This is a genomic window from Streptomyces sp. NPDC000880 (genome assembly GCF_053599675.1).
In genome coordinates this window covers 1-55,851 of record NZ_JBSFMS010000034.1, presented here as the reverse complement: position 1 = coordinate 55,851, position 55,851 = coordinate 1, and the positions used below count along the sequence as shown (strand labels likewise).

General features: G+C 68.1%; 49 protein-coding genes, 1 tRNA gene and 4 pseudogenes (1 of these 54 only partly in view). 24 read left to right on the top strand and 30 right to left on the bottom strand.

Annotated features, from left to right (window positions below; translation table 11 throughout):
* The 8 genes from ACWDO5_RS14445 to ACWDO5_RS14410 form a co-directional block, all read right to left on the bottom strand.
* Nucleotides 1-706 carry the 5' portion of a hypothetical protein gene (locus ACWDO5_RS14445; protein WP_450530598.1) on the bottom strand. Its footprint begins 152 nt before the window's first position, so the window shows 706 of its 858 coding nt (coding positions 1-706); the start codon lies at nucleotides 704-706; its stop codon lies off the left edge, out of view.
* Between the two features lie 259 nt (nucleotides 707-965).
* Nucleotides 966-2,402, bottom strand: coding sequence for a purine-cytosine permease family protein (locus ACWDO5_RS14440; protein WP_450530597.1), 1,437 nt, complete (start codon nucleotides 2,400-2,402; stop codon nucleotides 966-968).
* Nucleotides 2,403-2,418: 16 nt separating this feature from the next.
* Nucleotides 2,419-2,559, bottom strand: a complete 141-nt coding sequence (locus ACWDO5_RS14435; RefSeq protein ID WP_450530596.1) for a hypothetical protein — start codon at nucleotides 2,557-2,559, stop codon at nucleotides 2,419-2,421.
* Between the two features lie 15 nt (nucleotides 2,560-2,574).
* Complete coding sequence (locus tag ACWDO5_RS14430) at nucleotides 2,575-3,207, bottom strand: cysteine hydrolase family protein (RefSeq protein ID WP_450530595.1); 633 nt, start codon at nucleotides 3,205-3,207, stop codon at nucleotides 2,575-2,577.
* 668 nt (nucleotides 3,208-3,875) lie between these two features.
* Nucleotides 3,876-4,853: an acetamidase/formamidase family protein gene (locus ACWDO5_RS14425; protein WP_450530594.1), complete on the bottom strand. Its 978-nt coding sequence runs from the start codon at nucleotides 4,851-4,853 to the stop codon at nucleotides 3,876-3,878.
* A 380-nt stretch (nucleotides 4,854-5,233) separates the two neighbouring features.
* The gene (locus tag ACWDO5_RS14420) at nucleotides 5,234-6,670 is read right to left on the bottom strand and encodes a purine-cytosine permease family protein (RefSeq protein WP_450530593.1); all 1,437 of its coding nucleotides are present in this window, start codon (nucleotides 6,668-6,670) and stop codon (nucleotides 5,234-5,236) included.
* Nucleotides 6,671-6,746: 76 nt separating this feature from the next.
* Entirely contained in the window at nucleotides 6,747-8,195 is a 1,449-nt protein-coding gene (locus tag ACWDO5_RS14415; RefSeq protein ID WP_450530592.1) for an ABC transporter substrate-binding protein, read from the bottom strand.
* 110 nt (nucleotides 8,196-8,305) lie between these two features.
* Nucleotides 8,306-9,697 (bottom strand): C69 family dipeptidase, encoded by a 1,392-nt coding sequence (locus tag ACWDO5_RS14410; RefSeq protein WP_450530591.1) that lies wholly within the window; start codon nucleotides 9,695-9,697, stop codon nucleotides 8,306-8,308.
* Between the two features lie 536 nt (nucleotides 9,698-10,233).
* Here ACWDO5_RS14410 and ACWDO5_RS14405 point away from each other — a divergent pair.
* Nucleotides 10,234-11,013: an HAD-IIA family hydrolase gene (locus ACWDO5_RS14405; RefSeq protein ID WP_450530590.1), complete on the top strand. Its 780-nt coding sequence runs from the start codon at nucleotides 10,234-10,236 to the stop codon at nucleotides 11,011-11,013.
* A 49-nt stretch (nucleotides 11,014-11,062) separates the two neighbouring features.
* On the opposite strand, the pseudogene ACWDO5_RS14400 reads toward ACWDO5_RS14405, so the two are convergent.
* The 3 genes and pseudogenes from ACWDO5_RS14400 to ACWDO5_RS14390 form a co-directional block, all read right to left on the bottom strand.
* Nucleotides 11,063-11,257: pseudogene (locus tag ACWDO5_RS14400) on the bottom strand (GntR family transcriptional regulator); the annotation flags it as partial.
* Between the two features lie 30 nt (nucleotides 11,258-11,287).
* Entirely contained in the window at nucleotides 11,288-12,406 is a 1,119-nt protein-coding gene (locus ACWDO5_RS14395) for a hypothetical protein (RefSeq protein ID WP_450530589.1), read from the bottom strand.
* A gap of 144 nt (nucleotides 12,407-12,550) precedes the next feature.
* Entirely contained in the window at nucleotides 12,551-13,618 is a 1,068-nt protein-coding gene (locus ACWDO5_RS14390; protein WP_450530605.1) for an ROK family transcriptional regulator, read from the bottom strand.
* Between the two features lie 47 nt (nucleotides 13,619-13,665).
* Here ACWDO5_RS14390 and ACWDO5_RS14385 point away from each other — a divergent pair, with 47 nt between their 5' ends.
* Together ACWDO5_RS14385 and ACWDO5_RS14380 are read left to right on the top strand one after the other, a co-directional pair.
* Nucleotides 13,666-14,760, top strand: a complete 1,095-nt coding sequence (locus ACWDO5_RS14385) for a Gfo/Idh/MocA family protein (protein ID WP_450530588.1) — start codon at nucleotides 13,666-13,668, stop codon at nucleotides 14,758-14,760.
* Nucleotides 14,757-15,236, top strand: coding sequence for a heme-degrading domain-containing protein (locus tag ACWDO5_RS14380; RefSeq protein WP_450530587.1), 480 nt, complete (start codon nucleotides 14,757-14,759; stop codon nucleotides 15,234-15,236). The genes ACWDO5_RS14385 and ACWDO5_RS14380 overlap by 4 nt, the downstream gene beginning before the upstream one ends.
* 157 nt (nucleotides 15,237-15,393) lie before the next feature.
* On the opposite strand, the gene ACWDO5_RS14375 is transcribed toward ACWDO5_RS14380, so the two are convergent.
* Nucleotides 15,394-16,254, bottom strand: coding sequence for a fumarylacetoacetate hydrolase family protein (locus ACWDO5_RS14375; protein ID WP_450530586.1), 861 nt, complete (start codon nucleotides 16,252-16,254; stop codon nucleotides 15,394-15,396).
* Between the two features lie 844 nt (nucleotides 16,255-17,098).
* Here ACWDO5_RS14375 and ACWDO5_RS14370 point away from each other — a divergent pair.
* Together ACWDO5_RS14370 and ACWDO5_RS14365 are read left to right on the top strand one after the other, a co-directional pair.
* On the top strand, nucleotides 17,099-18,112 hold the full coding sequence (locus ACWDO5_RS14370) for an SEC-C metal-binding domain-containing protein (RefSeq protein WP_450530585.1): 1,014 nt from the start codon (nucleotides 17,099-17,101) through the stop codon (nucleotides 18,110-18,112).
* A gap of 309 nt (nucleotides 18,113-18,421) precedes the next feature.
* Entirely contained in the window at nucleotides 18,422-21,370 is a 2,949-nt protein-coding gene (locus tag ACWDO5_RS14365) for a DUF3427 domain-containing protein (RefSeq protein WP_450530604.1), read from the top strand.
* On the opposite strand, the gene ACWDO5_RS14360 is transcribed toward ACWDO5_RS14365, so the two are convergent.
* Nucleotides 21,367-22,299: a YDG/SRA domain-containing protein gene (locus tag ACWDO5_RS14360; protein ID WP_450530584.1), complete on the bottom strand. Its 933-nt coding sequence runs from the start codon at nucleotides 22,297-22,299 to the stop codon at nucleotides 21,367-21,369. The two genes, ACWDO5_RS14365 and ACWDO5_RS14360, sit on opposite strands and share 4 nt — an antisense overlap.
* Nucleotides 22,300-22,503: 204 nt before the next feature.
* Nucleotides 22,504-23,160 (bottom strand): ATP-binding protein, encoded by a 657-nt coding sequence (locus ACWDO5_RS14355; RefSeq protein WP_450530603.1) that lies wholly within the window; start codon nucleotides 23,158-23,160, stop codon nucleotides 22,504-22,506.
* Nucleotides 23,161-23,345: 185 nt separating this feature from the next.
* On the opposite strand from ACWDO5_RS14355, the gene ACWDO5_RS14350 reads away from it, so the two are divergent.
* From ACWDO5_RS14350 to ACWDO5_RS14330, 5 genes and pseudogenes are all read left to right on the top strand, one after another.
* Nucleotides 23,346-24,227 carry a helix-turn-helix domain-containing protein gene (locus ACWDO5_RS14350; RefSeq protein ID WP_450530583.1) on the top strand — a complete coding sequence of 294 codons (882 nt, stop codon included), beginning with the start codon at nucleotides 23,346-23,348 and terminating at the stop codon, nucleotides 24,225-24,227.
* A gap of 2 nt (nucleotides 24,228-24,229) precedes the next feature.
* The gene (locus ACWDO5_RS14345) at nucleotides 24,230-24,409 is read left to right on the top strand and encodes a DUF397 domain-containing protein (protein WP_450530582.1); all 180 of its coding nucleotides are present in this window, start codon (nucleotides 24,230-24,232) and stop codon (nucleotides 24,407-24,409) included.
* 335 nt (nucleotides 24,410-24,744) lie between these two features.
* Nucleotides 24,745-24,846: pseudogene (locus ACWDO5_RS14340) on the top strand (IS5 family transposase); the annotation flags it as partial.
* 857 nt (nucleotides 24,847-25,703) lie between these two features.
* Nucleotides 25,704-25,871 carry a hypothetical protein gene (locus ACWDO5_RS14335; RefSeq protein ID WP_450530581.1) on the top strand — a complete coding sequence of 56 codons (168 nt, stop codon included), beginning with the start codon at nucleotides 25,704-25,706 and terminating at the stop codon, nucleotides 25,869-25,871.
* A gap of 304 nt (nucleotides 25,872-26,175) precedes the next feature.
* Nucleotides 26,176-26,379: an excalibur calcium-binding domain-containing protein gene (locus tag ACWDO5_RS14330; protein ID WP_450530580.1), complete on the top strand. Its 204-nt coding sequence runs from the start codon at nucleotides 26,176-26,178 to the stop codon at nucleotides 26,377-26,379.
* Nucleotides 26,380-26,400: 21 nt separating this feature from the next.
* On the opposite strand, the gene ACWDO5_RS14325 is transcribed toward ACWDO5_RS14330, so the two are convergent.
* On the bottom strand, nucleotides 26,401-26,904 hold the full coding sequence (locus ACWDO5_RS14325; protein ID WP_450530579.1) for a hypothetical protein: 504 nt from the start codon (nucleotides 26,902-26,904) through the stop codon (nucleotides 26,401-26,403).
* Between the two features lie 370 nt (nucleotides 26,905-27,274).
* Between ACWDO5_RS14325 and ACWDO5_RS14320 the strand changes: the two genes are divergently transcribed.
* Nucleotides 27,275-28,279 (top strand): CHRD domain-containing protein, encoded by a 1,005-nt coding sequence (locus ACWDO5_RS14320; protein ID WP_450530578.1) that lies wholly within the window; start codon nucleotides 27,275-27,277, stop codon nucleotides 28,277-28,279.
* Between the two features lie 37 nt (nucleotides 28,280-28,316).
* On the opposite strand, the gene ACWDO5_RS14315 is transcribed toward ACWDO5_RS14320, so the two are convergent.
* The 3 genes from ACWDO5_RS14315 to ACWDO5_RS14305 form a co-directional block, all read right to left on the bottom strand.
* On the bottom strand, nucleotides 28,317-29,378 hold the full coding sequence (locus ACWDO5_RS14315; protein WP_450530577.1) for a WxL protein peptidoglycan domain-containing protein: 1,062 nt from the start codon (nucleotides 29,376-29,378) through the stop codon (nucleotides 28,317-28,319).
* A gap of 148 nt (nucleotides 29,379-29,526) precedes the next feature.
* Nucleotides 29,527-30,990: a fibronectin type III domain-containing protein gene (locus ACWDO5_RS14310; protein ID WP_450530576.1), complete on the bottom strand. Its 1,464-nt coding sequence runs from the start codon at nucleotides 30,988-30,990 to the stop codon at nucleotides 29,527-29,529.
* A gap of 194 nt (nucleotides 30,991-31,184) precedes the next feature.
* Nucleotides 31,185-32,405 carry a HupE/UreJ family protein gene (locus tag ACWDO5_RS14305; RefSeq protein WP_450530575.1) on the bottom strand — a complete coding sequence of 407 codons (1,221 nt, stop codon included), beginning with the start codon at nucleotides 32,403-32,405 and terminating at the stop codon, nucleotides 31,185-31,187.
* Nucleotides 32,406-32,980: 575 nt separating this feature from the next.
* Here ACWDO5_RS14305 and ACWDO5_RS14300 point away from each other — a divergent pair.
* Entirely contained in the window at nucleotides 32,981-33,655 is a 675-nt protein-coding gene (locus ACWDO5_RS14300; RefSeq protein ID WP_450530574.1) for a hypothetical protein, read from the top strand.
* Between the two features lie 199 nt (nucleotides 33,656-33,854).
* Here the strand turns inward: ACWDO5_RS14300 and ACWDO5_RS14295 are convergent.
* Nucleotides 33,855-33,986, bottom strand: a pseudogene (locus ACWDO5_RS14295) (transcriptional regulator); the annotation flags it as partial.
* A gap of 91 nt (nucleotides 33,987-34,077) precedes the next feature.
* Here ACWDO5_RS14295 and ACWDO5_RS14290 point away from each other — a divergent pair.
* From ACWDO5_RS14290 to ACWDO5_RS14275, 4 genes are read left to right on the top strand one after another with little or no spacing between them, the layout of a single operon-like run.
* Entirely contained in the window at nucleotides 34,078-34,734 is a 657-nt protein-coding gene (locus tag ACWDO5_RS14290) for a DUF998 domain-containing protein (protein WP_450530573.1), read from the top strand.
* Complete coding sequence (locus ACWDO5_RS14285) at nucleotides 34,731-36,830, top strand: glycosyltransferase (protein ID WP_450530572.1); 2,100 nt, start codon at nucleotides 34,731-34,733, stop codon at nucleotides 36,828-36,830. Before ACWDO5_RS14290 ends, ACWDO5_RS14285 begins: the two co-directional genes overlap by 4 nt.
* Nucleotides 36,802-37,509 carry a response regulator transcription factor gene (locus ACWDO5_RS14280; RefSeq protein ID WP_450530571.1) on the top strand — a complete coding sequence of 236 codons (708 nt, stop codon included), beginning with the start codon at nucleotides 36,802-36,804 and terminating at the stop codon, nucleotides 37,507-37,509. The genes ACWDO5_RS14285 and ACWDO5_RS14280 overlap by 29 nt, the downstream gene beginning before the upstream one ends.
* A 23-nt stretch (nucleotides 37,510-37,532) precedes the next feature.
* A complete protein-coding gene (locus ACWDO5_RS14275; RefSeq protein ID WP_450530570.1) occupies nucleotides 37,533-38,630 on the top strand; it encodes a sensor histidine kinase in 1,098 nt (365 codons plus the stop codon).
* Nucleotides 38,631-38,848: 218 nt separating this feature from the next.
* Here the strand turns inward: ACWDO5_RS14275 and ACWDO5_RS14270 are convergent, their stop codons facing one another.
* Nucleotides 38,849-40,288: a DUF445 domain-containing protein gene (locus tag ACWDO5_RS14270; RefSeq protein WP_450530569.1), complete on the bottom strand. Its 1,440-nt coding sequence runs from the start codon at nucleotides 40,286-40,288 to the stop codon at nucleotides 38,849-38,851.
* A 101-nt stretch (nucleotides 40,289-40,389) separates the two neighbouring features.
* Here ACWDO5_RS14270 and ACWDO5_RS14265 point away from each other — a divergent pair, with 101 nt between their 5' ends.
* A complete protein-coding gene (locus ACWDO5_RS14265) occupies nucleotides 40,390-41,634 on the top strand; it encodes an SGNH/GDSL hydrolase family protein (RefSeq protein ID WP_450530568.1) in 1,245 nt (414 codons plus the stop codon).
* Nucleotides 41,635-41,671: 37 nt separating this feature from the next.
* Here ACWDO5_RS14265 and ACWDO5_RS14260 read toward each other — a convergent pair whose 3' ends face one another.
* Genes ACWDO5_RS14260 through ACWDO5_RS14245 form a run of 4 tightly spaced genes read right to left on the bottom strand, consistent with a single transcriptional unit; the run spans nucleotide 41,672 to nucleotide 45,029 of the window.
* Nucleotides 41,672-42,352 carry a DUF1707 SHOCT-like domain-containing protein gene (locus ACWDO5_RS14260; RefSeq protein WP_450530567.1) on the bottom strand — a complete coding sequence of 227 codons (681 nt, stop codon included), beginning with the start codon at nucleotides 42,350-42,352 and terminating at the stop codon, nucleotides 41,672-41,674.
* 52 nt (nucleotides 42,353-42,404) lie between these two features.
* Nucleotides 42,405-43,394, bottom strand: a complete 990-nt coding sequence (locus tag ACWDO5_RS14255) for an ABC transporter ATP-binding protein (RefSeq protein ID WP_450530602.1) — start codon at nucleotides 43,392-43,394, stop codon at nucleotides 42,405-42,407.
* A 26-nt stretch (nucleotides 43,395-43,420) separates the two neighbouring features.
* Nucleotides 43,421-44,185, bottom strand: a complete 765-nt coding sequence (locus ACWDO5_RS14250; protein ID WP_450530601.1) for an ABC transporter permease — start codon at nucleotides 44,183-44,185, stop codon at nucleotides 43,421-43,423.
* A 43-nt stretch (nucleotides 44,186-44,228) separates the two neighbouring features.
* Nucleotides 44,229-45,029 carry an ABC transporter permease gene (locus tag ACWDO5_RS14245; RefSeq protein ID WP_450530566.1) on the bottom strand — a complete coding sequence of 267 codons (801 nt, stop codon included), beginning with the start codon at nucleotides 45,027-45,029 and terminating at the stop codon, nucleotides 44,229-44,231.
* 126 nt (nucleotides 45,030-45,155) lie between these two features.
* On the opposite strand from ACWDO5_RS14245, the pseudogene ACWDO5_RS14240 reads away from it, so the two are divergent.
* Nucleotides 45,156-47,512, top strand: a pseudogene (locus ACWDO5_RS14240) (transglycosylase domain-containing protein).
* 77 nt (nucleotides 47,513-47,589) lie between these two features.
* Here the strand turns inward: ACWDO5_RS14240 and ACWDO5_RS14235 are convergent.
* On the bottom strand, nucleotides 47,590-47,892 hold the full coding sequence (locus ACWDO5_RS14235) for a GroES family chaperonin (RefSeq protein WP_450530600.1): 303 nt from the start codon (nucleotides 47,890-47,892) through the stop codon (nucleotides 47,590-47,592).
* Nucleotides 47,893-47,974: 82 nt separating this feature from the next.
* Nucleotides 47,975-48,295, bottom strand: a complete 321-nt coding sequence (locus ACWDO5_RS14230; protein WP_450530565.1) for a DUF3618 domain-containing protein — start codon at nucleotides 48,293-48,295, stop codon at nucleotides 47,975-47,977.
* A gap of 138 nt (nucleotides 48,296-48,433) precedes the next feature.
* Between ACWDO5_RS14230 and bcp the strand changes: the two genes are divergently transcribed.
* The 4 genes from bcp (at nucleotide 48,434) to ACWDO5_RS14210 (ending at nucleotide 50,518) form a co-directional block, all read left to right on the top strand.
* A complete protein-coding gene (gene bcp / locus ACWDO5_RS14225) occupies nucleotides 48,434-48,901 on the top strand; it encodes a thioredoxin-dependent thiol peroxidase (RefSeq protein WP_450530564.1) in 468 nt (155 codons plus the stop codon).
* A 140-nt stretch (nucleotides 48,902-49,041) separates the two neighbouring features.
* Entirely contained in the window at nucleotides 49,042-49,731 is a 690-nt protein-coding gene (locus tag ACWDO5_RS14220) for an HNH endonuclease (protein ID WP_450530563.1), read from the top strand.
* On the top strand, nucleotides 49,728-50,384 hold the full coding sequence (locus ACWDO5_RS14215; RefSeq protein ID WP_450530562.1) for an HNH endonuclease: 657 nt from the start codon (nucleotides 49,728-49,730) through the stop codon (nucleotides 50,382-50,384). Before ACWDO5_RS14220 ends, ACWDO5_RS14215 begins: the two co-directional genes overlap by 4 nt.
* 50 nt (nucleotides 50,385-50,434) lie before the next feature.
* Nucleotides 50,435-50,518 (top strand) — tRNA-Leu (locus ACWDO5_RS14210).
* A gap of 59 nt (nucleotides 50,519-50,577) precedes the next feature.
* Here the strand turns inward: ACWDO5_RS14210 and rdgB are convergent.
* The 4 genes from rdgB to ACWDO5_RS14190 form a co-directional block, all read right to left on the bottom strand.
* The gene (gene rdgB / locus ACWDO5_RS14205) at nucleotides 50,578-51,189 is read right to left on the bottom strand and encodes an RdgB/HAM1 family non-canonical purine NTP pyrophosphatase (protein ID WP_450530561.1); all 612 of its coding nucleotides are present in this window, start codon (nucleotides 51,187-51,189) and stop codon (nucleotides 50,578-50,580) included.
* A gap of 8 nt (nucleotides 51,190-51,197) precedes the next feature.
* On the bottom strand, nucleotides 51,198-51,584 hold the full coding sequence (locus tag ACWDO5_RS14200) for a hypothetical protein (protein ID WP_450530560.1): 387 nt from the start codon (nucleotides 51,582-51,584) through the stop codon (nucleotides 51,198-51,200).
* 92 nt (nucleotides 51,585-51,676) lie between these two features.
* On the bottom strand, nucleotides 51,677-52,417 hold the full coding sequence (gene rph / locus ACWDO5_RS14195; protein ID WP_450530559.1) for a ribonuclease PH: 741 nt from the start codon (nucleotides 52,415-52,417) through the stop codon (nucleotides 51,677-51,679).
* Between the two features lie 136 nt (nucleotides 52,418-52,553).
* A complete protein-coding gene (locus ACWDO5_RS14190) occupies nucleotides 52,554-52,787 on the bottom strand; it encodes a glucose PTS transporter subunit EIIB (RefSeq protein WP_450530558.1) in 234 nt (77 codons plus the stop codon).
* 241 nt (nucleotides 52,788-53,028) lie between these two features.
* Here ACWDO5_RS14190 and ACWDO5_RS14185 point away from each other — a divergent pair, with 241 nt between their 5' ends.
* Complete coding sequence (locus ACWDO5_RS14185; protein ID WP_450530557.1) at nucleotides 53,029-54,324, top strand: PTS transporter subunit EIIC; 1,296 nt, start codon at nucleotides 53,029-53,031, stop codon at nucleotides 54,322-54,324.
* A gap of 237 nt (nucleotides 54,325-54,561) precedes the next feature.
* Nucleotides 54,562-55,812, top strand: a complete 1,251-nt coding sequence (locus ACWDO5_RS14180) for a PTS transporter subunit EIIC (RefSeq protein WP_450530556.1) — start codon at nucleotides 54,562-54,564, stop codon at nucleotides 55,810-55,812.
* The last annotated feature ends 39 nt before the right edge of the window (nucleotides 55,813-55,851 follow it).

Sequence of the window (55,851 nt, the reverse complement as noted above, 5' to 3'; positions counted from 1 at the left end):
CGCCGCCGCCCGCGCGAACCGGGGCGTAGGGCGTCGAGTGGTCGGCCGGCTCGTCCGGCCGATCCGTGGACTCGTACGGCTGCTCCGCCGGATGGGCCGCCCGCTTCGTCGGCTCGTCGGGCCGCTTGGTGGACTCGTCCGCCCGCTTCGTCGGCTCGTCCCGCCGCTCAGCCGGACGGTCCGCCCGCTTCGTCGGCTCGTCGCGCCGCTCCGCCGGACGGTCCGCCCGCTTCGTCGGCTCGTCGGGCCGCTTACTGGACTCGTCCGGCCGATCCGCCGGACGGTCCGCCCGCTTGGTCGGCTCGTCGGGCCGCTTACTGGACTCGTCCGGACGCTCCGTCGGCTCGTTGTCGACGACCACCTGGAAGCGGGCCGATCCCGGGTGCTCACGGCCGTCGCAGGTGATGCCGATGTCGTACGTGCCGGGCTTCACGGAGGCTTTCACGGTCGTCCCGCCGGACAGCTGGGTGCCCGCACCACTGCGGCTCGCGAGCGCGGCGTGCACGACGAACCCCTGTGACCTGGCGGCTCCGGTCATGCCCTGACAACCGGAGACGCGGACCTCCACGCCGCCGCCGGGGGCGACCTTGGACGGGACGACCGTGACCTTCACCGAGTCGGCGGCGTACGCGGCCGTGGCAGCGGGCGCCAGGACGAGTACGGCAGCCACTCCTGCGGCACGGAGAGTGATCCAACCTGAACGCATCGTGAACCTCCTGATACCGAAAGATTCACGCGTCCGGGCCGTTTTCGCATCCGCAGGAGCGGCGCAGTAGTCCGACTGGGCCCTCTGACGTGCTCAGATGCGGTCGACGAGATCCGCGATCGAGTCGACGACGGTAGAGGGCGGGAAGGGGTCAACGGCCCCGGGCCCGCCAGAAAGAGGACGTGCACGATCTCGTCCGGAGTCGCGAGCTGACTCCGTTGCAGCAGCCCGACCACGTCATCGCCGCCTGCACGCCCCCTCAGGACAGCGGTGGTTCGGCTGAGGGGGTAGCCGATGGCTTGAGTCGGCTCGCCCGGTCCGGGACCGTTGCCGTTCGGCTGAACGGATAGTCGCCCATTACGCGGTTGGCGAAGAAGATTCTTGCCGCGGCGGCGTAGAGCGCGCCTGAGACAACCATTGACGGCAGGGTCGCCGAGATGTAACGGAAGAGTTCCTTTCCGGCCGTGAAGGTTAGGGCGCTGGATCCGCTGAGCCACCCACCGAGGAACATCCAGACGACCATGCCGACGACCATGCAGCCCAATGCGACGAGGTTGAACCCACCGTTGAACCGGTATACGCCGCGCAGGTCGTAGCAGGCGTGCACATTGATCTTCTGTTTACGCAGGAAGAAATAGTCGGTGATCGCGATCGCCCAGTAGGGGCCGACCAGCAGGCCGACGAAAATGAGGAGCAGGTTGAAGATCTGCTGGAGCGAGCTGGCGTAGACAAAGATCACGGAGGGGATCGTCACGGCCAGGCAGATCCAGCGGTAGTTCAGTCGGGGGAAAGCGCTGAGGATGCCCATGGAGCCAGAGCCGAGCAAGTGCGTGACGGAGGTGACGGTACCCAGAACGATGATGCCGAGGGCGATCGGACCGAGATCGAGTTGGGTGGACCACTGGGCGGGATCGAGTTGGCCTGTTGCGAGGGTGGCCATCCCGCCGACGGCGGCAAATAGGATGCCGGTGGACGCGAGGCCGGAATACGTGCCCCAGAAGCCGGTACGTTCCCTGTCAGCGAACCGGTTCCAGGATCCGAGATAGGGGAACCAGGAGATGGAGAACGCAAAGATGATCTCGAAGGCTCCGGTCCAGTTGGTCGATCCGTCCCCGGGTTTGGCCACGAGCTTGCTGAAATTTCCACTGACGGCGAGACGGATCAGGATATAGGCGACGAAGGCCAGCAGGATCGGTACGGTGATCTTCGAAAGCCGGAAGGCGGCTTTCTGGCTGAACATGACGATGATGAGCGGGAGCACTATACCCACACTCAGCGCGTAGAGGCTGTAATCGTTAGGGAAGGTGACGCCACCTTGGAAGTTCCCGACCACGAGTTTCATGGCGGAGCCAGCCATAGAGGCGAGGATTCCGACCCACCCAAAGTTCACGCCGACGAGAACGATCACGCCGTAGAGGGAGCCACGGACTCCGAAAGCAGGACGAACTGAAACCATCTCGTCGATACCGTACCGAGCACTGCGCTGCGAGTCCCAGGAGCAGAACGCAAGCCCGAACATGTTCCCGGTGACCGTAACGACCAGCATCGGCCAGAATCCGAGGCCCAGCGCATAGGAGGACCCGGAGACGAAGTTGGTCAGGAGGACATTGCCGCCCGCCCAGAGCCAGAAGATGGAAGAGAATCCTGCGTACCGGTCCTTACGGGCTATTGGAGCGATGGTTTCACTGGCTGTCATGGATATCTCCGCGGTGCTATCGGGACAGCAGGTACCACAGTGTGGCCGCTGCGAAAGGAATGACGGCGGCAAGAATGAGCCACAGTTGGTCCCGCACGGTGACATCGTGCGGGTCTTCGCTCACGGTCGACGCCTGGTCGCGTTCAGCGGAATTCATGCACCTTCCCTCATTTCAGCCAAGCGAGGCGAATACTTCATTGAGTGTCTCGGGCGTGAATTGCACCTGATCGGGACCGGTCGAACACCACGACCGGTATTTCTGTCCGTGGAGCTTCTTGACGATCTCCGCGGCGCCGAAGATCTCAATGTCGTACACCCAGTTCGCCATCATAAGGATTGCCGCTTTGTGTGAGCCGCTGTTGGTGGCCGCGCAGATGTCCGTGACGAGATTGACCTGGTAGTCGCGTGCGAAGGCGTCGAAGACGGTCGTCATCAGGCAGCCGTCCGTGACGAAACCGCCGATAATGAGATGTTTGATCCCCAGGCTGCGCAGAATCAGGTCGAGCGATGTCTCATGGAATCCGCTCCACCGGTGCTTGTCAATGACGATATCCTCGGGTCGGGACGCGATTTCGTCTATGATTTCCATGGAGTCGGAGTCGGACCGGTAGTAAACGGGTTTGCCGTCCTCATCCAGCACCTCCCTGTTCGGCAACCCGATCGCATCCGCCCGGCTGACATGCCGGGTGTACAGAATTCGGACGCCAAGTTCGCGGCAGGCCGCAATCAGTGGAACCGCTACGGAAATCGCCGGATCAACGTTCTCGATGCCATACTTGCTCTCCTTCTGCATATCGATGAGCACGAGGGCGGTCCTCGAGAGATCCATGGTTCTCCATATCTGACTCGGAAAGTATCGTGAGCTAGCGGAAACGACGTTAGATGCTCACTGCACCGAACTTATTAATATCATGTTTCAGGGCAGTAAAGGGCCCCTCCTTCGTGAAGCTTGTGAGCTTCCGGGGAACCGGATTCACGCACCTTTCTTGCGGCCCGAGTCAACCTCGATTCGGCAGCGGTGATCGTTGCTGTGCGAGGTGATCGGTTCGCCCTTTTCCCTTCGGGTGTGGGGTGGGGCCTTCGCGTGTCGCTGCGGCTGCGTCCGGGTTCCACGGCTCCGGAGTGTGGTGCGGTTTACGGGGCCGAAGTGCGGGCCGCGTACGGCGCGGATGGTACGGGCTACCTCGCCGAGTTGCCGGAAGAACACCGCCAGGTGGAGCGCGGGTACTTGCCGAGGCGCTGGGGGGCCGGGACGCCATCCAGGGCAAGGACGTGGCGTCACCACTCAGTGCAGGCCGCGCCGTGCGGGTGGCCGGTTTGGCTGGGCGGGCAGGCGGTTGGTGTGGCGCAGCGCACTGTACGGCCGTGCGGGTGCGGTACGTGCGCGGCGGGCTGGTCGGCGTGGGTGCCGGGACGGCGGGGATCCGGCCACGAGTTGCCACTCGCGGACCGGGCCCGGTGGTCCCGGGTGGGTCAGCTCAGCGGGGGAAGGCCGAGGACCTCCTGGGCGGAGTTCGGGCCGGGCTTGCGGACGCCGCCCACGACGGAGTAATACGTGTCGACCATGTTGCCGACGTACATCTTTCCGCACTGGCTGATGTACTGGTAGGCGTCCCACTTGTCGAAGCCGTAGTCCTCGACGAGCCAGCCGACCAGTTCCGCGTAGGCGATGCGGGCGGCGTCCTCCATCGGACGGGCGCTGCCGACGACCATGATGTCCTCGGCGGATTCGATTCGCGGCCAGGTGACCGTCTTGCCCTTGATCAGGCCGAATGTCACCGTCACCTTTCCGGTGATCTCCAGCGCGACACCGCAGGCCTCGCCGTCTCCCTGGGCGGCGTGGCAGTCGCCGGTGTAGAAGTAGGCGCCGGGCACGTAGACGGGGAAGTACGCCCGCCGGCCCGCGCAGATGTCACGGACGTCCATGTTGCCGCCGTGCATGGACGGGGTCAGCGCCGAGAGCACCTCGAGGTCGGGGGCGGTGCCCATGGTGCCCATGAAGGGGTGCGGTTCCACCGAGAACTTGTCGGTGTAGGCGAACCTGCCGTCCTCCTGGCGGCGGTAGATCCACACCTTCTCCGGCAGCGGATCCTGCAGGGTCCGGGTGAACGTCGTGGACGTCAGACCGCCGAAGTCCGGGATGTGCGAGCTGACCGCCCAGTCACGGGTGAGTTCGACATCGGCGATGTCGACGACCAGGGTGTCGCCGGGCTCGGCGCCCTCGATGAAGATCGGGCCCGACTGCGGGTTGAGGTACTTGCCGAGCACCTCGCTGGGGCGCTGCTCGGAGCTGTGCAGGTGGCTCTCGAAGGCGTCCTCGGTGTAGATCTCGACGGGCACGCCGAGCGGAACCGTGGCGATGGGTTCGAGGTAGCGCGAGTAGACGTACGGGTAGTCCGGTCCGGGCTTCACCACGATGGGGGCGGGGGAGTCCTGGGAGTCCACAGACATGTCTCCGGTCCTTCCAAATGACGGATATATGCGTGGTCCGGCGTGTGCTGGGCATGCGCCGGACGTCTTCTGGCGCGGCGACGGGCGGTGTGCCCGGCCGGTTCTGGCGCGCGACGGGCAGGTGTGCCCGGGCGGCGCGGACGAGGGGGAAGGGGTCACGTGAAGTGCCGTGATCCCGCCTGCCGTTCACGGCGGCGGGATCACGGCCTGCGAACCGTGCGGGTACGTGATGCCCGACTCCTCAATCGTCAGGCCCTGATGTCAGGGAAGCTGCCTGGTCCGGGTGCGACGCCGCGTGGGGCGTCCCGACTCCGGCGGCACAGGTGGTCACGTGTGGGCCGGTGTCTGCGGGAATCGCCGTGGACCGGGTATTCCAGCACCTACGACAGGGCGCTCTGCGGCTGTGCCGAGGCGTCGTCCGCCTGGACGGGCGTGTAGTAGCGGCCCTTGGTCGCCGCGGTGAACGCGATGTGCAGGATGGGGCCGAGCAGCATCGAGATGAACGACGCGTAGTACACCGGGTACACGCCGACGATGCCCAGCGCGCCGACCAGCACGGCCAGTCCGAGCGAGGCCAGACCGCAGGGGTTCCAGGACCGCACCTCGTGCGGCTCGAACTCGATGTTCTCCGACCGGCCGAGCTTCATCCAGCGGCGGCAGACGAAGTAGTCGGCGAGGATGATCAGCACCCAGGTGTTGGTGAGGACACCCGTGACCGCCAGGAACGTGCCCAGGTGGTTGATGACGTTGAACGCGTAGAAGACCACGCCCAGGATCCACACGAGGTACATCCAGTACGTGCGGCCGGGGCGGAAGTTGGCGGCGACGTCGAAACCGGACGAGAGCGCGATGGAACCGCCGTACAGGTTCATGACGTTGATGCGGATCTGGGTGATGACGGCGAAGACGACACCCGCACCGCCCATGAGGTACACGAACACGAAGCCCGGGTCCTGGGCGTTGGACTGCGCGTTCGGTCCGTGCAGTTCGGTCAGCAGCGTGAAGCCGATGAAGGCGCCCAGGAAGATCACGGCGAACATCGGGATGAGCTCACCGAGCATGATGGCGGCGGTGCCGCGATAGCGGACGTCACGGGAGGCGAAACGCCCGTAGTCGGTCGCCATCAGGCCCTGGAAGATCATCTGGCCGTTGGCGAAGCTGAACGCGGTCCACATCGCCACGCTGCCCGTGGCGCCGGTGGCGTGCCAGCCGTCCGCGCCGACCGGGGTGTGCTCCGTGAACATCTTGTACAGGCCCCAGGCGAGCAGGATCACGAACACCGGGAAGCCCCAGGACTGGAGGAACGACATGGCGTGCATGCCGCGCCGGACCAGCAGCAGGGTGACCAGGCCCACCAGGGCGAAGATGCCGATGCCGGCGATGGAGTTGATGCCGACCTTGAAGTACTCCGCGATCGCGTGCGAGACGATCGTTCCCTCGAAGAGGAAGTAGAAGACGTAATTGAAGGCGTAGATGAACGAGGTGACCGCCGCGCCCCGGCTGCCGAAGCCGAGACCCCGGCTGAGCAGGTTCTGCGACAGGCCTTCCCGGCTCGCCATGCGCATGGTGAGCATGCCGATCACCACGGAGCCGATGAAGAAGTACGCGATCGGGCCGAGCATTCCGGGCCATCCCACGAGGAACGCCTGCTGGGCACCGAAAGAGAAGAAGAACATCGCGGTGGCGTTGCCGAGAAGCACGAGGCTGATGGCGGGTATGGGCCACCGCAGCTTCGCGGGGACGCGGTTGATCGCGAAGCTCTCGATCTGGTCGTCGATCGATGTCGTCGGTCCTCTGAATTTTTCCAGCACGCTCATGCTGCTCCTTTCCTGGGCATGGGTGACTGCGGGGAAAACCGGCGTGACGTGCCGGTCCCCCCTCACGTCCGTCTGGTCACGCTCCGGCTGTGGCGACCGCTTTCCCGATGGGACGGGGGCCGTCCCACACGAGGCGGAGATTGCCGAGCGTGCGATAGACGTGAAGACTTATCTCGTTGTCGACCAGTTCGGCCGACGAGTGATACTGCTGAATGGTGCCGACGAACCTGTTGAGAACGCCGGTCTCCTGCCAGGCCTCGCGGTCCACCGCGATGTGGGGCGGCAGGAAGTTGCGCCGCAGACAGCGCCGTGTGGCGCTCTCGATCACCTTCGGGTCGACACCGGGGAATTCCAGCTGAGCCACCCGGACCGCTTCGTCCGGGAAGGCATGGGCGTACTGGCAGGCCTTTTCCAGCGCGGTGATCACCGCTTTGTGCTGTGCGGGCTTGTCCTGCACGGTGCCACGCCGGGTGGCAAGCGCCGACAGCAGATACGGGCCTAAAAAGCTGGAGAAGTCGAAGACCTCGTGCAGGCCCTGCGACATGGCCACGTCCGCCTGTGGCGGAAAGGCGAGGCAGATGTCGGCCTGCCCGGCCAGGACGGGAGCCGGTTCTGTGCCGATCGGCACCTGGAGGCCGCGGTAGGACGACTCGGGGCCCGCCTGGTAAAGGAACTGAAGGTAGCGCAGCAAGGCCCACTGCGAGTCGGGCTGGGGCTGGGTGGCGACGGTGCGCCCGGCGACGGTGCGCGTGCTGAAAACACGCGGGTCGTCGGTGGCCTCCACGGCCGGATCCGCGGCCAGCGCCAGGATGGCCTGCCCGTTGCAGATGCTGCCGACCACGACCGCGTCCTCGATCCCCTGCTCGAAGGCGCGGACGGTGAACACCGGATCGTGGACGGAATAGTCGGCGATGCCCGCCTCCACCGCGGACCAGGCCTCGGTACCGCCGCCAGCGGTGGTGATCTCGACCCGCACTCCTTCGTCCGCGAAGAAACCGACGTCATGGGCGATATACAGCGGCAAATACAGCAGCGAGTGGTACGCCTGGGCGATCCGTACGGCCGCCTGCGGCGCCTCCTCGGCCACGGGGGGCGCGGGAGGCGCCTCGGCGGGGGCGGGCTCGGTGCCGGCCAGCAGCGCCGTGATCGACGCCGAGGGCAGGCCCAGCATCAGTGCCTCGCTGATGAACGCCCGCTGGGTCAGGTCACCGCGCTGGTAGCGCTCCACCAGTGCGTCGAGCGTGCGCCCGGTGGTGACCGGAAGCCGGCGGCGTCGGACCAGCCCGCGGGCCCGTTCCCTTATGTCGTCCTCGGTGAGCTCCGGCTCGGACCGGTCCCCGACCCGGTAGACCAGGTCTGCCTGCAAGCGGTCGAGGACCGCGACCGGACGCAGCAGAATCGTTCCGTCGTCCTGGAGGACGACCTCGACCACGTCACCCTCCTGCAACTCGGCCGCACGGCGGACCGGCATGGGCAGGGTGACCTGGCCATTGCTGCGGATGTGAACGGTTTCCGGACGGTCCATGGCCCCTCGAAACGAACTGCTTGAGATCTCAGATCTGATGCCTTTAAGCCGAGAGCTTGCGGACTTGACTTTGCCTTGTCAAGGCTTGTCCGGTTTTGACAGGACGTCACTCAGCCGGACAGCTGCGCGACGAGGTGGTCGAGGACCTCCAGCGCCTGCTGCGCGCAGGACTCGGTGTAGCCGGCCAGGAAGTCCGCCATCGCCGTGTGCTCGCCCCGCTCGCGCAGCGCGAGCGCGTCCTTCTCCACCTGCGGGAGTTCGGCCGCCCACTGCCGTTCCAGGGCGTCGAACGCCCGCCGCACCACGGGCTGGTTCTCGTTGAAGGTCCACGCCGACTCGCCGCCCTTGACCATGTCGAGCAGTCGGCGGAACCGCCACCAGTAGGACCCTTCGTCATACGTGTCCACCGGCGCGTGCTCGGGAGGGCACTCCCGGACGCCGGCCGTCCCCGCCGCGGCGAAGATCCCGGGTACCCTCCCGGCGTCCACGAACACCGGCACGTACACACCGGTGCACGGCGTCACCGGCGTCCACCACAGGTGGGCCAGCCCCTCCCCGCTCTTCGGCAGCACGAACACCGCCGAGCCGGCGGTGTTGCCCCAGGTGAAGTCCGACGGGTGGGAGTGCATGCACAGGCTCAGGAAGTCGGGCAGCGCCGCGTTGAAGTACGGGCCGCCGAGGAAGGTGTCCTCGTAGTGGTCGCGCAGCACTCGCTGGGCCTGGCCGAGCCCCACCCCGCCGGCCCCCACCGCCTCGCCGAGCAGTTGGCGTGAGCGCTGGAGCCGGATGTGCGACAGCTGGAGCGGCGTACCGGGGTCGACGTAGGCGCGCGCGAAGTCGAACGGCCGCCCCGGCGCGGACTCCCACCAGCCGGAGTCCACCGCGTGCTCCACCAGGTCGCCGCTGGCGCGGTCCCACTCGGTGCGGATGGTCGGCTGGTTGGAGATGGCGTACGTCCCCGTGGTGACCTGCTTGGCGGCCCAGCGGTGACCGCTGGTCTCCAGCACCCACGCTTCCTGGGCGTCGGCGATGAGGAACGAGTTGTCGTACCCGCCCGTGACCGGCGGCTGCCCCACGACACCGGAGCCCCACTGCCCGTACCGCTCCACCAGCGAGCAGATGACGTCGAGCGCCTCCCGGGCCGTGCGGCCCCGCTCCAGACCCAGGCGCAGCAGCTCCATGCCGAGGATGCCGCCGTCCCGGTCGGCGCCGCCCTTGACCGCGGACACCGTGGCCGCCCAGTCCCTGGTGAACATGGCCTCGTTGCCGATGGCCACACCCCATTCGTTCAGGCCCTCTTCGTGTCCCCAGCACCAGTAGGGCGAGCCGCCCAGGTGCGCGTAGGACTCCTCGACCTCGTCGATCTCGACATGGGCCAGCCGCAGGGTGGCACCCGCCTGCGCGGTGCGCCGCGGCAGGAAGCGCAGTGGCTGTGTGTCGGACACGGGACGGTCGCTGTTCTTGGCCAGCAGGACGTGCCCCCCGGGCACGCTGTCGGCCATGGCCACGAACGTGTCGCAGCTCCATGGATGCACAGTGGTTTCTCCCACTTCGGCGAGAGCCGGCTGGGCGCAGCCGGCTCTCTGATGAGCGAACTTGAGATCTCAGGATCAGGGACAAGCGGCTCTTTTGTCGACAACGTGCTTCCACGGCCTCCCTGCACACGCCCGCCCACCGCGGGAAATCCCCAGGTCATGGACTTGATCGAGAGTCGCCGGGGGGAGCTGGGCGCGTCCCGTCGACCCGCCCTGGTCGACCTCTGCATCCAGATGGCATCGGCCATCCTCCAACGTCTGCTCGGCATCAGCCCGGCAGCTGGCGAGCGATGGGCGGTCGGGGCCGTCAGAACCCAGCCGAGCCGGCTCGGCGAAGCGACCTCGCGCCGACGGCGACGTGGATGTGCGGGAGAACTCTGTCGGTGGCCGGGCAATCCGGACCAGCCGCTATGGGCTCAAGGCAGGACTCGACACCGATTGCTCCTTGAGGTGATCGCTATCCTTAAGCGAAGCCTCCCCCCGTCCGGCAGGAGTATCGCCACATGACCGAGCGCAAGCCCATCGAATCGTGGCTCACCGACATGGACGGGGTGCTGATCCACGAGGGCACCCCGATTCCCGGCGCGGATGCCTTCTTGAAGCGGCTGAAGGAGTCCGGGAAGCCCTTCCTCGTCCTGACGAACAACTCCATCTACACCCCGCGTGACCTGCAGGCCCGGCTGGCGCGGATGGGTCTGGTGGTGCCGATGGAGAACATCTGGACGTCGGCGCTGGCCACAGCGAAGTTCCTCGACGACCAGCGGCCCGCCGGCACCGCCTACGTCATCGGCGAGGCGGGCCTGACGACGGCCCTGCACGACATCGGGTACGTCCTGACTGATACAGACCCAGACTTCGTGATACTCGGCGAAACTCGGACGTACTCCTTCGAGGCTATGACGAAGGCAGTGCGGCTCATCAATGCGGGTGCCCGCTTCATCGCCACCAACCCGGACGAGACCGGGCCGTCGGCCGAGGGCGCACTGCCCGCCACCGGGGCGGTCGCAGCGCTGATCACCAAGGCGACGGGCGTGGACCCCTACTTCGTGGGCAAGCCGAACCCACTGATGATGCGCGCCGGGCTGAACGCGATCGGGGCCCACTCCGAGACCAGCGCGATGATCGGCGACCGGATGGACACCGACATCGTGTCGGGCATGGAGGCCGGCATGGAGACGGTGCTGGTGCTCACCGGTCTGACCAGGCCGAGCGACGTGGAGCGCTTCCCCTACCGGCCGACCCGGGTCGTGAAGTCCATCGCGGACCTCGTCGACGAGATCTGACTCCGCGCCCTGCGCGCCCCGATACGATCTGGCCTCAAGATCTCGGAGTGGCCTGACGCACCGTCTCACGGGAGCCCTCGTACCGCACAGCGAGATCTCGCTCGGCGGGCAGCAGTCCCCCCTCGCCCAACTCCTCTATCAGGAGCGAGATATGGGCCTTGACGACGTAGTACTTGGGGATGCGACCGTCCGGAATTCCGGAGCGGACAGGGGCGCCGGGTGCCTGGTCGTTCAGGTAGTCCACCAGGCGATGCTTGCAGATGTACGTGAACGATCAGCGTCGGCGCGTACGCCGCCACCGGGACGCGAGCATCAGGGCCCCGCTGCCCAGCAGGACCGCGCCGAAGGCGGCGCCGAGGAGGAGCAGGGAGCCGGTGCCGGTGCCGGTGGTGGCGAGCTCGTCGGGGGCGGTGGCGAGCTCGTCGGGGGCGGTGGCGAGCTCGTCGGGGGCGGTGGCGAGTTCGTCGGGGGTGACGCCGGCGTCGATGCCGGCGTCGATGCCGGCGTCGATGCCGGCGTCGATGCCGGAGCCGTCGTCGCCGAGGACGGCGAAGGGGTAGTCGCCGGACTCCCCGACCCACTCGCCGTCGTCGCCCTGCCGCTGGACGATCGCGGCGAAGACCGTGACCTGGTTGGGCGGGGCGTCGGCGGCGAGCCTGAGCCGGACCTTGGCGGTGACGGACTTCTGGGCCGGGACGGCGAAGCCCGGGAAACGGCCGTCGCCGTCGAGTACGCCGACGACCTCGCCCTCGGCGGTGGTCTCCAGCGCGACGGGGCGCCAGAGCGCGGCCTCGTCGTCGTAGAACTCCAGCCTGATCCGGGCCGGGGTGAGACCGGGGTCGCGGCCGGTGAAGATGATCACGGGGTGGATGTTGCGGCAGGCCTCACCAGTGGTGTTGGCGAGGTCGACGGACCACGGCTCGAAGCCACCGCCGGCGTGGTGGACGGGCGGGCCGCCATGGACGCGGGTTTCGATGGGGAAGTCGGGGTCGGCTGCCTTGCCGCAGGTGGGCTGCCTGCCGGCGGGACGGTTCTCCGGCTTGGCGGGGAGGGCGGTGGCGGCGGGCGACCCGCCGGGCTTGTCCGTGGGCGGGGCTGAGGGTGCGGCCGCGGGTGCGGCGATGGCGGCGGGGTGCGCGGCGAGGCGCGCGGTCATGGGGGCCGCCGTCCGAGTGATCGCGGCTATCGCCCTCGAGCCGGTGAGCGCCGTGTCGGCCGCGGAGCGCGCGGCCGTGGGAGCGGCGATGGCGTCGGCCCCGGGGCGCGCGGCCATGGGAGCGGCCGCCGTCACTGTCGTCGCCGACGTCACTGCTGTCGCGGTCGAGGCCGTGAGCGCCGCGGGCGCGATGGTGGCTGCGGTGACGCCGGCGGTGAGGGCATTGCGCAGTCGCATGAGGGGCCTTTGCTGATCGCCTACGGCCGGGGGATGACCCAGCCGTGCCCCAAAGCCTTCCCCCGCACGCGCGTGGGGGCACCCGCTCCAGGTCTCCTTTGGGCCGAACAGCCGCACAACGCCGCTCTATCAGCGTATTTTCCCTCAAGCAGGTGACGCCTCAGCGCGGCCGAACAAGGGCGCGAGCACCAGCTGCGCGGCGCCCTCCGCGACGACGTGCGCGCCGCCTTCGGCGAGCGTCACGGGGACGCGGACGCGCTCGCCGACTCCCCGTACGAACGACTCGGCCGCCGCGCTCACGACCCGGCCGCCGAGCAGCACCCGGTCGATGTCGAGCAGCTCGACGAGGTTCGCGGCGCCGGTCCCGAGAACACCCGCGGCCCTGTCGAGGTCGCCGCGCCCGACCGCGGCGAGGCAGAGCGCCTCGATACAGCCGCGCCTGCCGCAGCCGCACTCGGGCCCGTCGAGCTGGATGACCTGATGCCCGAACTCCCCCGCCCCCGTGCGCGCGCCCCGGTAGAGCGCCCCGCCGAGTACGAGGCCCGCGCCCAGCCCCGTACCGAGATGGAGATACGCGAACGAGTCCCCGGGCCCACGCAGGCCGAGCCCGAGGGCGGCGGCGTTGGTGTCCTTGTCGAGCACGACGGGCAACCCGAGCCGCGAACCGAGAGCGTCCCGGAGCGGAAAGCCGTCCCACTCGGGAAACCCGGTGACGCGACGGGGCACGCCGGTGGAGTGGTCGAGCGGCCCGGGCATGGCAACCCCGACGCCGAGCAGGCGCCCGGCCGACGGAACCGCCTCGACCTCCGCCGCTGCCGTCTGAAGGACCGCCTCCGCTCCCGCCCCCAGGTCCAGCGGCACCGTACGCGCCGCGACCAGCGTGCCCGCCAGGTCCAGCAGGACCGTCGTCAGCTCGTCGCGGTCCAGGTGCAGGCCCATCGCGTGGCCCGCCGACGGGACCAGGCGCAGCAGCGTGCGCGGCTTGCCCCCGGTCGACGCCCGGCGGCCCGCCTCCGCCACCAGGCCCCCCTCGCGCAGGCGCGCGGTGATCTTGCTGACCGCCTGCGGAGTGAGCCCGGTGCGCTCGGCCAGTTCGAGCCGGCTGATGCCGCCCTCCCCGGCCGTACGCAGCAGATCGAGCACCCGTGCCGCGTTGCGGCTGCGCAGCACAGGCAGATTCGCTCCACTGATGGTTCTGTTCACGGACCCCATTGTCACCTGCGCTTGCACTTTGGCAACACCGTTGCTTAAGTGGATCCATGACTGGTACCGACACCCGCACCCCTCTCCGCGTCGGACTCGTCGGCTACGGCCTGGCGGGCTCCGTCTTCCACGCCCCGCTGATCGCCGCCACCGAGGGCCTCGCCCTCGACACGATCGTCACTTCGGACCCGGAGCGGCGGAAGCAGGCCCGCGCCGAGTTCGGCGACGACATGCGCTTCGCGGCCTCGCCCGACGAGCTGTGGGAGCGCGCGGGCGAGCTCGACCTCATCGTCATCGCCTCCCCCAACAAGACGCACGTCCCGCTCGCCACCGCCGCGCTCAAGGCCGGCCTCCCGGTCGTCGTGGACAAGCCGATCGCCGGCACCGCCGCCGAGGCGCGCGCGCTCGCCGCCCTCGCCGAGGAGCGCGGTCTGCTGCTCTCGGTCTTCCAGAACCGCCGCTGGGACAACGACTTCCTCACTCTCCAGCAGCTGATCGCGGACGGCGAGCTCGGCGACGTACAGCGCTTCGAGTCCCGCTTCGAGCGGTGGCGTCCGCAGCTCAAGGGCGGCTGGCGCGAGTCCGGCGACCCGCAGGAGATCGGCGGTCTGCTGTACGACCTGGGCAGCCATGTCGTCGACCAGGCGCTGACTCTGTTCGGCCCGGTCGTGCGGGTCTACGCCGAGGCCGACGTACGCCGCCCGGGCGCCGAGACCGACGACGACGACTTCATCGCGCTCACGCACGCGAACGGAGTGCGCTCGCACCTGTGGGTGAGTGCCATGACCGCGCAGCTCGGCCCGCGCTTCCGGGTGCTGGGCTCGACGGCCGGATATGTGAAGTACGGCCTGGACCCGCAGGAGGCCGACCTGCGCGACGGCAAGCGCCCGGTGCCGGGCAGGAGCTGGGGCGTCGAGCCCAAGGCGCTGTGGGGCCGGATCGGCGCGGGCGAGTCCCCGCTGACCGGCGGGGGCACCCCGGTCGAGACGGTGCCGGGCGACTACCCGGCGTACTACGAGGGCATCGCCACGGCTCTGCGCGACGGTACGCCCCCGCCGGTCACAGCCCACGAAGCGGCGGCCGCGCTGGACGTCCTGGAGGCCGCGCGCCGCTCCGCCCGCGAGGGCATCACGGTGGATGTCTCCGCATGACCGCGTCCACACCGGCGCCGCTCACCGTCGACGAGTTGGTCGCCCAGGAACGCAGGCTGACCGTACGGCGGTTCACGCACGACGACGCGTGGGCGCTCGGCAGCATGCTGGTCGAGATGGCCTATTTGCGGCAGGCGCCGGTCGCCATCGACATCCACCGCGGGACGCAGCAGCTCTTCCACTGCGCGCTGCCGGGGTCGAGCGCGGACAACGACGCGTGGATCGACCGCAAGCGCCGGGTCGTCGAGCGGTACGGCGAGAGCTCTTTCCTGGTCGGCGCCCGCCACCGCGCGAAGGGCACGACGTTCGAGGACTCATCGCGCCTGGACCCCAACCTGTACGCGGCCCACGGCGGATCGTTCCCGATCACGATCGCCGACGTCGGCGTCGTCGGCACGGTCACGGTCTCGGGCCTGCCCCAGGCGGAGGACCACGCGATGGTGGTCGAGGCGTTGGAGCGGTTCATCGCGACGTGACGGCGGAGGGCGAACGGCGGCTCGCGATGTCAGGCGGGCGAACCGCGGCTCGTTCAGCGGCCCACAGACCAGGGCCGCGGGGGTCATCCCCCGTACCTCCGCGGCCCTTCCCCGACCGGCGGCTGCGGGCTCCCCCTCCCGCAGCCGCGGGCGACGCCTACGCGTCCTTGAACTCCTGGCGCTGGCGGCCCAGACCCTCGATCTCCAGCTCCACCACATCGCCGGCCCGCAGGTACGGCTTCGGCTCCGGCGCCCCCAGCGCCACCCCCGCCGGCGTCCCGGTGTTGATGACGTCCCCGGGGTACAGCGTCATGAACTGGCTGACGTACCGCACGACTTCCGCCACCGAGAAGATCTGGTCGGCGGTCGTACCGTTCTGCTTCAGCTCGCCGTTGACCCACAGCTTCAGACCCAGCGCCTGCGGGTCCGGGACCTCGTCCGCCGTCACCAGCCACGGGCCGAGCGGGTTGAACGTCTCGCAGTTCTTGCCCTTGTCCCAGGTGCCGCCGCGCTCGAGCTGGAACTCACGCTCCGAGACGTCGTGCGCAACCGCGTACCCGGCGACGTACGACAGCGGGTCCTCGTCGTCCTCCACATAGCGGGCCGTACGCCCGATCACCACCGCGAGCTCGACCTCCCAGTCGGTCTTGCGGCTGCGGCGCGGCACCAGCACGGTGTCGTTCGGCCCGACGACCGTGTCGGCGGCCTTGAAGAAGACGACCGGCTCGGTCGGAACCTCGGCGCCCGTCTCGGTCGCGTGATCGTGGTAGTTCAGCCCGATGCACACGACCTTGCCGATCCGGGCGAGCGGCGCTCCCGTACGGACACCATCGGCGTCCAGCACGGGCAGCTCGCCCGCATCCGCCGCGGCCCGTATCCGGGCGAGGGCGGACGCATCGGCGAGCAGCTCGCCGTCGATGTCCGTGACAAGGCCCGACAGGTCGCGCAGGGTCGTCCCGTCCTGGTCGAGCAGGGCCGGTCGCTCGGAGCCCGGTGTGCCGACACGTAGCAGCTTCATGGTCTGTCTTCCCTGATCGAGAGTGTGAGCCCGGGCGATGGGTAGCGGCCATCGAGGGTCCGGAGGCTTGGCTGATCGTCCAAGACATCCGACCTCTCTGCAAGACCCCGTTCACAACCTGGACCTTTACGTGGCAGTAGCAAGCGCGCCCGCGGCCGGCTTTACGTGGCAGTAGCAAAGGCGCCCGCGGCCGGCATGTCCCGGTAGAGGAACGCCCGCTCGACCCCCCGGCAACGGCGAAGTTCCCGGCCTCGCCGGGCTGGGTGGTCTGCGGAAAGTACCCGATGTGCCCCTTGTCCAGAACACCCGTTTTGCCGATGCCCTGCGCGACGGGGGCGACGACGCCGAGCCGGGGGATGCGGAGGACGGCGTAGGCCTGGTCCCAGCGGGGTGCGGTTCTCCGCGCGGCGGTTTGATCACGGACAGGGGGCGCGGCGGCTTCGCCCGGCGCGGTCTCATCGACAACGTCCCCCGTGTCCTGGGGAACGAACACCCTCCCCCGCATCGCCGGCAGGGTCCTCCCACCCCCGCACCAGAGCCTGGACTTTGTGCTCGGCGCCCTGCCGGGCCTGCCGGTTGGTCCACCACAGCTGATGCACGACGAAGGAGGAGTACGACGACCCCGAGGGTGACGGTGACCTCGGCCCCGGCCCACAGCCCACAGCCCACAGCCCACAGCCCACAGCCCACGGGCGAGCGTGGCCCACCGCCGCGAGCTGCACCCTTGCACCACGACCGGTATCCGCTCCCGCACGGCGGCACGATAGGTGCCGATCCCTCAAGTCACCAGACCCGTGAATCGGCTCATCCCGCCGAACCCCCGTACAGCAGTACGGTGTCCACCATGCGCCCCGACACGCCTGCCGATCACATCACCGAAGCCGAGCGCCTGCTGCGTACCGCGGCGCAGTACCCCGAGGACCATGAGCCACTGCTCCTCCAAGCCGTGGCCCATCTGGAACTGGCGGGCGAGCGCGAACGCGCCTCCACCCTCTACGACCGCATGCTCGCGGCCGACCCCGAGCACCCCCTGCTGATCAAGGCCCTCCAGGCGGCGAACCTCTGGGAGTACGGCCACGAGGCGGAGGCCCGCGCCCTGATCAACGGCATCCGCACGGCGGCCCCGGCGGACGCCGCGCCCTGGGAGATCATCGCCGAGACGCTGGAGTCCCACGATGAGCTCGAGGCGTCCCACGACTGCTTCACGACAGCGATCACCCTGCTCCTCCCCGCAGGCGACGACGAGGCCGTCCCGTACACCATCCAGTCCCTGCTCACGGGCCGCCACCGCGTCCGCCGCCTGCTGGGCCTGCCCCACGACGAGCGGGACGCCCTGGCCGACCGTGGCCACGCGTCGGACATCTCCCTGGACGAACTCCACGACCCGAAACGCCTGTGGGCCCTGGGCTCCGAAAACCCGGCCGAGCTGCAGGCGGAAATCGCCCGCCTGCGATCCGAACTGGGCTCGTACCGCTCGGCCCTGTCCCGCCCGTTCCCGGTGGCGGTTCTCCACTGGCCGGAGAACGAGCTGACGGAACTGCTCGCGGCCTACCCGGAGTTGGAGAACGAATACCCGACGCACCGTGCCCACCTGACGGACATCGAGGCCTCGCTGCGGGACCTGTCGTCCACGGGCACGGAGAACTTGGGCATCGTGACGGCGACGATCCCGTCGTACGAGGCGTTCGCGGCCTCGGAACAGTCGTCCCCGGCGAACGCGGACCTGCTGCCGCAGTACGCGACGACGCTGGCGGCAAGGGGCCGGGCGGTGGCGTGGCCGCCGGCGAAGGGGGCGGCTTGCTGGTGCGGGACGGGGAGGGTGTACCGCGACTGCCATGGGAGCCCCTACCAGCGATGAGCCTCCGCCTTCACGTCGTACGCGAAGCTCGGTAGACGAGCAGGACCCGCATGGCGAGCACGTCTGTCAGTGGGTCCTGTTACAACGGGGGTCAGGGAAAAAGCGATGCAGGGGGGGACACCAGTGACCGAGTCGGCGAACCACCTTGCGCCCGTGGCGGGTGTTTACGAAAAGCTCATCACCGACCGGTTGCAGGAGCAGATCGATCTACTCGATCAAGCAGGGTGGAAGGCCATCGACGCCCCCGTCGGCAATGAGTCCTCTCCGCATGTGATCGCACGGCATGTAGGCGAAGTTGTTCATCGTGCGATGCGCGGGTTGAAGCAGGACGAGCAGGTGGCCCTCGCTAACCAGATCATGCAATCACTCGCTTCGGTCGATGCGGTCAAGGACGCCGTCGAGCAAATCGCTGATGGCCCTCGACAGCTCCTTGCTCTGGCCGAGCAGGAGGCTCCTGGCGTATACGCGCTACGTCCTCTGACACCACTCTCCGAGACCGCTCTGGTCACCAACTCGCCTGAAGACCCCAACCTGGGGAGCGAGCTGCGCGCCGAACTCGCCACCGCAGACCGCATCGACCTGCTTTGCGCCTTCGTGAAATGGCATGGGCTACGCGTGATGGAAGACGCGCTCAAGGACGCCCATAAGCGCGGAGCTCCCATCCGCGTCATTACCACCACCTACATCGGGGCGACCGAGCGCCGTGCTCTCGATCGCCTAGTGCGCGAGTTCGGCGCCGAGGTCAAGGTCAACTACGAGACCCGCTCGACCCGCCTTCACGCGAAGGCCTGGCTTTTCCGGCGGAACAGCGGATACGACACGGCGTACGTCGGCAGTTCCAACCTCTCCAAGACCGCTCTGCTTGACGGCTTGGAGTGGAACGTCCGGCTCTCTTCCATCGCAACGCCCACAGTCCTCAAGAAGTTCGAGGCCACGTTCGACGCGTACTGGAGTGACCGGGCATTCGAGTCATACGACCCTGACTCCCACTCCAAGCGCCTGGATGAGGCCCTCTCCCAAGCCGGCAGCCCCAGCAATCAGAGACAGCGCACCCTGAGTCTCTCTGGCCTCGAAGTCTGGCCGTACCCGCACCAGCGAGACATGCTGGAGCGCCTGGAAGTTGAGCGCACGGTCCACGAGCGCCACCGCAACCTTCTGGTCGCTGCCACTGGCACAGGCAAGACCGTGATGGCAGCTCTGGATTACAAGCACCTGCGCCAGAAGTTCGGGCGCGATCTGCGGCTGCTCTTCGTTGCTCACCGCAAGGAGATCCTGGAGCAGTCGCTTCGCACATACCAGGACGTACTGGTCGACGCGAACTTCGGCGAGCCCTATCACTCCGGAGAGATTCCTGAGAACTGGACTCATGTCTTCGCGAGCGTCCAGTCGCTGAACAGCCGCACACTGGAGCGCTTCAGCCCCGACCACTTCGATGTCATCGTGATCGATGAGTTCCACCACGGGACCTCGCCCACGTACCGCAAGATCCTGGACCACTTCGCACCCAAGGAGCTTCTCGGCCTCACCGCCACCCCCGAGCGGATGGACGGCCTCAATATCCAGGACGAATTCTTCGATGGCCGCATCGCCGCAGAGATGCGCCTATGGGAGGCGCTGGAGAACGATCTCCTCAGTCCATTCCACTACTTCGGCATCACCGACAACACCGACATGAGCGCCGTCACGTGGAAGAAGGGTGCCTACGACAACTCCGCGCTCAGCGGCCTCTTCACTGGGAACGACACCCGCGCACGCCTCGTCGTACAGGCCGTGCGGGAGAAGGTCGCTGATCCCGGCTCCATACGGGCACTTGGCTTCTGCGTCTCTGTGGCCCACGCGCAGTTCATGGCCGATTTCTTCCGCAAGGCTGGCCTCAACGCTGTTGCACTCTCTGGCGAAACCCGCAGGGCCGAGCGCAAGGCCGCACTCGATGCACTGAAAGCCGGAGATCTTCAAGCCATCTTCTCTGTCGACCTGTTCAATGAAGGACTCGACGTCCCCGACGTCGATACGTTGCTCCTCCTCCGCCCGACGTCGAGCGCCACGGTCTTCCTCCAGCAGCTCGGGCGCGGCCTACGCCGCAGCGAGAACAAATCGGTACTCACTGTTCTCGACTTCATCGGCCAGCACCGCAAGGAGTTTCGCTTCGAGGAGCAGTTTCGGGCGCTGACCAACCTGACCCGGAACCGGCTGCTCGACAACATCGAGCGTGACTTCCCTCAGCTGCCGTCCGGCTGCCAGATCATCCTTGAGTCGAAGGCCAAGGATCTGATCATCGAGAACATCCGCAGCCAGCTCAGCGTCAACGTCACCCAGCTCGCCCGCGAGGTCGCCGCATACGCCGAACCGCGCCTAGCCGAGTATCTGACCGAGAGCGGTCGCGAGATCAAGGAGCTCTGCCGAGGCAACGGCAACTCCTGGACTGGTCTCCTCCGGCGCGCCAAGCTCCTCAACTCCCCTGTCCCGGAAGGCGAGGACGCCCACCTCAAGCGCGTCTCCGCATTTCTCCACGTCGACGACCCGCTCCGCTCAGCCACGTACATGCGCCTGCTCGAGGATGACGTTCCGGAATACGACGAACTGGACGAGCAGGGCAAGGCATACGCCCGCATGCTCTACTTCTCCCTCTGGCCGCTCGGCGGCTTCGCCAGGTATCAGGATGGCTTCGCGGCCTTGCGTCCGCAGCACGCCTTCCGAAGCGAAGTCCGCCAGGTTCTCGCCCACGTCCTCAAACAGGCAGACCACGTTCCCGTCCCCCTGATCGGCGACCACGCCGGCTTGCCCCTAACGGTGCACGCCTCATACAGCCGCGAGGAGATCCTCCCCGCCCTCGGCCAGTCCTACATCGGCGGCTTCATGCCTGGCCACTTCCGCGAGGGCGTGAAGTGGTGCGAGAACATCCAGACCGACGCACTGCTGATCACGCTTGAGAAGGACGAGAAGGACTTCTCCCCGCAGACTCGGTACAAGGACTACGCAATGAACGAGGTCCTCTTCCACTGGGAGTCCCAGAACCAGACCTCCGAGACCTCTCCCACCGGCGTCCGCTACCAGACCCACAAGGAGAACGGCTCCCACGTCCTCCTCTTCGTCCGCCGCTACAAGAAGACGGACATCGGCGGCCCCCAGCCCTGGATGCTGCTCGGCCCCGCCGAGTACGTTGAACACAGGGGCAGCAAGCCCATGGGCATCGTCTGGAAGCTCCGCCACGAGATCCCGGCCGACGTGTGGACTTACTCAGCCATCGCTACGGGTTAATACTCCGAGTCCGAGATCTTCCAGAACCGTCGATGTGCCCGTATGAACCGTTCCTGTATCCGGTGCCGGTCATCGATGTTGAGGCGCACCCGTGAGCGTGTTCCGTGCGCATACCGGTCTATGACCCACAGGTCATCAGTCAGGAACACTGCCCCACGGTCCAGCTTCACATGGCAGTTGGGACAAAGGCACAGTACGTTGCCGTCAACATCAGGGCCACAGTTCGGCTTGCCGAGCGCCTGGATGTGAGCACCCTCCGCATAACTCGCACCATCAACGCCGACCGTCAAAGCTAGCTGACACATCTGACAGGTGTGCCTGTACCAGCTCTTGACTCGACGGGCTACCGCGGTATCCCGGACAATGCGCTCAACAGTTGTGGTCTTCCGAGGCGGGGCCCCATCGAGCATGTCCTGAACCTGCTGTTCGATGGGAGTTAGTTCCTGTCGATCATCCGCAAGCCGATCCAGCTTGAACCTGCAGATTCGGAAACCGGACGTACCTGCTTCGTCCCAGTCGCCGACCACCTCGTACAGCCCGTCGTAGCGATACCCCTTGGCAGGCGAGTAGTCCGGGTCGCCCTTATACCCTCGAATCACGCGGACCGGATAGCCCATGATTCGACTTCGCCGGAGTCCGGCATTCCCCCGATCCCCCCAGTTCTGGTCCTTCACCTGCCGCTTCGTTGACCGGTCTTGCCCACCATGACCTGTATAGAGGATGTGATCCCAGTCATCACGATCATCCTCGTACCCGTCGTTCAGCACGATCGCATCGGCAGCTACCTCGCCATCGCCATCACGACCCCAAGAGATCCCAGCTTCAGCCTCCTTGGTGAGCTTTGCCTCTTTCGCCGCCCTTCGAGAATCGAAGTGCGCACCCGGCAGAAGGTCTTCCACATGCCCGAAGACAGCCCTGTATCCATCCATCCGAACATGCTGCCGATACCGTGATCGAGTTTGATCAGGTCGGACATTAGACGTGCATCGACGTCCGAAAATAGTTGTAACTTGACCCGAAGTAGGCGCCCGAGTCGGGTGATGCGTAGCGGGACAGGATCGAGCCTGCAAGTCCGTTGCCTACAAGGCCGAGCCTCACAACAATCTCGACCCGACCGCCCTCCACGATGACCTTCACTCCGCAGGCCCCAGTTCAGCCTCATAGTGCATCTGGGCCCGATCCAGCGCCCTGTCCGGATCACACCCGTGGGCCTGAAGCCAATGGAGGAGGTCGGCGATCAGGTCAATCGCCGCCTCCTCCGCGACGGCCACGCTCAAGCGGCTCGAGTTGGACGGCTGCGGGTGGCGGGCGGTGCCGTAGAGTGTGAGGAACTCCTCGGCATGCGCCACCTTCGGGCCGCCAGTATGGCCGTTCGGTTCGGTGAGGTCCGTGGCCAACTCGCACCACACCACCTTGGAGTCCGCCCGAAGGATCACGCCCCACCGGTCCGTGACCGCGTCGACGAGCGTCATTCCACGGCCCGACTCCGCCTCGCACTCCGCGCTGAGCAGGGTGGGCAGTGTTCGCGTATCCGGGTCGTGCAGCTCGATACGGAGGCGGGTGCCGCTCATGGAAACCGCGAGCGTGGCAGGCGTGCCAACGCCTACATGGTTGATGACGTTCGACGTCAGTTCTGTGACGCAAATCTGAGCCGACTCGACCAGTTCCGGCAGACCCCACAGCGTCAGGTGTAGCCGCAGCACTTTACGCAGACCCGCAATCTCGCATGGCTCTGCCTCGAAGGACAGGTCCCAAGGCTTCCGCCTGACACAGTCACTCGCGTAGATCATTTTGGTTTGCCTCCCAGTGCAGAGCTGCACGACCTCAACTGTCTCCGTAGAACGTGCCGTTCAGGACTGACCGTAGGGCTACAACTACAGCGGGTGCAATTCACTCGGGGAAAATTACACCCAACGCGCTTGCGAGCCCTCCGCGATCGGACCCAAACTGTGCGTGCATCCAGGGAGGGCGCAGCGTGACGCAAGAGCAGGCACCGCAAGGCAACCGTGCTTCCACTGTGCTGGGACGTCGTCTTGGCGGAGAGCTATACAAACTCCGCGTGGCCGCCGGGCTGACCCAGACCCAGGCTGCCAAGGCGCTGAGCGCGTCCACTGGGAAGGTCGCCAAGATGGAGAGCGGTTGGGTTCCGATGCGGGAACCTGATATCCGCGCTCTGTGTGAGCTCTACGGTGCCAAGGGCCCTCAGACGACGCAGCATCTGTTGACGTTGGCCGCAACGGACCGGGATCGCCGTAAGGCACTCGGCTGGTGGAACCAGTACCCGGAACTCCGCTCGCTGGTCGAGTACGTCGCCCTGGAGGACGTCGCAACGTCGGTCAGAACCTGGCAACTGGCCTTTGTGCCAGGGCTCTTCCAGACCCCCGACTACGCACGAGCGCTGGCTGTCGGCAGCGCCACGTGGGAGGACCCGGACGAGATCGAGCGGTTCGTGGAAGCCAAAGTCGCCCGCCAATCGCGCCTCAAGGGCGAGTCGCCGCTGGGCATCTGGGCCATCGTCGCCGAGGGAGCGCTGCGCCAACTCGTAGGCGGACGCGATGTCATGCGCGTCCAGCTCGACCATCTTGTCCGTACCGCCCAGCTACCCAACGTGAAACTTCAGGTCATGCCGTGCTTGGCCGGGGCCCATCCCGGGATGACCAGCGCGTTCAACATTGTTTCGTTCGCCGAATCCGGCGCAATGGACGTGGTCTACATGGACACGACTTCATCTACGCTGTGGCTGGAGAGCGAGAAGGATGCGGCCCACCACGGAACCCTCTTCGACCGCATCGCCCGGCTCTCACTGGCGCAGCATGACTCACGCGCCCTGATCGAGAGCATCCGCAAGGAGATGTGACCATGCCCGCCTTCGAGTTTGCGAAGTCCAGCTACAGCAGCGGTAACGGTGAGTGCGTCGAGGTGGCAACTAACCTCGTCGGCATCGTGGCAGTGCGCGACTCGAAGCTCCCGGAGGGGCCTGTCGTCCGCCTCCCCGCCAGCGCATGGACCGACTTCGTCCGCCAGGCAATCGAGCGCTGAGCTGGGGTGCGGCACCCGCGCCGTGGGTTAGGCCGTTTCTTACGGATCACTCCCGTTAGGCGCGGTTGTCATTGATGATGGGCCCGTGGCCAACTACATCAGCCCGCTGATCTCAGCCTTCGGCCTCGTTACCAGCACGATGCTTCTCACCCTCGCCATTCGCGAATACAGGGCCGGGCATCAGTGTTCTGGATTGGGTTGGGGGCCCTGATTTTCCTGAGCGCCGTCGTCGCGCTGGTGCGCGATGTCCGCCGCTTTCGCCGGAGGGCTTCGGGTCAACCTGAGGCATACCCAAGGGCCCGTGCCTCTTGAGCGGTAAGGCCGTTGGTCCCGGTATGCCGTTGACGAATGCACAGTGGGCGCGGAGCGAGCCGTTGCTGCCGGATCGGACACCGAAGCGGGGTGGACGGTGGCGCGATCACCGCCAGGTGATCGATGCCAAAGTGCAGCTCGTCCTGCGGCATCACAGGCCTCCCTCAGCATGGGCACCGCGTCAGGGGTTAGGTCAGAGCGTCGATGGCCTTCACGATCAGCGCCCGTGCGCCCGCCCGACCTGTTGGGCTGTCACCCGCACCGCATGCCCCAACAGAACCGCCAGAACCGCCACACCAAGACATCACCGACCTGATGAAGCGCTACTGGCCCTCGGCTCCCCCCCTGGCGGGGCTTCGTCGAAGCCCTTGCGCGAGGGCCGGGTCAGCTAGGGGCGCCCAGGTGCACGGCCGGTCTAGTCCTCGCCGTGCCGACGGCCAGTGCATCTCGGAGCGCGGTGGTGATCTCCTCCGGGCTGTCGCGGAGTTGAGAGGGCGACGCCGAGAGCACGATCAGGCCATGCCGGGCCATGCGGTTGCGGCGAGCCATCGTCCGTTCCCAGTCGCCCGGGCCCAAGTGCCATTCCCGCGAGTCGATTTCGAGAACCACGCCCGCGTGCGGCCAGTAGGCGTCCGGGCGCGCCAGGAACGTGCCGTCCGGCAGGTAGAGGTCCTGGTTCCACAGAGGGGCAGGGATGCCTGCCTTCCGGAGCAGGTGGCGAGCGCGGCTCGGCGACGGAGCGGATCCCCGCCGTCAGGGCCTCGATCGTTGTCGCGACCCGCGGGTCGCTCGCGCGGTGAGTGGATCGTAGTGTCGTCGTGAGTTCGGCCAGGGTGCAGCGGCCGCGCTGAACGACCTCGGCGAGCAGGGCCGTCACCGCGTTCTGGCCGGTCAGATATGGGATCGCGTCAGTGGCGGCCCTTGGCAGGGGCGCGCAGGGCAAGCCCTCAATCGGCAGGCGACGATAGGAGTGTTGGGTCCGGTGGACGCGGACGTACGCACGGCTGCGGGGGTTGCGTGTCCCGGATACGAGTACATCCACCGGGCCCACCTGGGTCAGCGGGCCCGTCGCCCGAACCCCGTACAGCGCGAGCGCAGCCGCGCCCGTGAGCAGTGCGCCCTCGGCGGCGTACAGGAGCGCGGCGCGTAAGCGTTGGCGTGGGCTCGGGGCTCCCGTCTGGAGAAGGATCACGCGTGGGAGTACGCGTTGCCAGGGCCCGCCAGAGGTGCAGCGGTGGGCGATGGTCGAAGGTGCCCAGCCCAGGGCGGCCAGTTGCATTGAGGTCGCGAGGCCGTCCTGGGCCGCGATGAGCGGGGTGGTGGATGTGCGCATATGCGAGCCATGCCCACACCGCTCGCTCCGCTACCCGCTGCTACGAAGTCAGTGACAAGCTCCCTTTTCCTGTACCCGGATTCCAAGCTGCTCGGACTCCGAGTACACGACTCCGGAGAGTGTGACGAGGACCGACAGTTACCCAACGCCCACGCCCACGCCGCCCACGCCCACGCCCCCGCCCCCGCCCCCGCCCGCGAAGCCCAAGGTCTCGTACACCAATTGCGCTGCCGTACGCGCCGCCGGCGCCGCCCCCATTCACGCCGGGGAGCCCGGCTACGGGCGCCACCTCGACCGCGATGGGGACGGCGTCAGCTGCGAGTGACGTTCCGGCAGGGCCGCTCGGTCAGCGGTAGTCGTCCGGGTGGCCCTGCATCCAGGTGTTGATCTTGTCGCGTACGCCGATGAGCTCGCTCCGGTGCTTCTCGAGGTTCGCGGTCGACCTGTCGTCACCCAGCTTCTCCTGGAGCGCACTCATCCACGCCAGCGGCTGCTTGAAGTGGCCCGGACCCTTCGGGTCGGCCTTCATTGCCGCGTCGAGGCCCGTCAGTTCGTCGTTCACCCGGCCCAGGAAGTAGTCGCAGTTCCCCGGGGTGCAGGTGTCGTTCAAAGTGGCCTGCAAGGTGGCGAACGCGTCGCGAACCTTCTCGACGGGAGCTGCCGACTCTTCCTGACCCTCCGGTTCCGCGGCGGCTGCCGCTTTCGCCGGCTGCTCCGAGGCAGGCGGCTTCCGCTCGGACCGGGCGTCGTCGCCACTCCCGCCCCCGTCCTGGGTAGCGGAGCAGGACACAAGAAATGCCGCCAGGAACACGGCGGCCACGGCTCTGCCGCGGCCTTGATGGAAACGCATGAGGACCCCCCTCGTACTGAGCTCGTGCTGAGCTCGTCGACCCTACCTGCGCAGGGATGTGTGGAGGGACCTCGGACGCACCGACGGAGGAATGGGCACGGCCGTGGCAGCCGGGGAGGCGGTCACGGCCGCCGCAGGTTCATAGGGGATACAGGGATACGGGAATGCGTAAGGAGATTGAGACTGCCGAGTTCGGAGCCTCAAGGAATACGAAGTGCCGGCGGTGCGGCGAGCAAACCTGTCGTACGGGTGCTGCGCATGATTGTCCCCCCGGTGTGGCGTGGGTGATGGGTACGTCGATCACTGCGGGGCGCGTACTTCATCGCGAGCGGCCCCGTACGGAGTCGACCTCAACGTGAGGATCAGAACAATGCACAGGCGTTATGTCGCTATTGTCGCCGCCGCAATTCTGCTTGGTATTACGGGTGTTACTCCGGCCCATGCCCACAGCAGTCACGGCGGTAGCGAGGACGGGCACGGCAGCGGCCACGGCAGCGGGGACAGCGGCCGGCACAGCAGCGGACGGGGAGCAGCCGCGGGCGGCAACGCCGGCGCCACCTTCACCACGGCCTCCAGCGGGCGCGCCGTCACCTTCGCCGCCCAGCTCACCGGCGCCAACGAGGTCGCCGTCCCCGGCGGGCCCGCCGTCAACGACCCCGACGGCAAGGCCGTCGCCCTCCTCGAGGTAACGGGCGACCGTGTGACCTTCGCCCTCCAGTGGAAGGGCTTCGTGCCCAGCCTCGGGCACATCCACGAAGGCGTCGCCGGGAAGTACGGCGCCCTCAAAGTCCCGCTCTTCGGGACCGCGATGCCCGACACCGTTCACTCGGCGGCCGGTCAGGTGGCCATCACCGACGCCAAGCTGGCCACGCGCATCCGTACCAACCCGTCCGGCTTCTATGTGAACCTGCACAGCGCTCAGTTCCCGGGCGGAGCCGTACGAGGGCAGCTCAAGCCCCTCCACAAGAACATCAACCCGCTCCACATCATCAAGGGCGGCAAGCTGCGGGCGCTGTCCAACGGCGACCAGGAGGTCCCGAAGGACGACGCGTCCAAGGTGTGCGACCCGGACGGGCACGCGGTGACGTTCCTGGACCCGCAGGGTTCGAACGTCGAATACTCCTTCGCCTGGGTCAGCATCAAGAGCCCCGCCAAGGGCCACATCCACAAGGGCGCGTTCGGCAAGAACGGCGACGTCGTCTTCGACTTCTTCAACCGGCCCGTGCCGGACGGTATCTTCGCCGTCTCCGGGAAGCTGGCGGGGCAGAACCCCGACGTGGTCAAGCACGTCGGCGCCAACCCGCAGAACTACTACTCCAACATCCACACCGCCGAGTTCCCCGACGGGGCCGTCCGCGGGCAGCTCTTCCGCTGAACAGGCGGCTGGAGGCACGCCCGTCGGATCCGAACGGCTACTGGTCGGAGGTCTCCCGCTCGCGAAGAGCCTGCTCGACAGCCTCCGGGACGCGAGCATCCTCCCGGAGCTTGGCCTGACGGCGGCGGCGCCGGGAAGCCAGCCCGACGACAACGAGCCCGCAAAGGACGACGAGAAGAAGCAGCAGTGCCCAGGGGATGGTCCAGGCGTGCGTCGTGCTCTCGACGTTGGCGAGCGGGGCGACCGAGCCCGACGCGTCGGTGAGCAGCGCGACGAGGGCGACCGTCCCCGTCAGTCTCAGCGCGGGAGCCACTCCGTGTACCGGCACGGAGACCTTCCAGGTGTCGCCCGGGAGCAGCTCGGGCGAGTCGTCGATCTGCCCCGCGCGGACGCCGAAGCGCCCGAAGGGGCCGGATATGGACACCGCTTGACGAGCGGTGAGGATGGCGTTGCCAGTGTTGTGGATCGTGTACGTGACGGCGGCGTCACCCTTCCCGAACGGATTGGGCGTGCCCGAGTAGCGCACCTGCAGGTCCTCTACCGACAGGCTCGGCTTGAGCTCTCCACCCACGCGCAGACGGATCCGGATTCCGAGACGCTGGTCCGCTTCGCCGGCCTGCGTCAGCGAGGTGACGATGCCGCCCATGTAGTCGCCGGGCGCGGCGTTGTCCGGAAGATTGACCGTGAACGGCACCTGGACCGACTTGCCGGGCGGGACCGTCACATCGGGTCGGTCCGTGTGGACCCACGCACCCACCAGTGTCGACTTCGCGTCCTTGGCGACCAGGTCGAGCTGGCCCCCGTCGGTGGTGAACCCGTCGGCGGCGTACACGGCCAGGTGGAGCGGCGTGGTGCCGTGGTTGACGACCTCGAGACCGTCCTTGAGCTGCGCGCCCGGGTTAAGGGTGTAGCGGTAGTTCTGACGGCCGGACCCGAAGTCGTTGGAGGCCGTACTGATCGCCCAGGGGGCGTCGCCGTCCGCCGCCGCAGCGGGTCCGGCCCCCACTCCGAGGAAGCCGAGCGCGGCGAGCAGCACCACGACAGTGGCCTGGGCAAGGGCTCCGACTGCTGTGGTCGTACGCGGTCTGGGCGGGTGCATCTGATGATCCTCGGGCAGTCTGGGAGCGGCGGGATGGAAACGTGCGGTGGGGTGGGCACCCGACGGTGCCCACCCCACCAGGTGGAGCGGGCCGGATCAGCTCAGCGCGGTGAGCGTGAGGGTCCCGGCACCACCCACCCTCGGTTGACTACTGAAGCCAGCCGGACTCAGCCGTGGCCGCATCGGCCTGCTTGTCGTTGCCCTTGCCGTCGTTCCGGTTGATGACAACCTTGTCGACGATGGAGCCGACCGGCTGAGCAGCGCTGGCGCCGCTGTTCGGGCCGCACCACGACTCCTGGCCCAGCTCCACCGCAGCGTTGGGGGCAGCGCAGGTGCCGCTGCGGAGGTTCTCGACGACGAGCTTGTCGTCGCGCACCCCGACCTTCACATAGGTACGGACGTGCTCCTGGTTCTCGACCGAGTTGGCGTAGTGGCTGTTGGGGTTCAGCGGGTCGGGGCCGTAGTTCGGGTCCTTCGTCGTGTCCGGAGCGGTGATGTCGTAGTACTTCGAACCCGACGCGGAGTTCGCCGTCACATAGATGACGCCGCCCGGACCCTGGGTCACCTGGTTTGCACCGGGCTGCTCGCTCGGGTTGGCCTTCTGACCGTTCTTGAGCACGTAGCTGCGGGTGTAGCTGTGGTCGTGACCCTGCAGGACCAGGTCGACGCCGAGCTTCGAGAAGGCAGTCGGGAAGTCCTGACGGCGCTTGATGTTGTCGGTGTCGTTCGCGTGGCTGGCCGGCGAGTAGATCGAGTGGTGGTAGACGAGCACCGTGTGCTTGGCCTTGGCGCCGTACTCCTTCACGACGTCGCTGATGTAGCCGATGTGCGCCTCGTCAGCACCGTTGGCGTAGGCGTTGCTGTTGATGTCGATGAACAGCACGTCCTTGTACATGTAAAAGTAGTCACCGCCCGACCGGGTCGCCGCGCTGCCGTTGTAGTACGGCGCGGAACGGTCGGTGTTCGGCGTCCAGAAGTGCTGTTCGTACGCCTTGCCGCCGACGTCGTGGTTGCCGATGGTGGCGGCCCACGGGTACTGGCGCAGCTTGTCGGGCGCGAGGAACGAGTTCCAGTGCGCCTCGGTGTTGGCGGTCTCGACCTGGTCACCGCCCGAGACCAGCAGCTCGGAGTTCGGGTTGGCGGCGAGGGCGACGTCCAGGGTGTCCTGCCACCCGGCCTGGTCCTTCGCCAGGTTTCCGGACGAGCCGATCTGCGGGTCACCGAAGAACAGGAAGTCGAAGTCGCCCTTGAAGTCCTGCGTCTTGAAGGAGTACGTCGGGGACCAGCTGCCCTCGGCGCCGACGCGGTAGGAGTACTTGGTCTTCTTTTTCAGGCTGTCGATCGTGACGTGAGCGTTGTAGCCGCCGTTGACGCTGTTCGCGGCGATCGTGGCCGGGAGGGTGACGGCCTTCTTGGGGAACTTGCCCTTGACGAGCTGGGAAGTCGGTACGACCTGGACGACCTGCGGGGTGTTGGTCGAGGCGTACCAGGACACGACGCGCTGCGTTTCGTTGGCGCCCACGCCGAGGACGATGCCGGTGGGCGTCGCGAGACTGTCAGCGGCCGCGGCTGCGGTCGTCAGGCCGCTGCCGAACACTGCTGTGACGCCCATGACGACCGCGGTGGCGCCTGTAGCCACCCGGCGTCGAACAAGCCCGGGGCTGCGTGTCCCATTGTCGAGCTTCATCGGTTCCGTCCGTTCAAGTATGAGGGGGTTAAACATTGTCAAAATGTCGGATGTCAGTGTCTTCGAGGTGAACGCGAGGCAGTCGAACTATTGCGCGCATCGAAAGTTGTAACGTGAACTCAGGTGGCGACAAATCGCTGCACGAACCACACCAGGCCCATCACGGACACACCCGCCGCGATCGCCCCCGTCGTCCACAGCCCCGCGACCGGTTGGCGGTGGCGCAGCAGGGCGAGCATCGGAAAGGCAACGATGATGATCGCCAACTGGACAACCTCGATGCCCACGTTGAAGACGAGCAGGGACCACAGAAGCGTCCACGACCAGGCCTGGTTGATCCCCAGTGACGCGGCGAATCCGAGTCCGTGCACGAGGCCGAAGCAGAAGACCAACGCGAGCCGCATCCAGCCCGCGCGGTCCAGGCTGAGGTGACTGTGACCGACCGTCTCGAGATCTCCTGCGTGCGATCGGCGTCGCCAGATCCGCCACAGATGCCAGCCCGCGACGACCGCGATCGAGAGGGCGATGACAGGCTCGACGAACGACGCAGGCAGCTGAACGAGGCCGAGGGCGGCAAGGATGAAGGTCACCGAGTGGGCCAACGTGAAGGTCGTCGCCGCCAGTACTATCTCGCGCAGGCGGCGTGACCCCGCGATGAGCGCCAGCAGGAACAGGATGTGGTCGGGGCCGGTGAGCAGGTGCTCGGCTCCGAGCAGGAAGAACGTCCAGAACCGCTCGGTCCAGGACTGCTGCGTGGAGAACGACCGATGCTGAGCGTCGAGGGCGGTGCTTCCGGACTTCAGGTCGAGGTCGTAGGTGACGATGGTCTTGCTGTCGCGAACATAGCCCTCGGAGTCCGGGAACAGCCCGCTGCGCACCTCGTGCGCCTCAGCGGACTCGGGGCACCGGTAGTCGAGAACCAGCAGCGCGTACGGGACACCCTCGCGTTCCTCGATCGTGAAGTCGCCGTCCTGAACCGGGGTGCACGCCTTGCCCTCAGCCGTGACGCCGAAGCGCTCGGTGACGTACGCGACGACCGAGTCGGCGTGGGCGTCGAGCGCGGCGGCCCGCTCCGCCGCGTCGCCGTCCTCGAACGCCGCGGTGCCCGCCTGGAAGAGCGGCTCATCCTTCTCGGAGTCGGCAGCGGAGACGACGAGCAGGTCATACTCCAGCCGGAGCTCGGTGCGGACGTGACCGGCCCCGGGCGAGGCGAGGGCGACGTACACGGTCGAGCTGAACCCGTGGGCAAGAGCGGGCACGGCGCTGAGCAGGACCGCCACGACTGCTGCGGCAACGGCGGCAACGGCGGCACAGGCACGACGTCGAGCGGCGGGGGACATGTGACTCCTCTTCGGTTAACGGACGAAATCTGCTTGACGCAGATGAACGACCAGCAGCACGCGCACCAACCAGCGATGAACCAAGCGCGGCGGAGACAGCCGCAAATGCCGTGTCGTCAGGCGCGGGGCGGGGTGCGCCAAGGCGCCCGACGCGGGACGGAGCTCCTGCTGGAACCGTGTCGACCAAGAACACCGTTCGGCAGGAGCTCCGTTGAGTTGAAGACCGCCCGCGACCTGGTCGTCCAGGCCGCGGGCGTCACGCGGACGCCGTCATCGACCTCGTCGGCACCATCGGCCGCCGCATCCTGGCCGACCTCATGCCCAACCGCCGCATCCGCACGAGCCCCGCGTCGCCAAACGCGCGATTTCCACATACAACGCCAAAGGCACCGTCGACCGGACCGGCTGCAGGGCCACCATCAGCATCCACATCCTGGACACAGCAGCCCCTTGACAATCCCGCCCCGCGCCTGACCACACGGCATTGGAGTTGGACATAGCCCCCCACATCGAAGACTGCAAGCGATGAGGTAAGAAGTAGGCGCACTCCCCGCCACCCCCGAAGGACGATCTCTATGCGCTCTCGACTTCTGCCCGCCGGCACGCTGGCCGTGGCAGTCGCGACTGCCGTGCTGGCCAGTGGATGCAGCTCCGGCGACGACTGGTCCCGGCCGCACGCAAAGCCCACCGCCGTCGGCACCCTCGGCCCGGGGTTCGTCAACCCGACCGCAACGCCCACCCCGGAGGCGACGATCACGCCACGACCCGGCTCCTGGAACGGGCTCCGTCCGTCGAAGGGCTACCGCGTGGTGCTGCTCACCGCAGGAAAAGACCCCCAGACCAGGACGCTGGTGAGCGCCGTGACGAAGTGGGCCGAGGAGGAGCACGTCAGCCTCAAGACCGTCACGGCCACGGAGCCGAACCAGTTCATTCCACGCATCAGCGAGGCGATGGACCTGGCGCCCGACCTCATCATCAGCGCCGGCAATGACCTGGTCGACCCCCTGGCCATGGTCACCCCCAACCACCTCGACCAGCAGTTCCTCGTGGTCGGCGCCGAGCTGGGCGAGCCCACGGGTAACGTCACCGCCGCCGACTGGACCGGTGCCTCCTTCCGCGGCGAGGGACTCGGCATGTCCTCGGAGTACGATCCCGCCACCTTCACCCCCGAGCGCGCCGGGCGCGCCGTCCGGGCGGGTGTCGCGGCCGTGCTCAACGGCCTGACGGGCATCGTGATCTGGCTCGCATAGGCCCACCCCACCGCCGCATGGGCCACCAGCTCTTGTGACACCCAACAGGCAGCGCACCTTCCACGCCGCTGCGCAACTGCGTGCGCACGCCGACCATCAGCAGTTTTCCTGTACTGGGATTCCAAGGTGCTGGTAATCCCAGTACAACAGGACCAACGGGCGGGGCGAGCGCCACCGTTGCCATGTGTACGCGTGCGCCCTCCTCCAACGCCTTCAGGTACAGGCCGCTTTCAGCGGGCCGAGCGATGTTCACCTGCGCCGGCAACAGCAGTTCCACCGACACGAGCGTGTCGTCGTACACATGGAACACCTCCTGCGGCCACAGAGCCCGCTCCGAGTGTCGTGGTCGCATGGGCGGGCTTCATGGAAGCTTCATGGGCTGACTCGTATGCGCCACATGAGGCACGGGTTTCCTGAGCGGCATGGACGGGTCCCACCTCACACACAAACTCGTAACCGCGGCTCAAGCCGGGCTGGCCGCATCGTTGGTCGGCGCTGCCGTGCTGCACGTCGGGTGGGCGGAACACGCGGACGCCATCGGGCAGACGTTGAGTGACTACGCGCTCGTTGAGGGCGGCGGCCGGATCTTCACCGGAACCGTGGTCTGCCTGGCGGCGGGATCGGCGGCGTTGCTGGCCGGCCTGAGGCGGTCCGGCCTGCCGGTCGGAGGCCCTGCGACGGCGCTGCTGGGAACGTGGTGCGGCGGGCTGCTGCTCTCCGCCGTCTTCCCGACTGATCCGGCGGGCAGCACTCCGTCCGTAGCGGGGTTGGTGCACCGGTACATGGCGGGCGGCGCCGTGGCGGCTCTTCCGGCCGCCGGACTACTGATCGCCCGGCGGCTGGGCGCTGTGCCCGGCCGGCACGGCACAGCGCGGTTGCTGCGTCGCGCCTCCTGGGCCAGCGCGGCAGGTGGTCTCGCCTTTCTTGGCACCCATCTGTGCGCTGTGTCCCCGGTGACACCGATCGCCCAGTCCATCGCCGGGGTGCTCGGCCTGGCCGAGCGCGTGACACTCGTGCTGGAGACGGGCGTGCTGCTCGTGCTGGCCGGTGCGGTACGTGCCGGCGGGGATCCGCGATGACCTGGCTCGCCATCTGCCTCGCGGTCCTGGACGCGTGCTGCTTCGCTGCCGGGGCGCGGCTGCAGCACAGTGGTCCGCTCGGATCCGCGTCCTTGATCTCTGCGGTGCGGCGGCCTCGCTGGCTCGCTGGGCTCGCGGTCCTCGCGGTGGGGGCGACACTGCATGTCATCGCCCTGCGGCTGGCCCCGTTGACGGTCGTTCAGCCGTTCGGGGTGCTGACGGTCGTGGTGAGCGTGATGTGGGGGCTCAGGGACCGGCGTGCCCGGCTGCGGCTGGGCACCGGGCTTGCGCTGGCGGCGATCCTCACCGGCGCAGGATCGTTCGCCGTGCTCGCCGCACAGGTCACCGTGCCTGCCCCCGTCACATCGCGTGCCGAGGGCCAAGCCGGGCTGTTGGTCTTCCTCGCGGTGGCCATCTGCGCGGCGGTCGGCGGGCTGTCGCGTGGCCGCGGCCGCTGTCTCGTCCTGGCCACGGGCGGCGGCGTCGCGTACGGCTATGTCGCCGTGCTGGTGCGGGCAGCGACGGAACAGTACGCGGACCGCGGCGTGCACGGCGCGCTGCTCGGCACGCTCGCCGCCCTCGCGCTGACGGCCGTCGCCGGCTGCTGGCTCATTCAGCAGGCGTACGCCGACGGCCCGCCCGAGATCGCGGTCGCCTGCTTCACCGTCGTCGACCCGCTGGTCGCCGTCGCCATCGGTATCGGCCTGCTCGGGGAGGCCCCCGGACTCACCGGTGCGACCGCGGCAGTCGGCCTGGTCTGCGCGGCCCTCGCGGTCGGCGGCATCATCCGGCTCTCCCTCGGCACCTCTGTGTCTGCCCCGGCACCCCTTTTCCTCCCACGACAGGAGCACTTCATGTCCGGCCCCCATCGGCAGCGGATCGTCATCGGCGCCGACACCTATCCGCCCGATGTCAACGGCGCGGCGAACTTCGCCCACCGCCTCGCTGCCGGGCTCGCCGGCCGCGGCCACGAAGTCCACGTGATCTGCCCGTCGCCCGGCACCGGACCTGAGCGCATCACGCTCGACGGAGTCACCGTGCACCGGCTGCCCTCGCACCGCACACCCTTCCATCCCACCTTCCGGGTCTCTCTGCCCTGGCAGATCGCCCGTCCGGCCACCGCGCTGCTGGAACGCCTCGCGCCCGACGTGGTGCATGTGCAGTCCCACTTCACCGTGGGCCGGACCCTGGCCGCCGCCGCACGCCGCCGGGCAATCCCGGTAGTGGCGACCAACCACTTCATGCCGGAGAACCTCATCGGCTACACCAAGATCTCCGGACGGCTCAGCTCCGCGGCGTGCCGGCTGGCGTGGCGCGACCTCGTCCGCGTCTTCCGGCGCGCCCAGATCGTCACGGCGCCCACCCCCCGCGCGGTGGCTCTGCTGCACGAGCACGGCCTCGGCACCGCCCTGCCCGTGTCGTGCGGCCTCGACCTGCACCGGTTCGCACAGCCCACCGTGGCAGCCAGGGGCGAGGAGCGCCGAGTCCTGTTCGTCGGCCGGCTCGACGCGGAGAAGAACGTGCACGAGCTCCTGCGGGCACTGCCGCTGCTGCCCGAGGATCTCCGAGTGACGGCCGATATCGTCGGCGACGGGTCCTGCCGCGGCAGCCTGGAAGCACTCGCCCGGGAACTCGGCATCCACGACCGGGTCACATTCCACGGGCTGGTCAGCGATCAGGAAGTGCTGGACGCCTACGCTCGCTGCGACGTGTTCTGCATGCCCGGCACCGCCGAGCTGCAGAGCCTGGTCACCATGGAGGCCATGGCCGCCGGTAAACCCATCGTCGCCGCCGACGCCATGGCCCTGCCCCACCTGGTCCACCCCGGCCGCAACGGACGCCTGTTCCCGCCCGGCGACATCCGCGCCCTGGCCGCGGCCCTCACCGCGGTTCTGAGTGACACGGACGCCCGTACGTCCATGGGCGAGGCCAGCCGGGAGATCATCGCCCGCCATGACATCGGCCACACCCTGGACACCTTTGAAGCCCTCTACCTGGAAGCAGCCGGACGGCGCCATACAGGGGACGACCGGCACCTCGTGGACCCCTTCGGGGATAGTGAGCAGCATGAGTACGCAGCACGTTCTGGTCGTTGACGACGAACCGAAGATCCGGATGACACTGCGCGGCTATCTGGAGGCGGACGGTTTCGAGGTCATGGAGGCGGCGGACGGCCCCTCGGGGCTGTCCGCCGTCATCAGCGAGAAGCCCGACCTGGTCGTGCTCGACGTGATGTTGCCCGGGCTCGACGGGTTCGAGGTACTGCGCCGGATCAGGGCGACCAGCCAGGTACCGGTCATCCTGCTGACCGCACGGGATGAGGAGGTGGACCGGGTCATCGGGTTCACCGCGGGCAGCGACGACTACGTCACGAAGCCGTTCAGTGCCCGCGAACTCGCCCTGCGGGCCCGGGCGATCCTGCGCCGCGCCGAAGGCCAGCAGCAGACACACGACGAAGACCGGACGCTGCGCTTCGACAGTCTTGTCATCAACCCCTGCACCCGCACGGTCACGGCCGACACCGACCGCGCGGTGGAACTGTCGGCGCTCGACTTCGACCTGCTGGTGGCAATGGCACGGATGCCGGGCCGGGTGTTCACCCGTCGCGGGCTGATCGAACAGGTGTGGGGCCGGGACTTCTTCGGCGACGAACGCGTGGTGGACGTGCACATCCGGACGCTGCGCCGCGCGCTCGGCGACGACGCGAACGCACCCCGGTTCGTGGGAACCGTGCGGGCCATCGGCTACCGCTTCCTCGCCCGGCCCGTCACATGACCGGCCGGGCACAGAGTGGACCGATGCCGATGCACGTTCCGACCCTCCGCAGCAGGCTGAGATGTCTGCTGCTTACCCTGCCGCTGAGCATCCGCCTGGTGGTGTCCCATGTCGTGGTTCTGCTGGTGGCGCTCACCGCGATGAGCATCGGCGCCTACGTCTTCGGGGTCTTCAACAAACACGGGCACATCGACGCCGACCCGGTGTTCACCTCCGCTCTGGTCGCCGGCGCGGCCGCGGCGATCCTGGCGGCCATCGGCTTCTCCCGGTTCCTGCTCCGGCCGCTGGAGCGTGTCCGCGCCGCCACTCACCGCCTTGCCCAAGGGCACTACGACGACGTCCTCGACGTGCCCCACGAACCCGGACTCGCCGCGCTTGTCGAGGACGTCAACCGGCTGGCGGCCGCACTCGCCGACACCGAGCGACGCCGCGCCCGCCTGGTCTCCGAGATCGCCCACGAGATGCGCACCCCCATCACCATCCTGCGCGGCCAGATCGAGGGGATCACCGACGGCATCTTCACCCCCGACGACGCCATGTTCGCCTCACTCACCGACGACCTGGACCGGCTGCGGCGCCTCGCCGACGACCTCTCCAGCCTCTCCCGCGCCGAAGAGGGCGCGTTCACTCTGCACCCGGTGCCCACCGACCTGACCGCGCTCGTACGCACTACGGCCGAACGGCTGCGCTCCCAGTACGAGGACAAGGGAGTCACCCTCGACGTCCTTCCCGGCCCGTCGGTCACCACCCGGCTCGACCCCGACCGCGTCACCCAGGTCGTCATCAACCTCCTCGGCAACGCCCTTATCGCCTGCGACTCCGGCGGCAGTGTGTCCGCCACCGTACAGACGACACGAACCCCTTCACCGCACGCTGTCGTCCGCGTCACGGACGACGGCGTGGGCATCGCCGACCACGACCTCGCACGCATCTTCGCCCGCTTCGAACGCATCGAACACCCCGGCCGCCCCGCCCCCGCGGGCGGCAGCGGCATCGGCCTGACCATCGCCCGCGGCATCGTCCGAGCACACGGCGGCGACATCGCGGCAGCCTCCCCGGGCCTGGGCAAGGGGGCGACATTCACGGTGCGTCTGCCCCTGGGGCCGGAAGGTCCTGCGTAGGCGGAAGGTCCTGCGTAGGCGGAAGGTCCTGCGTAGGCCATTTCCCGGGGACAAGACCTGGGACGGACCGCCAACGGCGCTTCCGCGCCTCGCCGAGCTTCCTCTCCATCGGCTCCTTCAGCAAAGCGGCGTCGGCCGCTGAACACGTACGGCTCGCCGTACGTACTCCACGACACCTCCCCCAGGTGGCTGGGCGCGTGACCGTACGTCAGGGTCGGTCACGCGCCCAGCGCGTGTGCCACCGTATAGATCAGCAGGCCGGCCAGCGCGCCGACCACCGTGCCGTTGATCCGGATGAACTGCAGATCCCGGCCGATGTGCGCCTCGATCTTGCGCGAGGTGTGCTGCGCGTCCCAGCTCGCGACCGTCTCCGAGATCAGCGAGGTGATCTCGGCGCGGTACGTGGTCACCACGTACACCGCCGCGTCCTCCAGCCACCCGTCCACCTTCGCCTGCAGCCGGCTGTCCGTCGCCAGCCGCGAGCCCAGCGACAGCAGCGAGGCGCGGGCGCGCAGCCGCAGTTCGCTCCGGTCGTCCTCGGCCGCCGAGATGATCATGGTGCGTACGGAGGACCAGGCCGAGGCGATCACGTCCTGCACCTCCGAACGGGACAACAGGTCCGACTTCATACGCTCCACCCGCGCCCGGGTGTCCGTGTCCGACTGGAGATCGGTCGCGAAGTCCGTCAGGAAGCGGTCGATCGCTCCGCGCGCCGGGTGGGCCGGCATGTCGCGCATCTCGGTGACAAAGCGCAGCAGCTCCTTGTAGACGCGCTCGCCGACCTTCTTGTCCACGAACCGGGGGGTCCAGCCCGGCGCCCCGCCCTGGACCGCGTCCATCACCGAGTCCGAGTGGAGCACCAGCCAGTCGGCCCCGCGGGCGCAGATCAGGTCGACCGCGCGGTGGTGGGCGCCGTCGGCGACGACCTTGTCCAGAGTCTTGCCGATGCCGGGCGCGATCTCCGCGCTGTCCGCGCGGCGCGTGATCGCCTCGCCGACGACCGCCTGGACGTCGGAGTCGCGCAGCACCGTCAGCGCGCCGCGCAGTGCGGTGGACAGCTCGGCGGTGACCCGGTCGGCGTGGGCGGGCTCGGCGAGCCATGCGCCCAGGCGGCGACCGATGCCGAGGGCGTGCAGCCGGGCGCGGACGACATCGCCGGAGAGGAAGTTCTCCCCGACGAACGAGCCGAGCGTGGCACCGAGCTGGTCCTTCTTGTTCGGGATGATCGCGGTGTGCGGGATGGGCAGGCCCAGGGGGTAGCGGAACAGCGCCGTCACCGCGAACCAGTCGGCCAGCGCGCCGACCATGCCCGCCTCCGCGGCGGCCGCGACATAGCCGGTCCAGCCGCCCAGCCCGGCGTTCTTCCCCCAGGTGGCGAGGACGAAGATCAGCGCGACGAACAGCAGCGCGCCCGTTGCCGTCGCCTTCATCCGGCGCACACCGCGCTGCTTCTCGGCGTCCGCCTCGGTGAACGCGAAGGAGGGGAGGGACGTGCGTGCGCGCACCGCGTCATCGGCAGACCGGTCCCGGGCAGACGGGTTCGCGCCGGCGCGGCCGCCCTCTGTCGGCGACGGCCGTTCCGGTCCTGTCCCTGCCGGTCCTGTCCCTGCCGGTCCTGTCCCTGCCGGTCCTGGACGTTCCCGTTCTGTGCGTTCCATCCGCTCCACCCGTCCGCGCGAGCCCCGTACGCAATAGTCCCTACCTCAGGTACTCCCGGGACGCACATCGAGTTCCCCTTGAGATGCCGCATGATGTGCTCATGCACAAGCGCCGCGGGTACGCGACCCTCGCTGCCCTCGCCACCGTCGTGGTCCTCATTTGCGGCGCGATATACCTCGGAGTCGGGGCCGCGCAGGGCCGGACAGCCGTCCGTACGCCCTCCGCCGCGCCCGCGGTCTGGGTCGGCACCTGGTCCGCCGCCCCCGTCGAGGCCGCAGCCACCGGAACCGGCCCCGCTCACAACCAGGCCGGCCGCTCCGTACGCAATGTCGTCCACACCAGCATCGGCGGCGTCGCCGCCCGGCTCACCCTCTCCAACCTCCTCGGCCGCCGTCCGCTCGAGATCGCCCACGTCTCGCTCGCCGTCCGCGCGGGCCGCGGCCCCGCCGCCGTGCCCGGCACCCTGCGCCGCGTGACGTTCCAGGGCGCCGAGGCCGTCACGATCGCGGCCCGCGGCCAGTGGGTCAGCGACCCCGTCGTGCTGGAGATCCCGTACGACGGCGATCTGCTGGTCACGGTGCATGCCGCCGACGGGCCCGTCACCATCCACCCACGCGCGCGCCAGACCTCGTACGTCGCGGACGGCGACCGTACGCAGGACGAGGGCGGGGACTCGTACACCGGCCGGACCCGCGCCTGGCACCACCTCACCGCCGTCGACGTGCTGACCCGGGACGCGCGCGGCGCGGTGGTCGTTGTGGGCGACTCGATCACCGACGGGGTCACATCCACCCCCGACGCCAACCGCCGCTGGCCGGACGTCCTCGCCGACCGGCTGGGCCGCCGGGGCGCGGGCCGCTACGGCGTCCTCAACCAGGGCATCAGCGGCAACCGCCTGTTCGCCGAGGGCCGCGGCCCCAGCACCCTCGCCCGCTTCGACCGCGATGTGCTCGCCCGGTCCGGGGCCAGGACCGTGATCGTCGTGATCGGCATCAACGACCTGCTGCACTCCCCGCGCACGCCCACCGCCGACCGGATGACTGCCGGGTTCGCCGAACTCGCCCACCGGGCGCACGCACGCGGTCTGCGAGTCGTCGGGGCGACGCTGCTGCCCTGTGACGGACACCGCCGCTGCACGCCCGCCGTCGAGTCCGTACGCGACCAGGTCAACGCGATCGTCCGCGCGGGTGGGATCTTCGACGCGGTCGTCGACTTCGACCGGGCGCTGCGCGATCCGTACGCACCGAACCGGCTGCGACCGCGCTACGACTCGGGCGACCATCTCCACCCGAGCGACGCCGGCTATGCGCGGATGGCCAAGGCGGTGGACCCGGCGCGGCTCTGACGGCGGGCCCGCGCCGCCCCCAGCAGGCACTCCCCGCTCAGTCGAGCTCCTTGCGGTCGCCCTTCTCCAGCCGCCCCCGCTTCTCCACTTCGCGTTCCGCCCTGAGCCGCTGCTTCTCCGCCCGGGTGCGCTTGCGCTCCACGCCCACGCCGCCCATCAGCGCGAAGCCGGAGATGATCACGCGCGGCGCCGCCGGGTCCGGATTGCCCTCGCCCTGTTCGCCGAAGCCGCCCATGAAACCGATGCCGTTGACCTCGACGTTCAGGTCGGGCGGCACGACGATGTTGACCCCGCCCATGATCGCGAAGCAGCGGATCACGGTCACCCGCTCCTCGAAACGGGCTTCCCGCAGGTCGAGTTCGCCGCCGCCCATCATCGTGAAGCTGGTGAACCTACGGGCCACCGTCCAGCTGCCCTTGCGTACGAAGCCGCCCCAGAAGGCGAACGCCCCCTTCGAGGTGGCCGGGCCACCGACGCGCTCGGCCCAGCTGCCCGACCCGGCGGCGACCGCCGATGACGCCAACACCGTCCCCGCCGCGGGAAGATCGCTGACCAGCGGCTCCAAGTCGCCGTGCGTACGCGCCTTATAGGCGGCGTCGAGGCGCTGCTCGAACTCCTCCATGTCGAGCCGCCCCTCCGCCACCGCATCGCGCAACCGCTCGGCCACCCTTTCGCGCTCGGAGTCTGAGGCGCGCATTTCAGGGAGTTCACTCGTCATGGTCAGCAGCCTAGTCAAGGCCGCGCTACGCATACAGCCCACGGCCCCCGGGCTACAACCCCGACCTCTCCGGCGGGGGTTTGGGGGTGTCCCCCATTCGATACAGCATTTTCGCGATCACCGCCTCGATGTCCGGCTCCCGCACCGACAGGTCCGCCAGCGGATACGCGTCGGCAAGCGCGGCCACCAACGGCGCCGCCGACTGGGAGGCCGGGAAGGCCAGCCACTGGCGGGGACCCTCGACCTTCACCGTACGAGCGGAGTCGAGGACGATCGGCGGCAACTCTCGCTCCAGGTCCACCACCAGCGTCCGCTCGCTCTCCCCCACCTCGTGGAGCCCGGCGAGCGCCCCGTCGTACATCAGCCGCCCGTGGTCGATCACCATCACGCGCTTGCACAGCTGCTCGATGTCGGTCAGATCGTGCGTCGTGAGCAGCACCGTCGTGGCCCGCTCGGCGTTCAGGTCCCGCAGGAAGTCCCTGACCTTCGCCTTGGAGATCACATCGAGGCCGATGGTCGGCTCGTCCAGATACAGCACCTCGGGGTCGTGCAGCAGCGCCGCCGCGATGTCGCCGCGCATCCGCTGCCCGAGCGAGAGCTGGCGCACGGGCACGTCCAACAGCTCGGCCAGATCGAGGAGTTCGACACAACGGTCGAGGTTCTCGCGGAACCGCTTGTCCGGGATCCGGTACATCCGGTGCACCAGGCGGTACGAGTCCTTCAGCGGCAGGTCCCACCACAGGGTCGTACGCTGCCCGAAGACCACGCCGATCCGCTGCGCCAGCCTCGTACGCTCCCGGGACGGATCGATACCCGCGACCCGCAGCCGCCCGCCGCTCGGGGTCAGAATGCCCGTCAGCATCTTGATGGTGGTGGACTTGCCCGCGCCGTTCGGGCCGATGTAGCCGACCATCTCGCCGCGCGGCACCCGGAAGCTGATCCCGTCGACGGCCCGCACCTGGTGCTTCTCGCGGCGCAGCCGGCCAGTTCTCCGTCGTACCTCGAAGACCTTCTCGACGCCGTCGAGCTCGATGAAGTCCATGAAGTCCCCCTCGGCGAGGTCCACCCTCAGCTCCCTGTGCTCCGGTACGAACGAAGGCCGACGCGCCAGGCGAGGGCGGCCAGCCAGCAGCAGACCCCGGCGACCACGGGCGGCAGGAAGGCCAGCCACTGCGGCACGTCCAGCGGGTAGGGCCGGCCCAGCACATACAGCGCGGGCAGCCAGTTGACGAAGGCCAGCGGCACCACGAAGGTCACCCCGCGCACCAGGTCCTTCGCAAAGAGCGTCGGCGGGTACTGGAGCAGCGTGTTCCCGCCGTACGTGAAGGAGTTCTGCACCTCGGACGCGTCCTGCGCCCAGAACTGGAACGCCGCCCCCGCCACGTACAGCGCCGAGAAGATCGCCGCCCCGCTGAGCAGCATCAGCGGCACCATCAGCACCCGCAGCGGCGTCCACTCGATGTCGAGGACGAGCACTCCGTAGCCGAAGACCAGCAGCCCCTGGGTGATCCGGCCCAGCCGGCGCAGCGCGAACCGGTCCGCCGCCACCTGCGCGAGCACCGGCACCGGACGCACCAGCAGCGTGTCCAGCGTGCCGTCCCGCACCCGCCGACCCAGCCGGCTCATCGAGCCCATCACCAGATCGGCGAGGCCGAATGCGGTGCCCGACGCCCCGTACAGGAAGGCGATCTCGCCCAGGGTGTAGCCGCCCAGCGCGTCCACGTGCGAGAACATCAGCAGGATCGTGACGAAGTCGAAGGCCGTCCCGGCGAAGTTCCCGAACGCCGTCATCACGAACGACGCGCGGTAGGTCATCGTGGAGCGGATCCACATCGCGGCGATCAGTCCGTATGCCCGCAGTCCGCCCAAGAGCGCGTCAGCCACCCTGGACCACCAGCCTGCGGGTCGCGACGGTCTGCAGGGCCCGCCCGGCGGCCAGCAGCGCCAGCGCCCAGCCGCCCTGGAAGGCGTACGCCTGCACCAGCCCCCAGCCGGTGTGCTTGCCGAGGAAGACGTCTGCCGGGACCTGGAGCAGCGAGGACCAGGGCAGCGCCCGGGCCACTTCGCCCAGGACGCCGGGAAAGAGGTTCAGCGGCAGCAGCATCCCGGAGAAGAACAGCCCGGCCAGCCAGCAGATCTGCATCACCCCGGCCCCGTCCATCAGCCAGAACGCGGAGAGCGCCACCAGGTACCGGACCGCGAAGCTCACCACCACGCCGAGCGCCACCGACACCAGGAAGGCGAGCCAGGTCAGCGGCGAGGTCGGCAGCGCGAGGTCGAAGGCGAGCCCGCCGAGCGCCATCGGCACGATGCCGCGACCCATGAGATGGAAGGCCGCCCGCCCCAAGTCGCCCGAAAGCCACCAGAATTGGAGATCTGCGGGCCGGTAGAGGTCGATCGCGATGTCGCCGGTGCGGATCCGCTCGATCAGCTCATCCTCGAAGCCGCCGCCCATCATGGCGCAGGTCATCAGCAGCGCCTGGCCCAGCCACACATAGGTGAGCGCCTGGGAGAGGTCGTACCCGCCCAGCTGCGGACGCTCGTCCCACAGAGCCGTATAGGTGTACGCCACGATGAAGCCGAAGACGGTGTTGGTGAACACCCCTGCAGCCGTCGCCAGCCGGTACGTCGCATAGCGCCGGAACCCACCGGCGGCGACGACCGCGTACAGCCGCACGTCGATTCCCCCTCCGCGCGCGGGCACCGAAGCGCACGAGCCTAGCCCAGCGGGGCGGGCCGCCGCGAGCGCTTTTACGCCTGCCGGGTCCGCGGGTTGATCCACTGAAAAGTGCAGTATGGGCGTATGAGCGACGAGCCACAGCAGCAGGGCTGGAAACCCCGGGACACGACCGTCGTCGGACCGCCGCCCGCACTCGAGAAGAAGGGCTTCAAGCCCCGCCGCAAGCGTACCGGCTGGCGTCGCGCCATCCCCACCTGGCGGACGGTGCTCGGTACCTTTCTGATCGTCGTCCTCCTGCTGATCGGGGGCTTCCTGGCCGGCTACAGACTCGTCGACATCCCGACCGCCAACGCCATGGCCACCGCCCAGTCAAATGTCTACCTCTACAACGACGGCACCCAGATCGCCCGTGACGGCGAGGTCAACCGGGAGAACGTGGGCCTCGCGCAGGTACCCCTGGCCGTGCAGCGGGCCGTACTGGCCGCCGAGAACCGCGACTTCCACTCCGCGCGCGCCGTCGACCCCAAGGCGATGGTCCGCGCCGCCTGGAACACCCTCACCGGCAAGGGCAAACAGTCCGGCTCCACCATCACTCAGCAGTACGTCAAGAACTACTACCTGGGCCAGGAGCAGACCATCTCGCGGAAGTGGAAGGAGTTCTTCATCGCGATCAAGCTGAGCCGCGAGGAGAGCAAGAGCGACATCCTGGAGGGCTATCTCAACACCAGCTACTTCGGGCGCAACGCCTACGGCATCCAGGCCGCGGCCCATGCCTACTACGGCGAGGACATCGAGCACATCGACACCGCGGAAGGCGCGTACCTGGCCTCGCTGCTCAACGCCCCCAGCGCGTACGACATCGCCACGCACCCGGAGAACCGGGCGGCCGCGCTCGGCCGCTGGAACTACACCCTCGACGGCATGGTCAAGAAGAAGTGGCTCAGCCCCGCCGACCGAGCGGCCATGAAGTTCCCCGCGCCGCAGACGGCGAAGCCCGCGACCGGGCTGTCGGGCCAGCGCGGGTATATCGTCCAGGCCGTCGAGGACTACCTCACCAACAACAAGATCATCGACGAGAACACCCTGGCCACCGGCGGCTACCGGATCACCACCACGCTGGAGCGGCAGAAGCAGGACGCGTTCGCCGAGGCCGTCGACGACCAGGTGATGTCCAAGCTGGACGGGAACCGCAAGGCGGACCGCAATGTCCGCGTCGGCGGAGCGTCCATCGACCCGGCCACCGGCAAGGTCGTCGCCATGTACGGCGGCGTCGACTACACCAAGCAGTACGTCAACAACGCGACCCGCCGCGACTACCAAGTCGGCTCCACCTTCAAGCCGTTCGTCTTCACCGCGGCCGTCGAGCACGAGTCGAGCACCCAGGACGGCCGGACCATCACCCCCAACACCGTCTACGACGGCACCAACAGGCGTACGGTCCGGGGCTGGAGCGGCAAGCCGTACGCCCCCGAGAACGAGGACGGCGTCTCGTACGGCCCGATCACGGTCCGCACCGCCACCGACAGGTCCGTCAACGCGGTGTACGCGCAGATGGCCATGGACGTCGGCCCCACCAGGGTCAGGCGGACCGCGATCGACCTCGGGATCCCCGCGAACACCCCGGATCTGAACGCCTCCCCCTCCATCGCGCTCGGCACCGCCACCGCGAGCGTCCTCGACATGACGGAGGCGTACGCGACGCTCGCCAACCACGGCAGGCACGGCACGTACACCCTCGTCGAGAAGGTCACCAAGAACGGCATGGACGTCCGACTGCCCAAGGAGGACGGCGAGCAGGCCGTCAGCCGGGAGGCCGCCGACACCACCACCTCGATCCTGCAGAGCGTGGTCGACGACGGCACCGGCACCGCGGCCCAGTCGGCGGGCCGTCCCGCCGCGGGCAAGACGGGCACGGCGGAGGAGGACAAGGCGGCCTGGTTCGCGGGCTACACCCCGAAACTGGCCACGGTGGTCGCGGTGATGGGCCAGGACCCGGTAACGGGTGGGCAGAAGCCGCTGTACGGAGCGCTGGGGCTGCCGCGGATCAACGGCGGCGGGGCGCCGGCGAAGATCTGGGGCCAGTTCACGGGCGCCGCGCTGGAGGGCTCCGAGATCGAGGAGTTCGACCTGGAACTGCAGGAGGGCACGGAGGACGAGGAGGGGGAGGAGGGGGAGCGGGAGGACCCGGAACTGCCGGCCGAGTCGTCGCAGGAGCAGGAGCCGGAGCCGGAGTCGCCGGGCGAGACGCCGGGGGAGACATCCAGCGAGACACCGGGCGAGAACGAGGGGCAGACGGACGGGGGCACCACCGACGGAGAGACGACGAACAGCGGTGAAACCGACGGGGGCACGGACACCGGCGGCCGGCCGATGGCGGGACCGAGGGCGGGACCGAAGGCGGCGGTACGACCAGCGGCGGTACGACCGACGGGGGCGCGGGCAGCAAGCCCACAACCACCCGTCCCGCCCGGCCCCGGTGAGCCGGCCGATCAATGACCCGGGGTTCGCCTGCAACCCCACCACGGCAGGCATGACCTGCGATCGCGAGGCGCAGATTCTACAGATACAGCCCGGTGGAGTCCTCGGAACCCTGGAAACGGTCCGCCGCGACCGCGTGCAGATCCCGCTCCCGCATCAGTACGTACGCCACGCCCCGCACCTCGACCTCGGCGCGGTCCTCGGGGTCGTACAGCACCCGGTCGCCCGGCGCCACAGTGCGCACGTTCTGCCCGACGGCGACCACCTCGGCCCAGGCCAGACGCCTGCCTACCGCCGCCGTCGCCGGAATGACGATGCCGCCGCTGGAACGCCGCTCGCCCTCCGGGATGTCGGTCCTGACCAGCACGCGGTCGTGCAGCATCCGGATGGGCAGCTTGTCGTGGTGGGTCTTGTCGCTCACGCCTTGAACCTACCTGCCCGGGAGCCTTCCGTACGCCCGAGGGTCACCCCCGGCGCCTTCTCACCGACACGGCGAGCAGGCCTACGATCCCCACGGCCACCAGCGCCACCGGAACCAGCCGCTCCAGCCGGGGCGCGCCTTTCTCCGACACGAACTGCGCCTTCATGTCGGACACCGTGCGGTTCACCACGACGAAGGCACGACCCGCGGTCTGGTCCACGGTCGAGGCGAGCCTGGCCTTCGCATCACCGATGACCGTCTTCGGGTGCATGCGCACCCCGATCTCGTCGAGCGTCTCGGCAAGCTGGTCGCGCCTGCGAACGATGTCCGCCTCGATCTGCGCAGGGGTCCTGGCATCCGACACCGCACTGCCTCCGTGGTCGTGTCCGGTAGTCCTTCCTCGACAGTCTGTCAGCTCGGCAGCCCCCGGACCCCACGGCACCCCTATTACGCTCGACGGCATACACCAGGCATACACCCTCACGTCCCCCCGAGGAGAACCATGAGCGAGCGACTCCAGCCCGGCGACACGGCCCCGGCCTTCACCCTGCCCGACGCGGACGGCAACGAGGTCTCGCTCGCCGACCACAAGGGCCGGAAGGTGATCGTCTACTTCTACCCGGCGGCTCTGACTCCCGGCTGCACCAAGCAGGCCTGCGACTTCACGGACAACCTGGACCTGCTGGCGGGCGCGGGCTACGACGTCATCGGGGTGTCGCCGGACAAGCCGGAGAAGCTGGCGAAGTTCCGCGACAAGGAGAGCCTGAAGGTCACGCTGGTCGGGGACCCGTCCAAAGAAACGCTGGCGGCGTACGGCGCGTTCGGCGAGAAGAAGCTGTACGGCAAGACGGTGACGGGTGTCATCCGCTCGACAGTCGTGGTCGACGAGGAGGGCAAGGTGGAGCGCGCATTGTACAACGTAAAGGCGACGGGCCATGTCGCCAAGATCATCAAGGACCTCGGCATCTGAGGTCGTCCGCACCCGTACGGAACGGGGCGCACCGCGCGACAAGCGGTGCGGCCTGTTCCGCATTTCGGACGTGACCGTCCGACATTCGGTTCGTTACTCCGTACGAGGCCGCGAGCATGCGGCCGGGGACGGAGGGGACGATGGGAGTCAGTCCATACACACGCGAGCGCCTGACCGAGGCCGCCGACTCGTCGCGGACGTTGTCCGAGGCGCTGACGAAACTCGGGGTGGATCCCAAGAGTTCGCGACGCTCATACATACGCGAGCGCATGAGGAAGTTGGGGGTCGACACCTCTCACTTCGAGCGCGAAGGCACGCGCTGGACAAGAGACATCCTGGAATCGACTGTCGCCGCGTCGACCAGCGTGTGCGAGGTGTTGCGGCGGCTCGGTCTTGATGTCGTGGGCGGCCAGCACACACACCTCAGCCGTCGCATACGAGCCCTTGGGATCGACACGTCCCACTTCACACCGCATGCGCGAACCGATCGAATGCGGAACCACAGGCGCCGCAGAACAGCCGCCGAAATCCTGGTCGAGGAACAATCGGCAAACGCACGCCGCGTACCCAGCGAGCGGCTCAAGAGGGCACTGCTCGAACTCGGCATCGCCGACTCCTGCGCTCTCTGTGAAATCACGTCCGAATGGCTGGGCTGCCCTCTGCCGCTCGAGGTTGATCACATCGATGGCAACTGGCGAAACAATCGCATCGAGAATCTGCGGCTCCTGTGCCCAAACTGCCACTCGACCACGGACACCTACCGGGGGCGTGGCAAGGCGCGCAGAGCCGGCACTTCCCGGCCATCGCGTGTCGGCGATGAGTATCGATGAATCAACGCAGGCAGTACACGCATGAGTTGCTGACCGAAGCCGCAGCACAGTGCAGCGACGTCGATGAGGTCATCGCGTTCTTCGGCACCACCCCGTATGAACGTCTCGGCCGCCATCTGATGAGCCGCTTCAGCCACTACGGCATCGACGTCTCGCACTTCTCACGCCCCGGTGGGGGCCGACGGCCCTCCACAGTGGACTTGAGACAGGCCGTGGCCGAGTCTGTCTCCATCGCCGAAACTCTGAGACTGCTCGGCCGCCCGGACAACAAGAGCCAACGGGCTCTGCTGCACCGCTGGACGGCCGAGGACGGACTGGACACGCGGCACTTTTTGGGCCAGGCACATCAGCGGGGGAAGCCCGGCCCAACACCGGTCAGGGCCGCCAAGGATGTGCTGGTCAAGCACAACGGCAAGCGCCGCACCCACGCAGCGATGCTGCGCAGAGCACTGCGCGAGATCGGCGTTGCCGAGCAGTGCGCCAGGTGCGGTACGGGCCCAGTCTGGAACGGTAAGCCCATGACCCTGGAGGTCGACCACATCAGCGGCGACTGGAGCGACGACCGGGCCGAGAACCTTCGGCTGCTCTGTCCCAATTGCCACGCCATCACCAGCACGTGGTGTCGCGGAGGCCGGCGCCGAAGAGCCTTTTGAGTACCTCGATCTGCTTCAGCCGCCTGCCCCGGTACCATGGCAGGCGGCTAGCGGCGGTGGCGCAACGGCGACGCAGCAGACTTAGGATCTGTGGCCTGTGAAAAGGCTTGAGGGTTCGAATCCCTTCCGCCGCACAATGAATGGCCTGCGAATCAGGGGATTTGATTCGCAGGCCATTGTTGTCTGTCTGCGTTCAGCCCAGCAGCTCCCGCACCACCGGCACCAGCGCCCTGAACGCCTTCCCCCTATGACTGATCGCGTTCTTCTCCGCCGCCGTGAGCTCCGCGCAGGTACGCGTCTCCCCCTCCGGCTGCAGGATCGGGTCGTAACCGAAGCCGCCCGTGCCCGAGGGCGCGTGGCGCAAGGTTCCCAGCAGTTGGCCCTCCACGACCCGTTCGGTGCCGTCCGGGAGGGCCAGGGCCGCCGCGCACGCGAAGTGGGCGCCGCGGTGGGCGTCGTCGATGTCGGCGAGCTGGGCCAGCAGCAGGTTCAGGTTGGCCGTGTCGTCGCCGTGTCGGCCCGCCCACCGGGCGGAGAAGATGCCGGGCGAGCCGCCGAGTACGTCGACGCAGAGGCCGGAGTCGTCGGCGACGGCCGGCAGGCCGGTCGCCCGGGCCAGGGCGTGCGCCTTGAGCAGGGCGTTCTCGGCGAAGGTGACGCCGGTTTCCTTGACGTCGGGGATGTCGGGGATGTCGGGGTAAGCCTCCGCGCCGACAAGGTCGTGAGTGAGGCCCGCGTCGGAGAGGATGGCCTTGAGTTCGGTGATTTTCCCGGCGTTGCGGGTGGCGAGGATCAGACGGGTCATGCCCCCGATTATCCGGGTGTGCAGACCTTGCCGATCTCGCCCGCGGCGTCGGTGACGGGCTTGATGTCCGGGGTGGCGTCGCCGTTCTCGATTGCCTTGCGGACGTTGTCGACGCCGGTGCCCAGGTTGTCGACGGCCTTGCTCAGGTCCGCGTTGTCGGTCTTGTCGCTGAGGCTCTTCAGTTCCTTGTCGATGTCGTCGAGGGCCTGCCGGGCCTGTGTCGGGTCGTCGCCGGCGCTGGAGACGGCCTGCTGGAGCTTGTCGACGCTGGCGGCGATGGCGTCGGCGGTCTCGACGCAGTCGAGTGCCTTGTCGATGGCGCTGCAGCCGACGGTGATCGGGACGATCAGAGCGGCGGTGGCGAGCGTGAGGGCTATGCGTCGGCGCGCAGACATGGAACTGTCCTCCCGGATACGGACGGGCGCACGGTTCGGCCCGTGCGCCCGTGACTCTATCGACGCCCAGTAGCGCGTCCTTGGTTGCTTCTTTACCTGAGCGGTTCGGTCGACGCGAGCGCTGCGAGCTGGAGCGCGGCCAGATCGGCGCAGCCGCCGGTCGCGAGATCGAGGAGCGCGTTGAGCTCCTTGCGGTCGAAGGGCTCGGCCTCGGCGGTGCCCTGGACCTCGACGAAGCGGCCGTCGCCGGTGCAGACGACGTTCATGTCGGTCTCGGCGCGCACGTCCTCCTCGTAACAGAGGTCGAGAAGCGGAGTGCCGTCGACGATGCCGACGCTGACGGCGGCGACGGTCCCGGTGAGTGGCTTGCGGCCGGCCTTGACGATCTTCTTGGCCTGGGCCCAGGCGACGGCGTCGGCGAGAGCGACGTATGCGCCGGTGACGGCGGCGGTGCGGGTGCCGCCGTCGGCCTGGAGGACGTCGCAGTCCAGAACGATGGTGTTCTCGCCGAGCGCCTTGTAGTCGATGACGGCGCGCAGCGAGCGGCCGATGAGGCGGCTGATCTCGTGCGTACGGCCGCCGATCTTGCCGCGTACGGATTCGCGGTCGCCACGGGTGTTGGTGGAGCGCGGCAGCATCGAGTACTCGGCGGTCACCCAGCCTTCGCCGCTGCCCTTGCGCCAGCGCGGGACGCCTTCGGTGACCGAGGCGGTGCAGAAGACCTTCGTGTCGCCGAAGGCGATGAGGACGGAGCCCTCGGCGTGCTTGCTCCATCCGCGTTCGATGGTGACCGGGCGGAGCTGTTCGGGGGTGCGGCCGTCGATTCGAGACATGGCGTCGAGCCTAGCTGCTGTGTGCGCGGCCCTGTTCCGCGTGTGCGGGGGCTTCGTTCGGCATGCGCAAGGGCCCCGTTCCGGTCGGAACGGGGCCCCTCTCGTACGGCTTCGTACGGTGGCGTGGCTCAGCGGCTCACATCATGTCTTCGATGTCGGCGGCGATCGGGTCGGCGTCGGTGCCGATGACGACCTGGATCGCGTTGCCCATCTTGACGACGCCGTGGGCGCCGGCGGCCTTGAGGGCGGCCTCGTCGACCTTGGCCGGGTCGATGACTTCGGTACGAAGGCGGGTGATGCAGCCCTCGATCTCTTCGATGTTGTCGATCCCGCCGAGCCCGGCAACGATCTTCTCAGCCTTGCTGGCCATGTCTTCTCCCTGCGTTCAAGAGCGCGTTTGCTGGGCGCTCAGCGCTGCCTCGACCTACCATCGGTCCGCTTTGTCACGGTAACGCACGGTTGGCCCATCTTCACGGGCGAGTAACCATCTCGTACCGAATGATGACGATCACCGGAACCCTGTCCCGTGACTGGATCCCGGGACCATATCGGGACTGGTCTACACCAGTCTGCAGCACCTGCCAACCCAGGCATCTTCCGGGAGGACGCCGATGAGTTCGGACAGCACTGCCGCGCCACTGCACAAGTGGTGGACCGGTGCCTTCCAGGGGCTCCAGAAGATGGGCCGCAGCCTACAGTTGCCGATCGCCGTCCTCCCCGCGGCCGGCATCCTCAACCGGCTCGGCCAGCCCGATGTTTTCGGCGCGGACGGCCTGGGCTGGAACGACGTCGCCAAGGTGATGGCCGGCGCCGGCGGCGCGCTGCTGGACCCCAACATCGGCCTGCCGCTGCTGTTCTGCGTCGGTGTGGCGATCGGCATGGCCAAGAAGTCCGACGGCTCCACAGCGCTCGCGGCCGTAGCGGGCTTCCTCGTCTACTACGGCGTTCTGCACCAGTTCCCCAAGGACTGCGAGGGCGCGGCGAGGGCGGTGACCGTCGGCTGCCAGTCACAGGACGGCACCGTCGTGGCGTATGCGTACCAGAACCCGGGCGTCTTCGGCGGCATCGTCATGGGCCTGCTGGCCGCCTACTTCTGGCAGCGCTACCACCGCACCAAACTGGTGGACTGGCTCGGCTTCTTCAACGGCCGCCGACTCGTCCCGATCATCATGTCCTTCGTCGCGATCGCGTTCGCGGCCCTGTGCCTGTGGATCTGGCCGCCGGTCGGCGACGCGCTGGAGAGCTTCAGCGACTGGCTGGTGAACCTGGACGAGTGGGGTGCGGGCATCTTCGGTGTCGCGAACCGGGCGCTGCTCGTCGTCGGCCTGCACCAGTTCCTGAACGTGCCCATCTGGTTCCAGTTCGGCAGCTACACCAAGCCGGACGGCACGGTCGTGCACGGCGACATCAGCATGTTCCTGGCGGGCGACCCGAATGCGGGCCAGTTCACCACCGGCTTCTTCCCGATCATGATGTTCGCTCTCCCCGCGGCGGCGCTGGCGATCACACACTGCGCCAAGCCGCACCGCCGCAAGGAGATCGGCGGTCTGATGCTGTCGGTCGCGCTGACGTCCTTCGTCACCGGGATCACCGAGCCGATCGAGTACTCGTTCCTCTTCGTCGCGCCACTGCTGTACGTGATCCACGCACTGCTCACCGGTGTCTCGATGGCGGTGAGCTGGGGCCTCGGGGCCAAGGACGGCTTCAGCTTCTCGGCGGGTCTGATCGACTACGTCATCAACTGGAACCTGGCGACCAAGCCCTGGCTGCTCATTCCGATCGGCCTGGGCTTCGCGGTGGTGTACTACGCGATCTTCCGATTCGCGATCACCAAGTTCAATATCCCGACGCCGGGGCGTGAGCCGGAGGAAGTCGAGGGTGAACTGGAGCGGGAAGTGATCAAGTAGGGCAGCGGTTCTTGGGCCCTCTGGCCCCTGAAGTAATGCCTCATAAGGCCCCATGGACGTGTGCTCCGGGGGCCTTATGTCGCGTATATCGAGTTATGGGACTTGTCATAGGAATCGGAGGTTCCTTATCCCGCCCTCACCGTGCTAAAACTGGCCTGCACCATTGAGTGGTGTAGACCACCCACACTGCTGCCTCCCCCCATGTCCCCGGCAGCATCCGGCACATGGAGGACGTTGATGACCACCGCCACCGCCACGGCGGCCCCCGCGAAGAAGCGGGGAGCCGGCCTGTTCCAGGGCCTGCAGAAGGTTGGCCGAAGCCTTCAGCTTCCCATCGCCGTGCTGCCGGCGGCGGGCATCATGGTACGGCTCGGCCAGGACGACATCTTCGGCAAGGACGGGCTCGGCTGGGACAAGGTCGCCGCCGTCTTCAACAACGCCGGCGGTGCCATAACGGGCGCGCTTCCCATGTTGTTCTGCATAGGCGTCGCGATCGGCTTCGCCAAGAAGGCGGACGGCTCCACCGCGCTCGCCGCACTGGTCGGCTTCCTCGTCTACAGCAAGGTGCTGCAGGCCTTTCCGGTGACCGAGGCCGTGGTCATGGACGGCAAGGACGTCGCCGCGACGTACAACGACCCTGGTGTGCTCGGCGGCATCGTCATGGGTCTGCTGGCCGCCATTCTGTGGCAGCGTTTCCACCGCACCAAGCTGGTCGACTGGCTCGGCTTCTTCAACGGCCGTCGCCTCGTCCCGATCATCATGGCGTTCGTCGGCATCGTCATAGGTGTCTGCTTCGGCCTGGTCTGGGAGCCCATCGGCAACGGCATCTCGCACTTCGGCGAGTGGATGACCGGCCTCGGCGCCGGCGGCGCGGCCCTCTTCGGTGGCGTCAACCGCGCGCTGATCCCGATCGGCATGCACCAGTTCGTGAACACCGTCGCCTGGTTCCAGCTCGGTGACTTCACCAACTCCGCCGGCGAGGTCGTGCACGGCGACATCACGCGCTTCCTGGCCGGTGACCCGACGGCGGGCATGTACCAGTCCGGCTTCTTCCCGATCATGATGTTCGGCCTTCCGGCCGCCGCCCTCGCCATGGCGCACTGCGCCCGCCCCGAGCGGCGCAAGGCCGTCCTCGGCATGATGGTGTCGCTGGCACTGACGTCCTTCGTGACGGGTGTGACCGAGCCGATCGAGTTCTCGTTCATGTTCATCGCACCGCTGCTGTACGTGATCCACGCGGTCCTCACCGCCGTCTCGCTGGCCGTGACCTGGGGCCTGGGCGTCCACGCGGGCTTCAACTTCTCGGCCGGCTTCATCGACTACGCGCTGAACTGGACCCATGCGACAAAGCCCTGGATGATCATCCCGATCGGCCTGGTCTTCGCGGCGGTCTACTACGTGACCTTCCGCTTCGCGATCGTCAAGTTCAACCTCACCACCCCGGGCCGTGAGCCCGAGGAAGAGGTCGAGGACCTGACGAAGGCGTAGTCAGCACTGAAGGACGTCCGCCGGGGACGTCCTGCGAGC

Coding starts and splice junctions, on each gene's coding strand:
- ACWDO5_RS14375 (WP_450530586.1), bottom strand. CDS start 16,254: ATGAAGCTGCTACGTGTCGGCACACCGGGCTCCGAGCGACCGGCCCTG.
- ACWDO5_RS14425 (WP_450530594.1), bottom strand. CDS start 4,853: ATGTCTGTGGACTCCCAGGACTCCCCCGCCCCCATCGTGGTGAAGCCC.
- ACWDO5_RS14325 (WP_450530579.1), bottom strand. CDS start 26,904: ATGCGTTTCCATCAAGGCCGCGGCAGAGCCGTGGCCGCCGTGTTCCTG.
- ACWDO5_RS14305 (WP_450530575.1), bottom strand. CDS start 32,405: ATGTCCCCCGCCGCTCGACGTCGTGCCTGTGCCGCCGTTGCCGCCGTT.
- ACWDO5_RS14190 (WP_450530558.1), bottom strand. CDS start 52,787: ATGGCCAGCAAGGCTGAGAAGATCGTTGCCGGGCTCGGCGGGATCGAC.
- rph (WP_450530559.1), bottom strand. CDS start 52,417: ATGTCTCGAATCGACGGCCGCACCCCCGAACAGCTCCGCCCGGTCACC.
- ACWDO5_RS14435 (WP_450530596.1), bottom strand. CDS start 2,559: ATGAATTCCGCTGAACGCGACCAGGCGTCGACCGTGAGCGAAGACCCG.
- ACWDO5_RS14315 (WP_450530577.1), bottom strand. CDS start 29,378: ATGCACCCGCCCAGACCGCGTACGACCACAGCAGTCGGAGCCCTTGCC.
- ACWDO5_RS14420 (WP_450530593.1), bottom strand. CDS start 6,670: ATGAGCGTGCTGGAAAAATTCAGAGGACCGACGACATCGATCGACGAC.
- ACWDO5_RS14410 (WP_450530591.1), bottom strand. CDS start 9,697: ATGGCCGACAGCGTGCCCGGGGGGCACGTCCTGCTGGCCAAGAACAGC.
- ACWDO5_RS14310 (WP_450530576.1), bottom strand. CDS start 30,990: ATGGGCGTCACAGCAGTGTTCGGCAGCGGCCTGACGACCGCAGCCGCG.
- bcp (WP_450530564.1), top strand. CDS start 48,434: ATGAGCGAGCGACTCCAGCCCGGCGACACGGCCCCGGCCTTCACCCTG.
- ACWDO5_RS14380 (WP_450530587.1), top strand. CDS start 14,757: ATGACCGCGTCCACACCGGCGCCGCTCACCGTCGACGAGTTGGTCGCC.
- ACWDO5_RS14290 (WP_450530573.1), top strand. CDS start 34,078: ATGGACGGGTCCCACCTCACACACAAACTCGTAACCGCGGCTCAAGCC.
- ACWDO5_RS14345 (WP_450530582.1), top strand. CDS start 24,230: ATGCCCGCCTTCGAGTTTGCGAAGTCCAGCTACAGCAGCGGTAACGGT.
- ACWDO5_RS14390 (WP_450530605.1), bottom strand. CDS start 13,618: ATGGGGTCCGTGAACAGAACCATCAGTGGAGCGAATCTGCCTGTGCTG.
- ACWDO5_RS14285 (WP_450530572.1), top strand. CDS start 34,731: ATGACCTGGCTCGCCATCTGCCTCGCGGTCCTGGACGCGTGCTGCTTC.
- ACWDO5_RS14405 (WP_450530590.1), top strand. CDS start 10,234: ATGACCGAGCGCAAGCCCATCGAATCGTGGCTCACCGACATGGACGGG.
- ACWDO5_RS14440 (WP_450530597.1), bottom strand. CDS start 2,402: ATGACAGCCAGTGAAACCATCGCTCCAATAGCCCGTAAGGACCGGTAC.
- ACWDO5_RS14320 (WP_450530578.1), top strand. CDS start 27,275: ATGCACAGGCGTTATGTCGCTATTGTCGCCGCCGCAATTCTGCTTGGT.
- ACWDO5_RS14280 (WP_450530571.1), top strand. CDS start 36,802: ATGAGTACGCAGCACGTTCTGGTCGTTGACGACGAACCGAAGATCCGG.
- ACWDO5_RS14355 (WP_450530603.1), bottom strand. CDS start 23,160: ATGATCTACGCGAGTGACTGTGTCAGGCGGAAGCCTTGGGACCTGTCC.
- ACWDO5_RS14185 (WP_450530557.1), top strand. CDS start 53,029: ATGAGTTCGGACAGCACTGCCGCGCCACTGCACAAGTGGTGGACCGGT.
- ACWDO5_RS14260 (WP_450530567.1), bottom strand. CDS start 42,352: ATGACGAGTGAACTCCCTGAAATGCGCGCCTCAGACTCCGAGCGCGAA.
- ACWDO5_RS14370 (WP_450530585.1), top strand. CDS start 17,099: ATGCGCCCCGACACGCCTGCCGATCACATCACCGAAGCCGAGCGCCTG.
- ACWDO5_RS14275 (WP_450530570.1), top strand. CDS start 37,533: ATGCCGATGCACGTTCCGACCCTCCGCAGCAGGCTGAGATGTCTGCTG.
- ACWDO5_RS14395 (WP_450530589.1), bottom strand. CDS start 12,406: ATGCGACTGCGCAATGCCCTCACCGCCGGCGTCACCGCAGCCACCATC.
- ACWDO5_RS14300 (WP_450530574.1), top strand. CDS start 32,981: ATGCGCTCTCGACTTCTGCCCGCCGGCACGCTGGCCGTGGCAGTCGCG.
- rdgB (WP_450530561.1), bottom strand. CDS start 51,189: ATGACCCGTCTGATCCTCGCCACCCGCAACGCCGGGAAAATCACCGAA.
- ACWDO5_RS14385 (WP_450530588.1), top strand. CDS start 13,666: ATGACTGGTACCGACACCCGCACCCCTCTCCGCGTCGGACTCGTCGGC.
- ACWDO5_RS14265 (WP_450530568.1), top strand. CDS start 40,390: ATGCACAAGCGCCGCGGGTACGCGACCCTCGCTGCCCTCGCCACCGTC.
- ACWDO5_RS14250 (WP_450530601.1), bottom strand. CDS start 44,185: ATGTGGATCCGCTCCACGATGACCTACCGCGCGTCGTTCGTGATGACG.
- ACWDO5_RS14415 (WP_450530592.1), bottom strand. CDS start 8,195: ATGGACCGTCCGGAAACCGTTCACATCCGCAGCAATGGCCAGGTCACC.
- ACWDO5_RS14270 (WP_450530569.1), bottom strand. CDS start 40,288: ATGGAACGCACAGAACGGGAACGTCCAGGACCGGCAGGGACAGGACCG.
- ACWDO5_RS14360 (WP_450530584.1), bottom strand. CDS start 22,299: ATGGATGGATACAGGGCTGTCTTCGGGCATGTGGAAGACCTTCTGCCG.
- ACWDO5_RS14365 (WP_450530604.1), top strand. CDS start 18,422: ATGCGCGGGTTGAAGCAGGACGAGCAGGTGGCCCTCGCTAACCAGATC.
- ACWDO5_RS14200 (WP_450530560.1), bottom strand. CDS start 51,584: ATGTCTGCGCGCCGACGCATAGCCCTCACGCTCGCCACCGCCGCTCTG.
- ACWDO5_RS14220 (WP_450530563.1), top strand. CDS start 49,042: ATGGGAGTCAGTCCATACACACGCGAGCGCCTGACCGAGGCCGCCGAC.
- ACWDO5_RS14235 (WP_450530600.1), bottom strand. CDS start 47,892: ATGCTGCACGACCGCGTGCTGGTCAGGACCGACATCCCGGAGGGCGAG.
- ACWDO5_RS14215 (WP_450530562.1), top strand. CDS start 49,728: ATGAATCAACGCAGGCAGTACACGCATGAGTTGCTGACCGAAGCCGCA.
- ACWDO5_RS14180 (WP_450530556.1), top strand. CDS start 54,562: ATGACCACCGCCACCGCCACGGCGGCCCCCGCGAAGAAGCGGGGAGCC.
- ACWDO5_RS14255 (WP_450530602.1), bottom strand. CDS start 43,394: ATGGACTTCATCGAGCTCGACGGCGTCGAGAAGGTCTTCGAGGTACGA.